This window comes from Paenibacillus sp. ALE3 (assembly GCF_054113405.1).
The window spans coordinates 4,291,963-4,347,500 of record NZ_CM134214.1; the positions used below are offsets into that span (position 1 = coordinate 4,291,963).

Annotated in this window: 53 protein-coding genes, 2 rRNA genes and 1 riboswitch (1 of these 56 running past the window's edge); of the genes, 12 read left to right on the top strand and 43 right to left on the bottom strand. The window is 47.6% G+C overall.

What is annotated here, in order from left to right:
- The 4 genes from ACXHJ2_RS19020 to ACXHJ2_RS19035 all read right to left on the bottom strand — a co-directional run.
- Positions 1-16, bottom strand: the 5' end (the start) of a protein-coding gene (locus ACXHJ2_RS19020; protein WP_013369517.1) for an amino acid ABC transporter substrate-binding protein/permease. Its footprint begins 1,433 nt before the window's first position; the window shows 16 of its 1,449 coding nt (coding positions 1-16); its start codon is at positions 14-16; its stop codon lies off the left edge, out of view.
- Between the two features lie 241 nt (positions 17-257).
- A complete protein-coding gene (locus ACXHJ2_RS19025; RefSeq protein WP_013369516.1) occupies positions 258-1,247 on the bottom strand; it encodes an inorganic phosphate transporter in 990 nt (329 codons plus the stop codon).
- Positions 1,248-1,261: 14 nt separating this feature from the next.
- Positions 1,262-1,876 (bottom strand): DUF47 domain-containing protein, encoded by a 615-nt coding sequence (locus tag ACXHJ2_RS19030; protein ID WP_013369515.1) that lies wholly within the window; start codon positions 1,874-1,876, stop codon positions 1,262-1,264.
- A gap of 188 nt (positions 1,877-2,064) precedes the next feature.
- A complete protein-coding gene (locus tag ACXHJ2_RS19035) occupies positions 2,065-3,159 on the bottom strand; it encodes a DUF3048 domain-containing protein (protein WP_165082794.1) in 1,095 nt (364 codons plus the stop codon).
- 250 nt (positions 3,160-3,409) lie between these two features.
- On the opposite strand from ACXHJ2_RS19035, the gene ACXHJ2_RS19040 reads away from it, so the two are divergent.
- Both ACXHJ2_RS19040 and ACXHJ2_RS19045 read left to right on the top strand, forming a co-directional pair.
- On the top strand, positions 3,410-3,928 hold the full coding sequence (locus ACXHJ2_RS19040) for a DoxX family membrane protein (RefSeq protein WP_013369513.1): 519 nt from the start codon (positions 3,410-3,412) through the stop codon (positions 3,926-3,928).
- A gap of 321 nt (positions 3,929-4,249) precedes the next feature.
- Positions 4,250-5,173, top strand: a complete 924-nt coding sequence (locus ACXHJ2_RS19045; protein ID WP_165082796.1) for a hypothetical protein — start codon at positions 4,250-4,252, stop codon at positions 5,171-5,173.
- Positions 5,174-5,245: 72 nt separating this feature from the next.
- On the opposite strand, the gene ACXHJ2_RS19050 is transcribed toward ACXHJ2_RS19045, so the two are convergent.
- The 3 genes from ACXHJ2_RS19050 to ACXHJ2_RS19060 all read right to left on the bottom strand — a co-directional run bounded on the left by ACXHJ2_RS19050 (position 5,246) and on the right by ACXHJ2_RS19060 (position 7,528).
- Entirely contained in the window at positions 5,246-6,037 is a 792-nt protein-coding gene (locus ACXHJ2_RS19050) for a dioxygenase family protein (protein ID WP_165082798.1), read from the bottom strand.
- Between the two features lie 92 nt (positions 6,038-6,129).
- Positions 6,130-6,954 (bottom strand): alpha/beta hydrolase, encoded by an 825-nt coding sequence (locus ACXHJ2_RS19055; RefSeq protein ID WP_016819801.1) that lies wholly within the window; start codon positions 6,952-6,954, stop codon positions 6,130-6,132.
- 274 nt (positions 6,955-7,228) lie between these two features.
- Positions 7,229-7,528 carry a hypothetical protein gene (locus ACXHJ2_RS19060; RefSeq protein WP_025364061.1) on the bottom strand — a complete coding sequence of 100 codons (300 nt, stop codon included), beginning with the start codon at positions 7,526-7,528 and terminating at the stop codon, positions 7,229-7,231.
- A gap of 195 nt (positions 7,529-7,723) precedes the next feature.
- Here ACXHJ2_RS19060 and ACXHJ2_RS19065 point away from each other — a divergent pair, with 195 nt between their 5' ends.
- Positions 7,724-8,155 carry a hypothetical protein gene (locus ACXHJ2_RS19065; protein ID WP_017426198.1) on the top strand — a complete coding sequence of 144 codons (432 nt, stop codon included), beginning with the start codon at positions 7,724-7,726 and terminating at the stop codon, positions 8,153-8,155.
- 162 nt (positions 8,156-8,317) lie between these two features.
- Here ACXHJ2_RS19065 and ACXHJ2_RS19070 read toward each other — a convergent pair whose 3' ends face one another.
- From ACXHJ2_RS19070 to ACXHJ2_RS19115, 10 genes are all read right to left on the bottom strand, one after another.
- Positions 8,318-9,265 (bottom strand): ABC transporter substrate-binding protein, encoded by a 948-nt coding sequence (locus ACXHJ2_RS19070; protein ID WP_165082800.1) that lies wholly within the window; start codon positions 9,263-9,265, stop codon positions 8,318-8,320.
- 128 nt (positions 9,266-9,393) lie between these two features.
- Positions 9,394-10,419, bottom strand: coding sequence for a FecCD family ABC transporter permease (locus ACXHJ2_RS19075; RefSeq protein ID WP_044787183.1), 1,026 nt, complete (start codon positions 10,417-10,419; stop codon positions 9,394-9,396).
- Positions 10,419-11,486, bottom strand: a complete 1,068-nt coding sequence (locus ACXHJ2_RS19080; protein ID WP_446724841.1) for a FecCD family ABC transporter permease — start codon at positions 11,484-11,486, stop codon at positions 10,419-10,421. Before ACXHJ2_RS19080 ends, ACXHJ2_RS19075 begins: the two co-directional genes overlap by 1 nt.
- Positions 11,487-11,703: 217 nt before the next feature.
- Entirely contained in the window at positions 11,704-12,678 is a 975-nt protein-coding gene (locus ACXHJ2_RS19085) for a glycoside hydrolase family 43 protein (protein ID WP_165082804.1), read from the bottom strand.
- 197 nt (positions 12,679-12,875) lie between these two features.
- Entirely contained in the window at positions 12,876-14,162 is a 1,287-nt protein-coding gene (gene ilvA / locus ACXHJ2_RS19090) for a threonine ammonia-lyase IlvA (RefSeq protein ID WP_165082806.1), read from the bottom strand.
- Positions 14,163-14,372: 210 nt separating this feature from the next.
- Positions 14,373-15,212 (bottom strand): carbohydrate ABC transporter permease, encoded by an 840-nt coding sequence (locus tag ACXHJ2_RS19095; protein ID WP_013369500.1) that lies wholly within the window; start codon positions 15,210-15,212, stop codon positions 14,373-14,375.
- 3 nt (positions 15,213-15,215) lie between these two features.
- Entirely contained in the window at positions 15,216-16,178 is a 963-nt protein-coding gene (locus tag ACXHJ2_RS19100) for a carbohydrate ABC transporter permease (protein ID WP_013369499.1), read from the bottom strand.
- Between the two features lie 27 nt (positions 16,179-16,205).
- Positions 16,206-17,498: an ABC transporter substrate-binding protein gene (locus ACXHJ2_RS19105; RefSeq protein ID WP_013369498.1), complete on the bottom strand. Its 1,293-nt coding sequence runs from the start codon at positions 17,496-17,498 to the stop codon at positions 16,206-16,208.
- 239 nt (positions 17,499-17,737) lie between these two features.
- A complete protein-coding gene (tlp, locus tag ACXHJ2_RS19110; protein WP_013369497.1) occupies positions 17,738-17,962 on the bottom strand; it encodes a small acid-soluble spore protein Tlp in 225 nt (74 codons plus the stop codon).
- Positions 17,963-18,035: 73 nt separating this feature from the next.
- Positions 18,036-18,647 carry an alpha/beta hydrolase gene (locus tag ACXHJ2_RS19115; protein ID WP_165082808.1) on the bottom strand — a complete coding sequence of 204 codons (612 nt, stop codon included), beginning with the start codon at positions 18,645-18,647 and terminating at the stop codon, positions 18,036-18,038.
- 213 nt (positions 18,648-18,860) lie between these two features.
- Between ACXHJ2_RS19115 and ACXHJ2_RS19120 the strand changes: the two genes are divergently transcribed.
- Positions 18,861-19,172: an autorepressor SdpR family transcription factor gene (locus ACXHJ2_RS19120; RefSeq protein ID WP_058710746.1), complete on the top strand. Its 312-nt coding sequence runs from the start codon at positions 18,861-18,863 to the stop codon at positions 19,170-19,172.
- Positions 19,169-19,822, top strand: a complete 654-nt coding sequence (locus tag ACXHJ2_RS19125; protein WP_013369494.1) for an SdpI family protein — start codon at positions 19,169-19,171, stop codon at positions 19,820-19,822. Before ACXHJ2_RS19120 ends, ACXHJ2_RS19125 begins: the two co-directional genes overlap by 4 nt.
- A 91-nt stretch (positions 19,823-19,913) precedes the next feature.
- Here ACXHJ2_RS19125 and ACXHJ2_RS19130 read toward each other — a convergent pair whose 3' ends face one another.
- Positions 19,914-20,738, bottom strand: a complete 825-nt coding sequence (locus ACXHJ2_RS19130) for an aldo/keto reductase (RefSeq protein WP_165082810.1) — start codon at positions 20,736-20,738, stop codon at positions 19,914-19,916.
- 45 nt (positions 20,739-20,783) lie between these two features.
- The gene (locus ACXHJ2_RS19135; RefSeq protein WP_017426184.1) at positions 20,784-21,077 is read right to left on the bottom strand and encodes a putative quinol monooxygenase; all 294 of its coding nucleotides are present in this window, start codon (positions 21,075-21,077) and stop codon (positions 20,784-20,786) included.
- Between the two features lie 181 nt (positions 21,078-21,258).
- Here ACXHJ2_RS19135 and ACXHJ2_RS19140 point away from each other — a divergent pair, with 181 nt between their 5' ends.
- The 5 genes from ACXHJ2_RS19140 to ACXHJ2_RS19160 all read left to right on the top strand — a co-directional run bounded on the left by ACXHJ2_RS19140 (position 21,259) and on the right by ACXHJ2_RS19160 (position 26,801).
- Positions 21,259-22,914 carry an ATP-binding protein gene (locus ACXHJ2_RS19140; protein WP_446724856.1) on the top strand — a complete coding sequence of 552 codons (1,656 nt, stop codon included), beginning with the start codon at positions 21,259-21,261 and terminating at the stop codon, positions 22,912-22,914.
- Positions 22,907-23,635 (top strand): response regulator, encoded by a 729-nt coding sequence (locus ACXHJ2_RS19145; protein WP_013369490.1) that lies wholly within the window; start codon positions 22,907-22,909, stop codon positions 23,633-23,635. The genes ACXHJ2_RS19140 and ACXHJ2_RS19145 overlap by 8 nt, the downstream gene beginning before the upstream one ends.
- Before the next feature lie 204 nt (positions 23,636-23,839).
- The gene (locus tag ACXHJ2_RS19150) at positions 23,840-24,826 is read left to right on the top strand and encodes an ABC transporter substrate-binding protein (protein WP_165082814.1); all 987 of its coding nucleotides are present in this window, start codon (positions 23,840-23,842) and stop codon (positions 24,824-24,826) included.
- Positions 24,823-25,827: a FecCD family ABC transporter permease gene (locus ACXHJ2_RS19155; RefSeq protein WP_165082816.1), complete on the top strand. Its 1,005-nt coding sequence runs from the start codon at positions 24,823-24,825 to the stop codon at positions 25,825-25,827. Before ACXHJ2_RS19150 ends, ACXHJ2_RS19155 begins: the two co-directional genes overlap by 4 nt.
- Positions 25,824-26,801: a FecCD family ABC transporter permease gene (locus tag ACXHJ2_RS19160; RefSeq protein ID WP_129548717.1), complete on the top strand. Its 978-nt coding sequence runs from the start codon at positions 25,824-25,826 to the stop codon at positions 26,799-26,801. Before ACXHJ2_RS19155 ends, ACXHJ2_RS19160 begins: the two co-directional genes overlap by 4 nt.
- Positions 26,802-26,950: 149 nt before the next feature.
- Here the strand turns inward: ACXHJ2_RS19160 and ACXHJ2_RS19165 are convergent, their stop codons facing one another.
- The 19 genes from ACXHJ2_RS19165 to ACXHJ2_RS19255 form a co-directional block, all read right to left on the bottom strand.
- On the bottom strand, positions 26,951-27,376 hold the full coding sequence (locus ACXHJ2_RS19165; protein WP_013369486.1) for an OsmC family protein: 426 nt from the start codon (positions 27,374-27,376) through the stop codon (positions 26,951-26,953).
- A gap of 53 nt (positions 27,377-27,429) precedes the next feature.
- Entirely contained in the window at positions 27,430-28,179 is a 750-nt protein-coding gene (locus ACXHJ2_RS19170; protein ID WP_274597492.1) for an amino acid ABC transporter ATP-binding protein, read from the bottom strand.
- Between the two features lie 14 nt (positions 28,180-28,193).
- The gene (locus ACXHJ2_RS19175; RefSeq protein WP_165082818.1) at positions 28,194-28,841 is read right to left on the bottom strand and encodes an amino acid ABC transporter permease; all 648 of its coding nucleotides are present in this window, start codon (positions 28,839-28,841) and stop codon (positions 28,194-28,196) included.
- Between the two features lie 85 nt (positions 28,842-28,926).
- A complete protein-coding gene (locus ACXHJ2_RS19180; protein WP_129548715.1) occupies positions 28,927-29,784 on the bottom strand; it encodes a transporter substrate-binding domain-containing protein in 858 nt (285 codons plus the stop codon).
- Positions 29,785-29,883: 99 nt separating this feature from the next.
- A complete protein-coding gene (locus ACXHJ2_RS19185) occupies positions 29,884-30,561 on the bottom strand; it encodes a TetR/AcrR family transcriptional regulator (protein WP_090736855.1) in 678 nt (225 codons plus the stop codon).
- A gap of 124 nt (positions 30,562-30,685) precedes the next feature.
- Entirely contained in the window at positions 30,686-31,951 is a 1,266-nt protein-coding gene (gene purD / locus ACXHJ2_RS19190; protein WP_165082820.1) for a phosphoribosylamine--glycine ligase, read from the bottom strand.
- A 64-nt stretch (positions 31,952-32,015) separates the two neighbouring features.
- Positions 32,016-33,563 (bottom strand): bifunctional phosphoribosylaminoimidazolecarboxamide formyltransferase/IMP cyclohydrolase, encoded by a 1,548-nt coding sequence (gene purH, locus ACXHJ2_RS19195; RefSeq protein WP_165082822.1) that lies wholly within the window; start codon positions 33,561-33,563, stop codon positions 32,016-32,018.
- A gap of 130 nt (positions 33,564-33,693) precedes the next feature.
- The gene (gene purN / locus ACXHJ2_RS19200) at positions 33,694-34,308 is read right to left on the bottom strand and encodes a phosphoribosylglycinamide formyltransferase (RefSeq protein WP_058710753.1); all 615 of its coding nucleotides are present in this window, start codon (positions 34,306-34,308) and stop codon (positions 33,694-33,696) included.
- Positions 34,308-35,348: a phosphoribosylformylglycinamidine cyclo-ligase gene (purM, locus tag ACXHJ2_RS19205; RefSeq protein WP_165082824.1), complete on the bottom strand. Its 1,041-nt coding sequence runs from the start codon at positions 35,346-35,348 to the stop codon at positions 34,308-34,310. Before purM ends, purN begins: the two co-directional genes overlap by 1 nt.
- A gap of 664 nt (positions 35,349-36,012) precedes the next feature.
- Entirely contained in the window at positions 36,013-37,494 is a 1,482-nt protein-coding gene (gene purF / locus ACXHJ2_RS19210; RefSeq protein WP_165082826.1) for an amidophosphoribosyltransferase, read from the bottom strand.
- Positions 37,479-39,722 carry a phosphoribosylformylglycinamidine synthase subunit PurL gene (purL, locus tag ACXHJ2_RS19215; RefSeq protein WP_165082828.1) on the bottom strand — a complete coding sequence of 748 codons (2,244 nt, stop codon included), beginning with the start codon at positions 39,720-39,722 and terminating at the stop codon, positions 37,479-37,481. Before purL ends, purF begins: the two co-directional genes overlap by 16 nt.
- The gene (purQ, locus tag ACXHJ2_RS19220) at positions 39,700-40,389 is read right to left on the bottom strand and encodes a phosphoribosylformylglycinamidine synthase subunit PurQ (RefSeq protein WP_040102116.1); all 690 of its coding nucleotides are present in this window, start codon (positions 40,387-40,389) and stop codon (positions 39,700-39,702) included. Before purQ ends, purL begins: the two co-directional genes overlap by 23 nt.
- A 4-nt stretch (positions 40,390-40,393) precedes the next feature.
- The gene (gene purS, locus ACXHJ2_RS19225; RefSeq protein ID WP_007428837.1) at positions 40,394-40,639 is read right to left on the bottom strand and encodes a phosphoribosylformylglycinamidine synthase subunit PurS; all 246 of its coding nucleotides are present in this window, start codon (positions 40,637-40,639) and stop codon (positions 40,394-40,396) included.
- Between the two features lie 58 nt (positions 40,640-40,697).
- A complete protein-coding gene (locus ACXHJ2_RS19230) occupies positions 40,698-41,579 on the bottom strand; it encodes a phosphoribosylaminoimidazolesuccinocarboxamide synthase (protein WP_165082830.1) in 882 nt (293 codons plus the stop codon).
- A gap of 622 nt (positions 41,580-42,201) precedes the next feature.
- Positions 42,202-43,500, bottom strand: a complete 1,299-nt coding sequence (gene purB, locus ACXHJ2_RS19235; RefSeq protein WP_013369469.1) for an adenylosuccinate lyase — start codon at positions 43,498-43,500, stop codon at positions 42,202-42,204.
- A 2-nt stretch (positions 43,501-43,502) separates the two neighbouring features.
- Positions 43,503-44,678, bottom strand: coding sequence for a 5-(carboxyamino)imidazole ribonucleotide synthase (gene purK / locus ACXHJ2_RS19240; RefSeq protein WP_165082832.1), 1,176 nt, complete (start codon positions 44,676-44,678; stop codon positions 43,503-43,505).
- Complete coding sequence (gene purE / locus ACXHJ2_RS19245; protein WP_013369467.1) at positions 44,675-45,160, bottom strand: 5-(carboxyamino)imidazole ribonucleotide mutase; 486 nt, start codon at positions 45,158-45,160, stop codon at positions 44,675-44,677. Before purE ends, purK begins: the two co-directional genes overlap by 4 nt.
- 148 nt (positions 45,161-45,308) lie before the next feature.
- Positions 45,309-45,410, bottom strand: a riboswitch (purine riboswitch).
- A 350-nt stretch (positions 45,411-45,760) separates the two neighbouring features.
- Positions 45,761-46,195 carry a universal stress protein gene (locus ACXHJ2_RS19250; protein ID WP_165082834.1) on the bottom strand — a complete coding sequence of 145 codons (435 nt, stop codon included), beginning with the start codon at positions 46,193-46,195 and terminating at the stop codon, positions 45,761-45,763.
- Between the two features lie 149 nt (positions 46,196-46,344).
- A complete protein-coding gene (locus ACXHJ2_RS19255) occupies positions 46,345-46,608 on the bottom strand; it encodes a DUF1294 domain-containing protein (RefSeq protein WP_013369464.1) in 264 nt (87 codons plus the stop codon).
- A 194-nt stretch (positions 46,609-46,802) separates the two neighbouring features.
- Here ACXHJ2_RS19255 and ACXHJ2_RS19260 point away from each other — a divergent pair, with 194 nt between their 5' ends.
- Together ACXHJ2_RS19260 and ACXHJ2_RS19265 are read left to right on the top strand one after the other, a co-directional pair.
- Positions 46,803-46,931, top strand: coding sequence for a DUF4023 family protein (locus tag ACXHJ2_RS19260; protein WP_013369463.1), 129 nt, complete (start codon positions 46,803-46,805; stop codon positions 46,929-46,931).
- A 365-nt stretch (positions 46,932-47,296) separates the two neighbouring features.
- Positions 47,297-48,457: a type II asparaginase gene (locus ACXHJ2_RS19265; RefSeq protein ID WP_165082836.1), complete on the top strand. Its 1,161-nt coding sequence runs from the start codon at positions 47,297-47,299 to the stop codon at positions 48,455-48,457.
- A gap of 185 nt (positions 48,458-48,642) precedes the next feature.
- Here the strand turns inward: ACXHJ2_RS19265 and ACXHJ2_RS19270 are convergent, their stop codons facing one another.
- The 5 genes from ACXHJ2_RS19270 to ACXHJ2_RS19290 all read right to left on the bottom strand — a co-directional run bounded on the left by ACXHJ2_RS19270 (position 48,643) and on the right by ACXHJ2_RS19290 (position 55,479).
- Positions 48,643-48,780, bottom strand: a complete 138-nt coding sequence (locus ACXHJ2_RS19270) for a hypothetical protein (RefSeq protein ID WP_016819760.1) — start codon at positions 48,778-48,780, stop codon at positions 48,643-48,645.
- Between the two features lie 99 nt (positions 48,781-48,879).
- Complete coding sequence (locus ACXHJ2_RS19275) at positions 48,880-51,015, bottom strand: DNA topoisomerase III (RefSeq protein ID WP_165082838.1); 2,136 nt, start codon at positions 51,013-51,015, stop codon at positions 48,880-48,882.
- Between the two features lie 133 nt (positions 51,016-51,148).
- Positions 51,149-52,141, bottom strand: a complete 993-nt coding sequence (locus ACXHJ2_RS19280) for a ketoacyl-ACP synthase III (RefSeq protein ID WP_165082840.1) — start codon at positions 52,139-52,141, stop codon at positions 51,149-51,151.
- Positions 52,142-52,357: 216 nt separating this feature from the next.
- Positions 52,358-52,474 (bottom strand): 5S ribosomal RNA (rrf, locus tag ACXHJ2_RS19285).
- Between the two features lie 77 nt (positions 52,475-52,551).
- Positions 52,552-55,479: ribosomal RNA gene (locus ACXHJ2_RS19290) — 23S ribosomal RNA — on the bottom strand.
- Positions 55,480-55,538: the final 59 nt, after the last annotated feature.

Below are 55,538 nucleotides of genomic sequence, written 5' to 3' on the forward strand. Positions count from 1 at the left end.
TTCTTGGTTTTTGCATAAGATCCTCCAGTCAGTTGAACGGTTCAAAGTTTTCTGTTTATTCTACAGGAGTTATTAAAAATTGACTACTTTGATGTCAGGTATTTTTTAAAAAACATCTCATGGAACTATCTGGATGTGTGAACTCTGAAGATGTATTTTTGCCCCAGAATGCCAATAAGCCCCTGCCGCAAAAAGCGGACGGAAGCTTATTGTGTATCCTATATTGTATGTTCTTTTTCAGGGATTCATGAAGAAAACTAGAAAAGAATTTTGAAAATTAAACCTGACAACAGCGCAGAAATTGGAATCGTTATTACCCAGGTTATTACAATACGACCAGCTAATGACCAGCGAACTGCGCTAAAGCGCTTCGCAGAACCAACACCCAGAATCGCCGAAGTAATGGCATGAGTGGTACTTACTGGTAAATGAAGCATGGTAGCTGTAAAAATAACAGAAGCTCCCGAAACATCGGCTGCGAATCCATTGATTGGCTCAATTTTGAAAATCTTGGTTCCCATCGTTTTGATGATCTTCCAACCACCAATAGACGTACCCAGTGCCATAGCGGTTGCAGCTGAAATTTTCACCCACATGGGTACTTCCAAATGGTCTTGATACCCTGCGGAGACGAGTGCGAATGTGATAATCCCCATCGCCTTCTGAGCATCATTCGTACCATGCGTAAACGACTGGATAGCTGCCGTAATGACCTGCATGGTGCGGAAACCTTTGTTCACTGTATGCGGACTACGATAAGCAAAGATGTATTTCAAAATCATCATCACAATGTAACCGACAACAAAAGCAATCAACGGGGAGAAAATAAGCCCCTCAACAATCCCGATGAAGCCGCTCCAATTTAATTTATCCTGTCCCGCACCTACATACACCGCCCCTGCCAACGCACCAATCAATGCATGAGAGGAGGATGAAGGAATACCAAACCACCAGGTTAGAAGATTCCAGATAATCGCAGCGATCAGCGTCGCAATAACGATATCAATACCGTTTGTAAGCTTGGTAGGGTCAGCGACACTTCCACCAATGGTCTTGGCAACCCCGGTAAACAAGATAGCTCCGAGAAAGTTCATAACCGCAGCCATAATAATCGCACGTCGCGGCGTCAACGCACGGGTCGAGACCGAAGTAGCAATCGCGTTCGCCGTATCATGAAATCCATTAATAAAATCAAATGCCAGAGCAAGAAAAATAACAATACCTAGTACCAGTAAACTTGTATCCATGTAAAAGGACTCCCTTACGAGTTACGCATAATGATGGATTCCAGCATATTTGCAACATCCTCGCATGAATCCGTTGTCGTTTCAAGGCGTTCGTACAATTCTTTACGTTTAATCAGTTCAATAGGATCAGTTACAGTTGCAAACAGGTTTTTGATGCAAATACGCAATAATTCATCCCCCTGATTTTCCAAATCATTTAGGCGAATGGTGTATTCACGAATAGCCAACAATTTTTTCTGTGAAAGCAAATGTACAGCCTTCTGAATTTCGTAAGCTGATTGACGCAAAATATCAGCGAACTGCACAATATACTCGTCCGGTTCTGTAATGTTGTACATATAAAAACGAGAGGCTGTCGCTTCAAGACCGTCCAGCACATCATCCATGGTCGTTGTCAGTTCCATGATGTCGTCGCGTTCCAGCGGCGTAATGAAGGTCTTGTTCAACTCAGTAATAATCGTGTGTGTGTAATCATCACACTTATTTTCATACTTCTTCATCTCATTGGTAAACAAAGTCACATCTTGAAAATTTGAAGTATGTTGGGCAAAATAATCGGCTGCTTGCACGATCGTATCTGCCATATTTTCCAACGTCTCGAAGAATATATCCTTTTTCTTCAATCTCATAACGATTACCCCTTTACGAAAATATCCGCAACCTGTTTCGACTGCAATAGACAACCTTTGCTATCTTATCACACTCATCAATGTTTTTGTAATGTTTGTAAAAGCAAATTTCTAGATATACGTATACAATGCCCGACATAGAGGGTCATTATCCGACAATTTTTTCCTAAATAGGTGTATTACGTTTTCTAATTCGCTTCAAACGTTACATGTTCCGTTAGTGAAGTATCTGCAGGTACTACATGTATATAGGATGTACCTGGTGTTAACGGGATTTCAACCCCATTTTTCATAAACCGAATCGCATCGCCAGATGTATGCTGCCATTCAGCACGTATTAACTGTCCTTGTTGAAACACCATGGCCTCTCCGCTACCGTCCAGTTCAACGCTTAGTCTGCCTACATCATCCAGCGTTCGATGCCTCGTGCTCATCACAATAACATTAGCCGCTGAGAGCTGTTGGTTATTATTTTGATCCAGATGTGACTTTTCGTTCACAAAACGCTTATATCGTTGATCGGCTCGATCATAGGTATAAGATACGCGATAGCTTTTTAGCAAAAACCGGATGTGCACAGATGCGGCACTCTCGTCCACCATAACTGGAGTTTCGCCGGTTTTGAGATAAGGATACACTGGAACTTCCGTCTGCTTGGTATATCCTTTGCTTTCGCTTCCTTTACGTAGCCTGCTCACATCTGTGTATAAATTATGTGGTGGACGACGATCTTTACTTCGCCAAAAATAAGCCCCTCCATTTGAAATCTCATCCAGATGCTCCTTCCGCTGCTGCTGTAAAATCGCATAGGCATCTGTACTTCCCCCTGCATGTATCGGTAACGCACCATAGGTTTCGCCTAGTTCAATCAAATACGGCCGAATACTGCGGACCGGACCGATCTTCACATCTCCACCATGACTTTGGAAAAAAGCTACCAAACGGGTAATTCCGCCTTCTGCAAGAACCTCATATACCATGTCTGCCTGGCTAAGCCCTGCCTGTGGACGCGCAGCCGGGGCATTGTTAATCATGACAGCCAGTGGCCGCTCCAAAACAGGCTGCTCCACCGGAAGCCCGGTAAGCGGAGCTGTAAATGCCGGAACAGATGGCTCCTTAGGCGGTTCAAGCACCTTCTTCTCTGTTTCTTGCTGGTTCGGTTGGGGAACGGATTCAGATTCACCCGTATTGGACAAAGCAGAACAAGATATCATTGTCATGCATAACAGAGCTGAGGCCATCACACGCAACCAATGATTTCGTTGAAACATGGGCCCAGACAAGTTCATCCCTCCACATCGTTATTTTTCTCATTATAAGCTTTATTTCCTGTTTTTGTCTTGATTGAGGCATTACCTCTCTATAGAATACTTATCTAAAGACATTAAAATTTAAAAAATATTTAGAGTTTGTGATTTTTATCACAAATAACTGTAACTGAACCTAATACAATAAAGGTGTAGCAAAGATGATCATCCCAAACAAAATGAAATACAACCCATCATTATAGATTAAGAAAGAGGAGTGATTTGAATGTTTAACAACTGGTTACGTGAGAACAAAGTAGCAATGTGGCTGCTGACTGTAGTACGGGTTTATCTAGGTTATGAATGGATGACCCACGGACTTGAGAAGCTGACTGGCGGATTTGATGCAGGTGGATTTATTTCGGGGGCCATTGCTAAAACAGGCGGAGATCACCCCGCTGTACAAGGCTGGTGGGGATCGTTCCTTGAAGCCTTTGCCCTGCCGAATGTCGGTTTGTTCAACGTCCTGATCCCATTGGGTGAGTTCTTGGTCGGGGTTGGCCTGCTGCTTGGTACATTGACTACACTGGCTACTTTGATGGCTATGGTTATGAACTTCTCGTTCCTGTTCTCGGGTACAGTAAGCACCAATGCAATCTACCTGTTGGTTGAAATCTTCCTTATCGTTGCTGGTGCAAATGCCGGAAGAATCGGCTTTGACCGTTGGGTACTGCCCTTCCTGCGTGGACTGTTTGGTAAAAATAAAGATACTTATCAAACGGACCCCAATCGAAAAATAGCTTAACTATCCAAAAAACAACCGTTATCCTCTGGCTAATGGTTGTTTTTTTGTGCAGCTATGCTGCTTCTCTTTGGTGTTTTTTGCAGCTATGCTCCTTCTCTTCGGTGTTTTTGTGCAGCTATGCTGCTTGTATGTGTGGCTATGCTGCACCCTCCTCTATTTAAATGAACAAAGGAGTCCTCAAGTCCATCCTGACTTGGAGACTCCTTTTTCGGGTTCATCTTTCCCCCGAACGTTTACAAGTTGGATACAACATGGAATGTTCACGATACATTTACCTTGTACACTACAGTTACATCAAAGAACCTAATGGAGGGTTATACCATGAAAAAAATCACCAAAGCCTATCTCATGCTCGCAGCAGTAATTTTCACAGTACAGACGATCGGATTGGGATCTACGACATCAGCCAAAGCAGCGACATCTACTACAATATCTCAAGCAGAAGTTGTACAACATATTTCCAAAACCTTCGAGCAGCTACTTCGCCAACCAGGTAAGCTACCTCAGGCATTCACTTATTTACAAAAGCATATCCAATCCATTCCGGCCTCTCAAGCTACCATCCTAGTACTACACTTGGAAAATGCACAGAAACAGCAATTGGATTCATATGCACAGGCCTTATATCCGACCTCTATTCAAACTAAGATTAATCAAGTCTATAAACCTGGTGATTCGTTCACTAATGTAATGAGCCGGACAAGTGATACAAAGCTGAAAAAGCTACTCACTCAATCAAGAGATGCCGGCTACAAACTTGAAACCGCAGAAGGCATGTTTTACCCAGTCATCAATTATGAGAAATATAAAGTATTCGGAAATAACATTACCGCAGATATCCGCGACTATATTGACATCATGGCGACGGAATCTGGACAGCCGGCTACCAAGGATGCAGCATTACACATCGGTTATCAACAGTTAGCCGGAAGAGTGCTGGCGCAAGAGTCGTTTATAACCCAATATCCACATTCCAATCGTACACAAGCAGTCAAATCATTACATGATCTCTATTTCTTCTATACTTTTTATGGTACGAACAATACACCATTATTCGATGATGACACCAACAAGATTCGCCCCAATGCCAAAAAAGGATATCAGCTCGTCGTTCAGCGCAACAGGGATTCGAAGAGTCCCTACATTCAAAAGCTAAAGGCATTTATGACACTACTAGATCAAAATGAAGATAAGCGAACTACGCAAGTATCCGCCTGGCTAAAAAAGAACGTGCCTGCTAATTAATCAAAGAGGAACAGACCAAAAGAACTTCCAACCCCACACATCATGTGGTTTCGGAAGTTCTTATTCTTACATTTACAGATCACTTTCTTGACCAAAAGCCCAACAATTGAGACTCAATGAGCCAAGGACATACGACTGAAAAAGCTTACGCGCGGAGCGATCATGATCGGCAGCTCCCATCACGTAAAACAAAGGTGAAAAATGCTCTATTCCATACGAAGGAACCGCCTGCTTGGCATACGGAGCCTTCTTGTCATATTGGAACAGATGACGCAAATTCCAGTCTTGAAGCTGCTGTGCGATCCAGTCATCATATTGAACGGCCCAATCGGCTGGCTCACTCGTCTGCTTGAGTGTCCGCAAGTTGTGGACCAAGCCTCCACTACCGAGGATCAAAATCCCTTGATCACGCAGTGGCGCCAGCATCCGTCCAATCTCGTATTGCTCCTGAGGATCGCGCCGTGAATCAATGGATAAGGGTACGACCGGTATGTCCGCATCAGGATATATATGCCGCAAAACCACCCATGCTCCATGATCCAGTCCCCGGTTCCGAACCGGCTGGTGGAACAGGTTATGCTGACTGAACAGATGCCCTATCTCCTCATACAGCTTTGGATCGCCTGGTGCAGGGTAATCAAGAGTGTACATTTCTTCAGGAAAGCCGTAGAAATCGTGCAACGCTGCATGCTGATCATCCGCGCCGATACATTGATCGGGGCTATCCCAATGCGCGGAAAAAATGACAATTCCTTTGGGTCGGGGCAGGCTCGCGCCCAGCTTTGCAAGATAACTGGTATATGCGTTATTTTCTACAGCCAGTGTCGGTGAACCATGCGCAACAAAAATTGAGGGTAATGTCATCGCTGCCAACCTCCACACGCCAGTATAGTGTTACTCTTTCATTTTACTCCGGCGGAGGCACAATTTCCAATACAAACCGTTACACCCTGAAATCAGATCATCCAGTGCTGCCAATCCCGTTGAATATTTTCTTGTTCATCCAGCCATTCCAGTGTGCGGTCAATCAGCTGTTGCCGCTCTTTACCTGATGAGAAAGTGTGATCTCCCTGAAAAATAATTTCCTTATCACAGCGTCCTTCTGGACGCATCCAGAATACCTTTTGAAACAGAAACGCATAATCCACAGGAATAATATCATCCGAGGTGCCATGAATAACGAGCACATCACCGTTAAATTTAACGGCCTCCTGGAACGGTTGGAATTGAGCTAGTGACTCAAAATAAGCTGGTGTGAACTTATAGCCCAGGTAGTCTGCATGACCGGTTTTAACAGATTCGTCGTATACGCTTCGCTCCGTAATTTTGACAATGTCGTTGAACGGATAACCGACAGCTGACCAAAGGACCAGGTTCTGTACTCTCTTGTCCCGAACGGCTGTGAGAAGGGCAACTGCGCCCCCCAGACTGTGACCGATCAGCGTCACCTTGGTCGGGTCAATGTCCGCGCAATTCACGGCGTAATCCAACACGGTGCGTGTCTGATTGATCATGGATTCGAGCCCCTGCTTGCCGTATTCACCCGTGCTTTCTCCACAACCGGCAAAATCAAAGCGCAGTACAAAATACCCCCCTTCAGCCAGTTCACGCGCAGTCTTGACAAATAATCGATCGACTCCGATTCGATTGCCCACAAAACCGTGGCAAATGACAACGAGTGGAACACGTCTTTGACGCTCTCCCTCATTTGTACGGTTTGGATAATGAATTGTAGCGGCCAGTTCCTCATTTTCAAAACGAATTCCAATTTGCCGTTCCATCCTGATTCCCCCTGTTTCAAGCTTCATTACAGCATTTCATCATTCAAGCTCATATAGTAACGTGGAATATCCATCCAGAATATTCATTCACTTTAATTCCGATAAGTTTAATAAGTTTTATAGTAAAGTCAGTCTATCATCGCCCTGCTTCCTTGTCAACCTGTCAGTTCATACCGATATGGAAGTAAAGAAATGGCGCTCCCCAATGCTTGTCGGAGAACGCCATACTACTCGCTTATTAGAGTGCAATCTCTACATTAAAGTAGACGACTTGCTATTCGTAGCTGTGCCTGAACATTTGGTGGGTTTCGACTCGTCCCTCCCACTCCAGTTTACAAGAGGCGCCGTTATTTTGATCCTCATGCCACAGGCTGCGGTAGCTCTGTTCACCCAGTTCACCTGCAAATTCTGTGTCCTCAGCCAATTCAGTATCGTCCAATATACGGTACGTTGGAGATGTCCCTTGAACGCTCCGGTGACTCACGTTTGCAAGCAAGGCTCCCCCACTGTTCCCGTTCGGAGCACCTGTCAGTCGTTTTTGGACCGAATAATCTGCCTGGTTCTCCAGTTCCATGATGCCACATCCTCTCAACGTTTTATATTCAGGTTGCTCCATGCGCTCACCCTGTATCCAGTTTGAGGAGAATGCGGCGGTAATATACATAATGGATAAGCCTTTTGCCATCCGGCGTTTCCTCACGTATACTGTCTTTGTTACAAAATGGCGATTCCATCAGTTTGGAATACGATCATAAAGCAGGAGGAAGCAATGAATAAAGCAAAAAATTATACGCTTATTGCATGGGTTGCCTTGTCCATGTTTTTCTTGACACAGGCGATTATCGGTTGGTTTATCACATTTACAGGCGGGGATATCAAACCTTTTGAAAAAATTAGCCTTTCCACCCTCATCATCATCGCCGCAGGTGCCATTCTGCTGGTTGAAGCACTGATGAATTTCATGGATCGTCCTGAAGAAGGCGAGGAGACACAACAACCAGACCATGCTCCCGTGAAGCCCCAAATGAATTTTAAATCCATCTTGATGTATGTAGTACTGGTTGTTGTCATTCTTGTCGCCGGACTTGCGCTGCGCAGTGTGCTGCCGGTATTCAAAATCTCACCATGGATGAATTTAGTGTTTGCGGCTATTGGCTTTATTGGACTCAAACCGATTTTTTTGCGTAAAAAACATTCATAACCTCGCAATTCTCACAGTGCTGGAGCTGCCTCATAACGGAATCGTAGCAGCTCCTTTTTATTTGCAATCAGCTATCTCACTTGAAGCTTGGGATCGTCAGAAAAACCGTATCCCCACCTGCAAGAAGATGCATGGGAAATACGGCTTGCTGTACTTTAGCATTTATTTGGAAAATAGTTGTTCTGCATTATCCAATGCAATTTTGTGCCCCATCGCGGAATAGTCCAGCCAAGGCTGTCCGTCCAGCATGTAGACATGACCTTGCTTCACAGCCTTAAGTCCTTGCCATACTGTATTCCCCTCCAGCTGCTTGTATACCTTTTGCGCATCCGTACCTTTACTAATAATCACCAGGATGGCATCGGCATTATAATCCGGCAAAACCTCTTGGGATACAACCTGGTAGGCCTTGTTGATCTTTTCCACACCTTTGGCTGGCTTCAAGCCTAAGTCCTGATACAATAACGGTCCTACTGGACGCTTCATCCCCATGACACGAACTTCTTTCGCTGTGACACGTACAGCCATGACAGTCCCGTCTCCGATTTTGGAATGAATGAGCTTTTTGACCCGTTCCCTCTGTGTATCATAATCTTTTAGAAAAGTGTCTGCCTGTGCTTCATGTTTAACCATAGCAGCTATTTTTTTCAATTGATCTTTCCATGTACCTTCATCCAAATCAAAAACCTCGGTTGGTGCAATTTTTTCAAACTTGGCCACATCAGTTCCCGAATATTTTTTGTCGAGGAAGATATGATCAGGTTGAAGCTCCAGTACCGCTTCCATATCAGGGTCTGTGACAACTCCCAGCTTACGAGTATTTTGAAGACGATCTTTTACATGGGGCAGAAAATCCTTCACATCTCCACCAATAACTGAACCTGCTGGAGTAATGCCCAATGCCAGAAGATTATTTGTCAAATGAATAGACATTGAGGCAATACGCGAATCCGTACTAATGGTGGTTTGGGCACTATCGTCCGCTTTCGTATCGCTAGCCTGTTTGTCTGCTGCTTGTCCACAAGCGGACAGCATGATCATGCATGCCACAAGAGACAGGGCTACCCATGAACGTTTAAGCCCTGAACCCTCAAATCTATTTTTTCTCATGAATATTCTCTCCTATACTATAGAAGCTCTATTTTATAATGTTAAATCGTCAAAACTTCTACTTCGTTGTTGTTCCGCACGCTGCATCATGTGCAGCTTTAGATTTCATATGTAACCTAATCCTATTGTCATTTGGTTCGGGACAACAAGAATAAAAAATACGGAGCTCCTACCACAGCAACCACTACACCTGCTGGAATCGCATTCGGCTGAAATACCGAACGACCAATCGTATCTGCTGTGACCAGAATAACGACCCCGACCAAAGCGGCTACTGGCAGCAAATGCTGATACATCGGTCCAACCAGACGGCGAGCCAGATGAGGCGCAATCAGCCCAATAAAACCGATGCCTCCGGCCATGGATACGCTGGCGCTCGATAGAGCCACTGCTGCGCCAAGCAATATCAAGCGCTGGCGCTTCACACTTGTACCAATTCCAGCTGCGGTCTCATCACCCAGCGACAGATTATTCAGGCTACGTGTCTGAGATAGAACATAGGGCAATACAATGACAATCCACGGTAGTAAAGCCACTGCATGTATCCAGTCCCGTCCCCATACGCTGCCAGCCAACCAACGTGCGGTAAATGCGTACGTATCCTCATCCAGCCGCAACGACCAATACAGCGTTATGGCGCTGAGCCCTGAGGCTACACCGATACCGGACAGAATCAATCGCACAGGCACGATTCCTCTGCTGCCACTATAGGACAACATAACAATCAGTACCGCCGCAACGACACCTCCTGCAAAGGTAAACAAGGGAATGAACAAGGCTACTGATCCTTCCAGATCGCGAAAAAAGCTAACATACATCACCAGGCCCAACGCAGCCCCCGCATGAAGGCCCAGCACTCCCGGATCTGCGAGTGCGTTTCGCGATAAGCCCTGCATGACTGCCCCGGCTGCACCTAGTCCCGCTCCAGCCAGCACTGTTACAACAATCCGCGGCAGACGGTATTCAAACAGGACCATATGATCACGTCCGCTCCCGCCGCCAAACAGTGTATCTAGCACGCGTAGCGGTGGAATACGAATCGTTCCGGTATTCAAACCCAGCACAAGAACAGCAAAGCTGATTCCCACCAATACTAAGCAAACGAGCCAAGCCTTGATCGTTCTTGTATCCCCTGTCCCTAGAGAGCGACTCACTATAATTCCCTCCTTTCCTTACGAGCGAGAAAGAGGAAAAAAGGTACTCCGATAAAAGACACCATAATTCCAATAGCTAGCTCCTCCGGTGGATTCACCATTCTCGCTCCCAAATCAGCCAGCACTAGCAGCACGGCTCCCAATATTGCAGACAATGGTACGATCTGGCGATAATCCACACCGATCAGCTTGCGAGCAATATGTGGAACGACCAAGCCTACAAAGCCGATGGCCCCGGCAGCCGATACGGATAGCCCAGCCAGGACCACCACAGTCAGCAACCCCAACAGCCGGATACGCCTGAGATTTAGTCCCAGGTTCAATGCTACCTCATCGCCCATTGAAATCAATGAAATGGAGCGTGCGAGCCCCATAGACCAAGCGATCACAATAAGCAAAATCGGCGCAAGAATCTTAAGCTGCGACCATTTGATTCCGGCAACACCACCCGCATACCAGAAGGCTAGATCCTGACTTAGATCAAAATAAATCGCAATTCCCGAAGTCATGGAACCTAACAAGGCTGCTGTCACAGCTCCAGACACCGTTAGTCTCATGGGTGTCAGTCCTCCCGGCGCGGATGCCCCCAGCCCGAATACCAGTAAGGTACTCATCAGTGCCCCCAGGAACGACAATATAATTAACGTCCCATAAGGTAGATCGGGGAAAAAAGCAAAACTCACTGCAACTACAAACATCGCTCCTGCGTTAATGCCCAGCACACCTGTATCCCCCAACGGATTGCGTGTAATGCCTTGTATCAGGGAGCCTGCAACCGCCAGGGCAGCCCCAATGATAGCTGCACCGAGTACACGCGGCAATCGCAGCTCATGAATGATCCTGTGTGTCATCAGCGAACGATCATAGTGAAATGCTGCCGACCACACCGTGCTTACGGTCAGGTCTTTGGCTCCAAAAGAAATGGCAGCGAATATGGCCAAGGCCAACAATACAGCAGAAGCTGTAAACAACAACGCCTGCCGAATCCTACCCGCTCGGAGCACCGGACGGGCTACAGAGGCTACTTCAGGTGCGGTCCTCTCTGTCGAAGCTGTATGTTTGTCCATGCTGTCTTTAGACTGCATTCGGTGAGGTCACTCCCTCCATACCTGAAAGCCACCATGGCTCTCATTACGATAACGTCAATGATAATGATTATCAACTTGATACATAATAGCATGTTTCTATGACATTGCAAGCCAAAAACTGTTCCCCCATTAGGAGGAACAGTTTTTAGATATACCTATGTGAGATCGCTGTGAATGATTTCAAGTAATCCGCTATTTAATACGTAGGCCAGCCTGCTGAATCCCATTTCAAATCACTAATCAGCAGCTTTGGATTTCCGCCATCGGTGGCATCATAGGCATGACGCGCAATCACACTGTTGTTATAGACAGATTGTCCGCCCGGTCCCTTCCAGCGATCATTCCCCGCATCCAATATCGTTCCACCGCCGTCCATCATGTTTTTTCCGCTCTTGTCCACATACGGCCCGGTAATACTGGTGGAGCGACCATAAACGATTTTGTAATTACTATTTACGCCTTTGCAGCAGTTATCAATGGAAGCAAACAGATAATAATAGCCGTTGCGGTATGTAACATGCGGTGCTTCCAAACCTCCAGCCGTACGTCTAGCAATAGAATAAATCTGGCCCGTAGGCTTCATCGTATTTTTATCCAGTCGAGTTACTTTCAAGCCCGTATTCCATGAACCGAAGGAAAGCCACGGGTTTCCGGAAGCGTCAATGACCAGATTCGGGTCAATCGCATTATAATCGTCAGAATCCGTTGTACGCAGCACTAGTCCATCATCTCTCCAGCTTCCCGCGCCAATGCTCGTTGCTGAAGTTAAGCCAATGGCCGAAGTGCGCGATCCAAACGTAGAAATGGAATAGTAAACCCAGACACGTCCATTGTACTTTTGAGCATCCGGTGCCCATACATCATTAGTCTTTTGCTTAGGTACATACGATTTCCACCAAGATGGTGGCGACAAGAAGATTTGCGGCAATCTGTAAAAATTGCGTCCGTCATCCGATCTTTGAACCTGTATCCCCTGCCCTGTGGAGAAAATATACCATGTATTTCCTTCCTTGGTGATGGACGGATCATGTACTGCCACATCGCCTGTTAACGCCCAATGCTCGGCCGATGTGGACGGCACCACGGACAGCAACAAAGCAGCCGAAGTTACGGCAGCAAATGCTGTTCGGGCGAATTTACCCTGTACTGATTTTTTCCATGCTTTCAACATTCTTTCGCACCTCCGAATTAATATTTTATGATAAAAATCAGGTGATACGCTTATTACATTAGTGTTTATACTTATGAAGTTACCCATATATTAACCTATCAACTTCAGTTTTGTAAACGCTTTATTTCAAATAAAAAGAAATTTATAAACTACGCATAACATTGCATATACAAAAAAAAGAGCCCGTAGGCTCCTTGTTAGATAAGCATATTAAACAAATTCTCATTTTTGTTCAATTCCGTATAGTTAAGCCCTTTGCGATTCATTCGTTCAATTAAAGGAAGATAGTCTTCCTTGTGTAACAATTCAATACCGACCAGCGCCGGGCCATTTTCTTTATCATTCTTTTTCGTATACTCAAATCTAGTAATGTCATCGTCCGGTCCAAGCACTTCCTGAAGAAACTCACGCAGTGCCCCTGCTCTTTGCGGGAAATTCACCATGAAATAATGTTTTAGCCCTTCGTATATCAGGGAGCGTTCCTTAATCTCCTGCATACGATCAATATCGTTATTGCCACCACTGACGATACAGACTACTGTTTTGCCTTGAATCTGCTCACGATACAGATCAAGTGCTGCTACAGGCAGCGAGCCCGCAGGCTCCACAACAATCGCATTTTCATTATACAGCGCCAGAATCGCTGTACATGCCTTGCCTTCCGGTACCTTCACAATATCATCCAAGGTATGTTTACAAATGTCATACGTTAACTGACCCACTCGCTTCACCGCAGCCCCGTCAACGAACTTGTCTATTTGCTCCAGTGTAACGACCTTGTTCAAACGCATCGCTTCCGTCATTGATGCTGCGCCCAGGGGCTCTACGCCGATTACTTTGGTGGTCGGACTCACAGTTTTAACATATGTGCTTACGCCTGCCGCCAAACCGCCGCCGCCAATCGTCACGAACATATAGTCCGCAGGTGTATCCAGACTCTCCATCACTTCCATCGCAATCGTACCATTACCCGCGATAATTTTCGGCTGATCGAACGGATGGATGAAGGTCATTCCCTGCTCGCTACACACCTTCATAGCCTCGTCATAAGCATCGTCAAATGTATCTCCGGTCAAAATAACCTCTACACTGTCTCCGCCAAAGCGACGTACCTGCTTCACCTTCTGATTAGGCGTTGTGCTCGGCATAAATATTTTACCATGGATGCCGAGCGCGTTACATGAAAAAGCCACACCTTGTGCATGATTACCCGCACTCGCACACACGATCCCTTTTTCCATCTGCTCAGGAGTCAAACTGCGGATCATGTTGTAAGATCCACGGATTTTAAAGGACCGCACAACTTGGAGATCCTCTCGCTTCAGATACACATTACAGTTATATTTGGCCGATAGGACGGCATCCCTCTGTAAAGGTGTACGAACAATCACCTCACGCAGCATATGATGCGCTCGTACAATATCCTCCATGCCAACGGTTGACGCCGTGGCCGGTTCTGTTTTCTGGGTTTCTGTTGGTTCCATAGGTTCTCCACGCTCCGCCTGAATATTTCTGTATTTGAAATCTTTCAAACATCATACCACGTTTACCTATAGCTTGTGCAGTTGATAGCCATGAAAATGAGAATGAAAATCATTGAATCCATAAAAAAAGCAGGTCGAGACAATGCCCGACCCGCCTTTCCTGACTCTATACATTTCAGTATTCAATCGACTCATTCAGCACCGTAATGATTACCCTTTTACCCCGCCTGCAGTCATCCCTTCAATAAAGTAACGCTGGAAGAACAGAAACACGACGAGAATCGGCAAAATAGCCAGGACTGATCCGGCAATCAACACATCATAATTGTTGCCATATGGCGTCAGCAGACTGGACAGACCGATTGGCAGTGTCAGCATGTCGTTAGTACGCAATACGATCATCGGCCACAGGAAGTTATTCCAACTGTTCATAGCCTGTAAAATAGCCATTGCCGCAAAGGCAGGTGCCATCAGAGGCATCATAATCCGCACAAAAATACCATACTCTGAACAACCGTCAACTCGTGCAGCATCCATAAAATCCTTGGGTACTCCGCTCAAATATTGACGGAAGAAAAAGATCGGAATCGGTGCGACGACAAACGGCAAAATTACACCCCATACCGTATTGATCAGCTTCATACCGATCATTAGTTTGTAAAGTGGCAGCATGATAATTTCTACCGGGATCATCATCACGACCAGCACCAATGTAAAAATCACATTTTTCAGTCTAAAACGATACATCTCCAGGCCATACCCGACCATTGCGGACAATATCAGACATAACACCGTAAACAAGACGGTAATGACAAGACTATTCCAGTACCATTGAAAATAATCCGTCGTCCCCTGAAAGATGAACGCATAGTTTTTCAAGGACATGATGGCCCACTCCAGCTTGAGATTCAAGCCATAGCGCAGCAGCTCCGTTGATGGCTTGAATGAGGCAAGCGTCACGGCAAATAGCGGAAACAGGGCGAACCCGGCAAACAGAATGAACAGGACAACGAGAAATGCGGATAATGGGCCTTTTTGTTTCTGAGCCATCGCTTAATCCTCCTTCCGAAACATGCCAAAAAATTTGAGCTGGATCAGGTTCAGTACTAATGTGAATACGAGCAATACAATGCCCACTGCCGCTCCAAAGCCCATACTATTCTGTTCCAGACCTTGGCGATAGAGATAGCCAACAATCGTTAACCCAATATCATTCGGGGAGTTATTTCCGTTCCACAACATATAGCTCTCGGTGAACATGGATAACCCGGCATAAATACTAATCGTAAATACGTAGATCGTCACGGGTTTCAGCATAGGAATCGTAATCCGCCAAAATGAATCGAAACGACTGGCTCCATCAATCTGTGCAGCTTCATACAACTCGGGAGGAATGTTCTGGAGTCCCGACATGTAGTACAGCATATTTACGCCTAGCCATCTCCATAAGGCCAGCACGATCAACGCTAAAAAGCCGGTGTTCGCGTTCATTAGCCATTTGTAAGGCTCAAGACCGAATAACCCCAACAGAGAGTTCATCAGCGAGCCGTCCAACTCCCCGAACATGAGTCGGAAGATTGTTCCTGCTACCACCACTGAGGTTAGTGCGGGTATAAACATCACGGAGCGAAACAGCCCTCTGCCCGGCATTTTAGGCGAATTCAGCAATACCGCCAGTACCAGTGGCAGAGGAATCAGCACGACCAGTGTAAGCAGTGTGTACAGGACGCTGTTCAATATCGCTTTTCCAAATGTAGGATTCATTAAATCCTTATAATTTTCCAGGCCCACGTAAGTTGTTATCCCCGGCAGAACTTCCTGAAAGCTCATAATGACCGTCGAGATGACCGGATACGCAAAAAACAGTGCAAAGGACAGTAAAAATGGAAGGACAAATACATACGGTGCCGTACGACTGGAATGAATAAATCGGCTCCATTGACTTCTGGTCGGACGCTGAGTTTTTGGCGGCTGACCTGTCGGTACATTAGCGTTCGTATGAACGGGCGTTGCCATGAATCTCACTCCCTTTCCTGTTGGGGTCTATCTCAGTTCATCTGCTAGCTCATGCAGCACCGTGGCTGGATCTTCGCCACTCTGTAGTGTCCGATAAAGTATTTTATTGCGTACAGCACTGGCGATGTCAGGCGTTTTCGGTCCGATATGCACCGCATTGATCTCATCTTTGACTTCGATCAGCGTGTCAAAAATATTCGTTCCGAAATACTCCGTAAATTTATTTTTGGCTTTGGCTTCCGGCATTGTCCACACTTCACTGCGGATGGGATCAAACCCTAGCTGCTTCCAAATCTCCACATTCCCTTGCTTGGACAGCTTGGCAAAGGCTAGAAAACGCATCGCCAAATCCTGGTGCTTTGACTGGTTCGTGACTACCGTTCCGGTCCCGCCCATACCTGCTGAGCGATAGCCGCCTTTTTCCCACGCCGGCATCGGTCTAATGATGATTTTTCCTTTCAAGTCAGGCATGTAATCCGTAAAACGTCCCATATACCACATCGGCATCCACACCGAAGCGGCCCCGCCTTTGTTCATAAACCCGTAGTATTCCTCCATATGATGCCCGCCGCCCGGTGCGGGAATAGCGATCTTGTCTTTTATCATCTGTTGGAGAAACTCAAGTGTTTTAATATTGGTTTCGTTATCCAGCGTCAACTCGCCCTTATCATCCAAAAAATCTGAATTTTGCTGTGAGATCATCGGCCAGTAGCTCCACAGGTCATTGGTCTCCAAGGTTGCCATCGGCTTGCCCGTTTTTGCCAGCACTTGCTTGCCAGCAGCAGCATAGTCTGCCCAGGTAACGATGGAATCCGGGTCTACCCCCGCCTGATCCATGATCTCTTTATTGTAATACATCACTTCGGCTCCAACGTGGAAGTCAATGCCGTAATACTTACCGTCTTTGCCGTAAATCTGTACTCTGGAAGGCACAATGTTATTGATCTCAGGGTCAATCACCGGATTGAGCGGGACCAGTTGCGGTATTCCTTTGAGGAAATTACCAATTTTGTTGACCTCAATATCCGCGATATCCGGCGCTCCCACCCCTGATTGCAACGCAATCGAGAGCTTGCTGTGGTGGTTGTCATAAGGAAATGTATTCGCTTTCAAGTTAATCAATTCATCAGGGTGCTGTTGGTTCCATTGGTCAGCCATTTGCAGAAAAAACTTCTCATGCAGTTCATTGAATGTCCACAATACAAGTTCTGTTCCCGGCCCATCCTTTTCATCGCTCTTGAAAGAACAACCTTGCAGCAGTCCAGCCATCAAAACCACCGCCATAAGCATCAAAGCCATGCTTTTTCTTCGCAGCAGCATATCCTTCCCCCTTCGCATGATGAAATCCTAATTCGTAAATGATTGCGCTTTCTTTTATTATTTAACATCAATACAAATTAGTTTACAACAACATTATTCAAAAAAAATTCGTTTTTGTGTAAAACAGATCTCATTGCATTATAGGGGGAAAATGAATTGGATGGGAATATGATGATTTCTGCATAAAAAAAAACGACCCAACTTCAATTGAAACTCGGAGTTGGGTCGCGCTATGTTAACTACTCTTGCGAATGTGCTGCTTCGTCTTTCACTTCTTCTCGAAATGATCTAATACTTTGTTTACGACGATTATTTTTTTCTTCGATCTGCTTACGCTCCTCATTGCTGATTTCAGAGGAAAATTCGTTTAGGTATCCTTCAGCCTCATGAAGATTCTGCAATGTATTCTGAATATTTTGTTGCAAATGCTCCACATTATCTGCTCGATTATCCGGTTTTGCCATCGGTTTAACGCCTCCTAATCATAGAATCGCTCACTAGAGCGCTAAACCGTAGCTTGATCGTTATCGAGTTATTTTATACATTAAAATGCTTCCCAAACCATTGGCCTGCTGCTTCGGCTTCAGTGCGAGTCAATTGATGACCATTGCGTTCCAAGTAGGCTTCCACCTGCGCTCCGGCCCCCTCCAGCAGGGCTTGCAGCTCCTGAGATTCCGCCGCTGGAACAATCGGGTCATTTTCACCAGAAGACAGAAATACAGGGACACCGTTCAACTCCGGCAGTTGCAGCCCTCGCAATGGCACCATGGCATGATGGAGAATGGCCCCACGTAGCGCTTTTGCATCATGAAAGAGCATACTGGCCGCTATGTTGGCTCCATTGGAATAGCCCAGAGCCACCACGTTGTTACGGTCAAAATCATATTGCTCTGCAGCTGAATCTACAAATTCGCTTAGTTCTTTGGTACGAAATACGAGATCCTCAATATCGAATACCCCCTCAGCCAAACGGCGAAAGAAGCGCGGCATCCCATTTTCCAATACATTACCTCTCACGCCCAGCACAGACGCTCCCGGTGCTACCATATCAGCCAAGGGTAGCAAATCTTGTTCATTCCCGCCGGTACCATGCAACAGCAAAATAACCGGGGCTTGCGGATCATTTCCTTTACGAAAGACGTGTTTCATATCTATTCCCTCCTCTAATTAACTTTAAATTAAGAATCTTATTTTTTGTATAAATTAATTATAGCCCATTTCACTGCTTTATACAAACATAATTGACCTCGTTCATTTTTTCTAAAATGATGTCTTGTTCCATTGACATGTAGTATAGCTGTATTTTACTATGGTGTTAGATATTTAGAATATTATCTAAATATCTAAAGGAGGAAATGTATTTTGAACGATGCCTTCAAAGCTTTGGCTGATCCGACCCGGCGTACAATCTTGCAGCTTTTAAAGGAAAAAAGCATGAGCGCAGGCGAAGTAGCTGAACATTTTCAAATTAGCAAACCCAGCATCTCCCACCATCTCAATATCCTGAAGCAGGCTGGGCTGGTGCTGGATGAACGACAGGGGCAAAACATTATCTACACCCTGCATACAACGGTTGTGGCGGATGTGATCGGTTGGATGTTCAGTATCGCCCACTCCGATACCCCTGCGAAAAAAAATAGGAATCATATTAAGGATGAGGAGGAATCTGAATGAAATTTCGAACACCTTGGAGCTTGACGGATGTTTTGACAACTTTGATTGCCTTATCACCCGCCATAGGCGCGATACTGCTGTACGACCGACTACCCAATGTTCTAGCCTCGCATATTAACTTTAACAATACAGCAGACGGGTATACGAGCAAAAGTGGTTCTATTATCATGCTCGTGTTGTTGGGCCTAGTCCCGCTGGTCATTCGATTGGCACGCCACATGGACCCCAACAGAGCTAATTATGAAAAATTTTCAAAAGCCTATGAAGTTACGCGTGCAGGTGTTTCTGTAGTTCTCGCTGTAGCTGGATGGGGAATGCTGCTGTATAACCTGAATATACGACTGCAAATGAATGCTATAATTTTAGGGTTAATAGGCCTGATGCTGATGGTGATGGGGAATTATATGACTCAGGTACAGCCGAATTATACGTTCGGTATCCGCACGCCGTGGACTCTGTCTAATCCCGAGGTATGGCGTAAAACGCACCGTTTCGGGGGGCCTATGATGATGCTTGGCGGTGCTTCAGCGTTGGTGGCGGCATGGGTCGGTGGAATGGCGGGAGTAGTCATTTTCCTAACCGTACTGATCATATCCGTTATCTCTCCTGTACTCTATTCTTACTTGTTGTATCGTAAGCTAAACAAGTAAATAGACAAAGCCACACCTGAACCTAAAAAAGGAACCTCCCAAACCGCGATAAAAGCAGAATGGGAGGTTCTTTATACATCTACATATTCAATTAAAACAACAGTTTATCGGGATGGGTGCCTACACGCTCATCCAGATGAAGGCCATTGATTCGGTCAATATCCTCAGTCGTCAGTTCAAAATCGAACAAATCGGCATTTTCGCGGATACGATGCGCGGTAACCGATTTGGGAATCGTCACAATCCCCCGATCCAGATGCCAACGCAAAATAACCTGAGAAGTCGTTTTGCCGTATTTAGCAGCAATCTCAACAATGTCTGCCTGCTCCGTCAGTTTCCCCTTCATCAGAGGACTCCACGATTCAAGCTGGATCTGGTGTTCCCGACAGTATTGATGCAGTTCTTGCTGTGTCAGACGTGGGTGAAGCTCTACCTGATTGATGACAGGTACAATATTACTGTCTTTCAGGAGGTCTTCGAGATGGTGAATTTGGAAGTTGCTTACTCCGATTGCGCGTACGCTTCCTTCTTCATACAGCCGTTCGAACGCCTTCCAAGTTTCCTTGTACTTGTCCTTGCCAGGCCAATGGATAAGGTACAGGTCAATGATATCCAGGCCCAACCGCTTGCGGCTTTCCTCGAAGGCACGCAGTGTTGAATCATAGCCCTGATCTTGATTCCATAGCTTAGTGGTCACAAACAGATTATCTCTGTCCGCTCCACTGTCACGAATGGCTTGTCCGACCAGTTCCTCATTGCCGTAGATCGCCGCGGTATCAATGTGTCGGTAACCGACCTCAATCGCTGTTTTGACTGCTTCGTAAACCTCATTGCCTTCCGCCTTGTACGTACCAAAACCAAGCCAAGGCATCTGAACTCCGTTATTTAGTAAAGCTGTATCCGCAATATTCCCCATGTCTATCTCCTCCTATTCCTAGTTATGAATTATCCAACGAGATGATTACAGTTTAGTCGCATCCTGAAAAGCATTCACTTCAAGTGGAGCAGCCAACAATTCTTTAGCAGCAGCAACAAATGCCTGGAAATGGGCAGACTTGTTATGGAAATCTACAGCTGCGGCATCCTTCCACTCTTCAACCATCGTAAATGCGTTGGGATCATTCAAATCCTGCATTAACGTATAGCGTACATTGCCTTCTTCAGCTTGGGATGCGCTGATCAACCCTTGGGTTTGTTGCAAAAAGGTCTCTCTCTTTTCTGGTAAAACTTTCATATCAGCATGAATAATAATCATAATATTTTCCTCCTCACATTATGTAACTATTTCTATTATAGACCATTCTTTCGATAGATTAAAAGTGCGGCCGTTTCTCGAATACAGTAAAATGAATGGTATTGGGGAGTTGATCGCTGATCTACTGCTCCTATATTTTGTTTAATGGCGGTGAAGGCATGTGCGTTTTCAGACAAAATTAATGGTTTTCATATCCCTTCTAGTGCTGGTCGTTACCGGACTGTTGGGATTATCCTTGCGCTATATGATTACCTCCGCCTTGTACGAAGAGATTGGGAAAAGGGCGCTGACCGTAGCCAATACGCTTGCGGTAGATGCACAGGTCAGGGATGCTCTAGAACAGACCGACACAACGCAATTACGTGCGCGGATCAACGAGGCAGTGAAGCCCGTCCAAGCCAGGAGCGGCGCTGATTTTATTACAATTGCAGATCGTCATCTCATTCGTCAATGGCATGTTAACCCGGAACGCATCGGACAGCCTATGATGGACCCGCTGAATACTAAGGTGCTGCAAGGGCAGTCCTTTATTACGGAATCCACCGGCTCTCTCGGACCGTCACTGCGAGCCAAAACCGCAGTCTATAATGAACAAGGCCAAGCTATCGGACTCGTTTCTGTAGGTTTTCTGATGACAGATGTGGCGCAAAATATTCGTACATACACATATACATGGCTATGGTTCATGATAGGCGCGCTGATGATCGGCATATTAGGAAGTTTGGTTATAGCACGACGGGTACGGCGCGAACTGCATGGGCTGGAGCCAGTTGAGATTGGACGGTTGTATCAGGAAAAGCAAGCCATTCTCGAATCCATAGGCGAAGGGATTATCGCGGTTAATAGCAGTGGACAAGTCACACTTGCCAATCCACAAGCCGTCCGTTTGCTGGGCCTTCCCCCGGAAACTAGCCTCTATGGATGCGAGCTTCGTCACTTGGCGGGCGCTGCAGATCAACTAGCAGATGTACTTGCTACAGATTTTATCGAGAAGAGTCCAAGCATGAAGCCCGATCAGGAACAGAACGTATTCAATGAAGAAATTGAGATCCAACAACGAGTCGTAGTCGTCAGCCGTGTGCCGATCAAGGATCGATTCGGACGAATGCTGGGCACGGTTGCCAGTCTGCGCGACAAAACAGAGCTGCTTCGCATGACGCGGCAGTTGACGGAGGTCAAGGATTATGCGGATGTGCTACGATCACAAACACATGAATATACCAATCGGCTATATCTCATATCCGGTCTGATTCAGTTGGAGTGTTATGACGAAGCAGTGGACTTTATTACTCAAGAATCGGAGGAGTACCGTGTACATCGTTCCGTTTCCTCTTCTCTTTCACCTGATTCAATCATCGCCAGCCTGCTGGTCAGCAAGAAAAAACAGGCGTTGGAAAAAGGGATTGTACTCCATTCATATATTAAAGGAGCATTTTCAACTCCGTCTCCTACGTTGGAGTGGTCGCTTCTTGCTGCCATTGCCGGAAACCTGCTGGACAATGCCATGGAAGCAGTTGCGATAGGCTCTATACCTGACGGACAGGTATGGTTCCGGCTGGAAGAAATGACTGAAGCCATCATCGTCGAAGTTGCAGATAATGGATCGGGTATTTCAGAGGATATCCAGGAAAAACTGTTCGTTAAGGGAGCATCAACCAAAGCAGAGGCAGGACACGGATATGGCCTCGCTCTCGTGCAGGAGTACACCGAACGAATGAGTGGCTCCATAAAAGTACATGAACGGCCTGGTGGTGGTAGCATTTTTGAAGTATACATTCCTTTAAATAGGACAGACACGGGGAGCAATAATGCAAAAGGAGGTTACGTCCATGAATGAGCGGGTTTTATCGGACATTGAGGTTCTTATTATTGAAGATGATCCGCGAATTGCGGAGATTAACCGACGATTTATTGAAAAGGTGGACGGGTTCACTGTATGTGCAATAGCAACGAACGAATTTGAGGCAAAGCTTCAACTAGATGTTCTGCGTCCGTCTTTAGCCGTGCTGGATGTTTATTTTCCCGATACGAATGGTCTAACCCTGCTATCGTTCATCAAGCAACACTATCCGGGTACAGATGTCATTATGCTGACTGCCGCCAAAGAAGCTGAAACTGTGGTACAAGCGGTTCGCGCAGGCGTATTTGATTTTATCGTAAAGCCGCTCGTATTCGAAAGATTGCGAGCGACCTTAGAGGAATATGCCCGTTTTCGCCGCCAAGTCACAACATGGCAAGAGGAACAATCTACGGTGGAGCAATCGGAAATTGACCGTCTACTACAAAGCGCAGGCACGGGTCGGATGACGGGTAACGGAGTCGGAGAGCTATGGGCCAAAGGCATTGATAAAGTCACTTGCGAAAAGGTGCTTGATCTCCTGAATCGACAAGGTGAGGTTACTACGGGTACAGTGGGAATTGAGCTAGGTATGAGCCGATCTACCGCTAGAAGGTATCTGGAGTACTTAGTGGAAAGTGGCGATGCGCACCATGATCAGGTATACGGGACCGTCGGCAGACCGGAGCGTATCTATCGCAGACGGCAGGAAAATGCATAAACCACCAATTCTGCCGTTCGGTCTCTTCCTTCCTCTCTCCTCGGTTGTGATTTTAATGAACTTAATTCGCTTAATAGGCTAAAATGGTTTAAATGATCACATTATTTACGTCCCTCTTCCCGATTGCTAGAATGGTCAACAGTTAGTTAATTGATAATGATTATCAGTTTCTCTGGTAAGCATATTTGGAACGGGGGACAATACATGGCAACACCAAAACAGCCACTACCACTACGCACAGGCATGCTGCTTGCAGCGATTCTGGTACTACTGACAGCCGTTATGGCGGGATGTGGAGGCCAATCACAAAATAATAATGCAGCAGCACCTCAAACCACAGGCGACACTCGAACGATCAAACATGAGATGGGAGAAACCAAAGTTACAGGCAAACCTAAAAGAATCGTAACGTTGGAATTCTCTTTTGTCGATGCCGCTACCCAACTGGGTGTGATGCCTGTCGGCATAGCTCAGGAAAATGAGGATGATATCGATGGTCTGCTTGGTAAAAAAATCGACTTTACACCTGTCGGCACACGCAAACAGCCGAACCTGGAAACGATCAGCTCCTTGAAACCCGATTTGATTATTGCTGATCTAAACCGTCATAAGAGCATATACAAAGAACTAAGTGAGATTGCTCCTACCATTGTTCTTAAGAGCCGCAATTCCTCTTATGAACAAAACCTGGCATCCTTCGGCGTTATCGCTGACGCGTTGGGTGAGAAGGAAAAGGGTGAGCAAATTCTCGCAGCACATAAAGCTACCATGGCAAAGCTGAAAGAAGGCATCCAAGCTGGTGAGTCACGCAACGTATTGCTTGGGGTATTCCGTTCGGATTCACTATCGGCTCACGGCGCTTCATCTTTTGATGGACAACTGCTGGAGCAAGCAGGCATCCACAATGCGCTTCAAAATACAAGCGAGCCTACAGTCAAGCTGACACTGGAGCAGATTGCACAAGCTGATCCAGATGTGATCTTCTTGGTGGAAGCCGATGAGAAGCTGCTTGCGGAATGGAAGCAAAATCCGTTATGGCAAAACATTACGGCCGTGAAAAAAGGGGAAGTTTACGAAGTAAACCGGGCACTGTGGACCCGGTACCGTGGACTCGGCTCTGCCGAGAAAATACTGGAGCAAGCGATTTCGCTTCTGTATCCCGCGCAAAATAAAGGAGACGGCTCCCGTTGATCGGACAAGCCTTACGCGACCGGCTAAATAAGCCGGTCGTCTTTGCACTTCTATTCGCGCTGCTGGCTGGACTGCTGCTGAGCGTGGCAATTGGCCCAGTCAGGATGGACATCCCCACCATGCTGACTGCGCTGTTCACCGAGCATCCGTCCAAGGATCAGCTCATTATCTTGACGATACGCCTACCACGTGCCGTCATTGGCCTGATCGTCGGCGCCGGGCTTGCCGTGGCCGGAGCGCTGATGCAGGCCATCACACGCAACCCGCTGGCTTCGCCGCAGGTTTTTGGAGTCAGCTCTGGCGCTTCGCTGGCTGTCGTCCTGTCAGTCGTGCTGCTGCCGAATATCGGGTCGTCCGGCAGCATTTATTTTGCTTTTGTCGGAGCGATCGCAGGCGGTTCCTTCGTATACGCATTGGCCGGAACGGCGGGCATGACGCCAGTCAAGTTGGCCCTTGCTGGGATGGCTGTGCATCTGCTGCTGGCCTCTGTCACTCAGGGACTGCTCGTGTTTAACGAGCAAATATCCGATGTACTGTATTGGCTCGCCGGAGCCATCGACGGGTCCACTTGGGCCGATACGCGTCTGGTGCTGCCCTGGTTCGCCGTCGGTATGATCCTTGCACTGGCACTGGCCCCCTCGCTATCTGTGCTTAGCCTCGGTACAGAGGTCGCACAGGGACTGGGGCAAAATGTACGTCTTGTCCGCTTACTGGCCTCAGCCTCAGTTATTATGCTGGCAGGCTCTGCTGTAGCGGTAGCCGGGTCTATCGGCTTTGTGGGCCTGATGGTGCCGAATATCATCAAGGTGTTTACAGGCGATAATTACAAACGGGTCATCCCCCTGTCTGCAATCTGCGGAGCTCTGCTGCTGACATATGCAGACGTGCTTGGACGATTTATTGCCTTTCCTTATGAATCGCCCGTTGGTATCGTAACTGCGCTGGTGGGCGCGCCATTCTTTTTATATCTGGCGCACAAGAACGGGAGGGCTTCACGATGAAAAAGCTGTGGATTTTACTCGTGTTAATGCTGTGTGTTTCCTTTGTAGCTATCGGCGTGGGCAGCACCTACATTACACCCGCTGAGCTGATCGCCGCTCTGACTGACCGAAATGCCTCTTCCTGGTTCATCGTTCACCATTACCGACTGCCTCGTGGCCTGCTGGCCATCATGGCCGGTGCTGGCCTTGCAGTAGCTGGCGTGCTGCTGCAAGGCATGATCCGCAATCCACTGGCTTCGCCGGATGTGGTGGGTGTATCCAAGGGAGCCGGCTTTGCTGCGGTTCTCGTCATCGTGCTGCTCCCCTCATCCCCCGTGGCGCTACTGCCTGTAGCTGCCTTTGTCGGTGCCGGATTAGCTGCACTACTGCTCGTACAGCTTTCGATGAAGGGAGGCATGCGTCCTAACATGCTAGCCTTAACCGGGCTGGCGGTAGGTGCTATTTTTCAGGCTGCAACCGATTATATTCTGGTCAAATACCCACTTGAAGCCAGCGATACGCTGACTTGGCTAGCTGGAAGTCTGTGGGGCAAAGGCTGGGATGAAGTATATGGACTTTTGCCGTGGTTAATTGTATTGCTGCCTCTCGCCTATACGCTACAGCGCAAGCTGGATATTATGAGTCTGGATGAGGAAAGCTCCGCTGGCTTGGGACTTAGCGTGAAGCGTATGCGCACAGGACTGCTGGCCGTATCCGTGGCCTTAGCTGCTTCCTGTGTCGCTGCCATCGGCTCCATCGGCTTTATAGGACTGCTGGCACCACATCTGGCGCGGCGTTTGTTTGGCAATCGCCACCGCTATCTATTGCCCGGCGCAGCCATGATCGGTGCCCTGATTCTCGTCCTTGCCGATGCGCTTGGACGGGGGCTGAAGCCGCCGCTCGAAATTCCCGCTGGCATCGTGACAGCCGTGATTGGCGCGCCCTATTTCCTGTATCTCTTGCTACGGGAACGCAAGCAAAAAAGCAGCGGATAAAGGACATGTTCTCCATTACAGCTAAACGCTGCACGATAACGTAGCGTTTAGCTGCATTACCTCCCCACCTGTACACTGATCTCAGATAACATAAAAAAGGAGAGTCAGCCTGTATATAACACAGGCTGACTCTCCTCACCCCTCAACACTTACGCTGGATAGGGTACTTCTGTTCCATTCAAAATGAGGTGCATCCGAATTTCCGCTTTTAAGGAGTCGGATACTGCACAATATTTTTCCTTACCCATCTGAATCGCTTTCCATACACGGTAGTCTGGAATATCTCCGTCCACGTGGAATGTCAGATCAATCGCTGTAAACCCCGTTGGCATTTGTTCCTTGCGCGTACCTTCTGCATCAATATCAATTCGCTGAATGTCCGACAAAAAACGATCCAAAATCATCGTAATATCAATACCGATACATCCCGCCAGACCCGCAAGCAGCAGTTCCATCGGTGTCATCCCTTTACCATCACCGCCATAAGCCGCCGTAGCATCCATCCCTACGGAATAACCGGATGGTCCTTCCGATGTAAACGCGCGTTTGCCATGCCAAGTTGTAGATACTTTCATAATCAATTGCCTTCTTTCCATCTTAGTGATCTATGATTTATTCTCGATCTAACTTAAAATTCGCTAATTTGACGCAAAAATTTTTGTGTCCTCTCATGCTGGGGAGCATCAAAAAATGCCTGTGGCGCAGCCTCTTCCACAATGATTCCATCTGCCATAAATACAACCTTGTCGGCCACCTCGCGGGCAAATTTCATTTCATGAGTCACGACGACCATCGTCATTCCGTCTTGAGCCAACTCCCGCATAACTCCCAGCACTTCACCCACCAGTTCGGGATCAAGCGCCGATGTAGGCTCATCGAACAGCATAATCGCCGGGTCCATCGCCAGTGCACGTGCAATAGCTACCCGTTGCTGCTGTCCACCGGACAGACGAGTTGGATGCACATCCTGCTTATCCAGTAAGCCCACTCGCTTCAATAGCTGTTGTCCGATAGACATAGCCTTGTCGCGCGGCATTTTCTTTACTGTCAGCAGTCCTTCAATGACATTGCCGATAGCTGTTTTGTGAGGATACAGATTGAATTGCTGGAACACCATCCCCGTCTGCTTGCGAATATCACGAATGGCCACTTGGCGGGCACGAACAGGAGATGTAGCATCAACCTCAATCCCGTTCACCTCAAACTTGCCGGAAGACAGCTCTTCTAGACCGTTCAGACAGCGCAGCAAGGTACTTTTACCAGAGCCGCTGGGACCGAGCAATACGACGATTTCACGAGCGGCAACCTGAAAATCTATGCTTTTCAGAACCTCTACCTGTCCGAATCGTTTACCTAATCCGTTTGTTGTTATCATCATCTATCATCTCCACCTTAATAAGCTCGAGCCAGACGCTTTTCCACCCGCTCCAGTATAGCGGAGAATCCAATGCTCATAATCCAATACATCAGGGCAATTTCGAGCAGAAACGGCATGTAGAGCAAATACTGCGCCTGTAAAAGCTGTGCCTGCCGCATCAATTCACTGACCCCGATAACTGACACCAGCGACGTTTCTTTAAGCATACCCACGAACGTATTCCCCATCGGTGCAATTGCAATGCGTACCGCCTGCGGAAGAATGATACGCCACAGCGTTTGACCAGGCGACATTCCCGTAGCATAAGCGGCCTCGGTCTGTCCCTGCGGTACGGCTAAAATAGCTCCACGGAACGTCTCCGATAAGTACGCCCCTGTATTAATACTGAGCGCGAGACAAGCAGCCGTTAACGATCCAAATGATATTCCGTAATCATCCAGACCATAATAAATGACCGCAATCTGCACCAAAACCGGCGTTCCCCGGATGATCGATACATACATGCGGGCCAGCCACCGAACAGGTCGATTCCCTTTCAATCGAGCTACAGCAACAACCAGACCAATGATTAGACCAAACAGCATAGAAACAATCGTTATATACAGCGTATAATAAGCGCCCTTCAATAAAAAAGGCATGTTCTCCCACATTAATTCAAGCATCGGTTATATTCCCTTCTTTCAGACGAGTGGCCCCATGTCAGCATAAAAGCCAAGACTGGAGCCAAACGCCTGTAACAGGCTTACGTTATTCTTTTGGCTCCTCGCCAAACCATTTTTTGAAAATTGTTTTGTAAGTGCCGTCTTCCTTCATTTCCTTCAGAGCCTTGTTCAAGGCTTCCTTCAGCTCAGGAGTTTTCTGGTTAATAGCTACAGCCGCCTGATCCGATTTAATCGGCTCGCCTACAGCTTTAATTTGAAATCCGTTTTTGTCGATAATGGGCTTAAGAGCATACAGATTGTTAATGGTTGCATCAATACGACCAGAGTTTAGATCCTTCAATGAAGTAATAACATCATCATATGTTTTGATCTCAAAATCGCCTATCTTTGGCAGCACCTCGTTGCGCAGATAAGACTCATCATTTGTTCCCAAGCCGACACCAATGGTTTTGCCTTTAAAGTCTTCCAACGTCGTAATGTCATTGGTTTTACTGTTCACGATAATATTCACATTATTGGTGATATAGGGATCTGTGAAGTCAATGGCCTTCTTACGATCCTCTGTAATCGCCACCTGGCTAACCACTGCATCGAATTTTTTCTTTTGCAAACTTGGAATCAGTCCCGAAAATTCTTGTGCCGTGAACTCCGCTTTTACTCCAATCCGTTTCGCCAATTCTTTGGCAATATCCACATCAAACCCGTCCAACTCCTTGTTGTCGTTCAAGAAATTGTACGGCGGGTAAGTACCCATCATGCCTACCTTCATTACACCAGCCTTCTTGATGGCTTCGAGCTGATTGGCGGCTGCCTCGTTACTGCTGCCTGCTCCATTGCTAGTATTCGAAGCTTCTGGCTTTGTACCGCAAGCGCTCAGCACAAGACTGAACAATGCCAGAGCCATGAGTGTGGTCACCAAGAATCCTTTTTTACGTGTTTTCATGTATCGTTCTCTCCTGTCTAGATGTAAATGTTTAAGTTTGTAAGTGTAATTGGGCTATATTAATTGTTGCCCACTACTCATTCATGCGATGTTGACCGTCTAGCTTTGGCCTAATAGTCCGTAAAATTCAAAATTAGCAGCCTCTTCTGCCAATCTTGTAGCGGATACCTGCTTGATATGGTCATGTGTTCCCTCTGAACCGAATAGCCAGCGTATAATGACACCTTCGATCATGCTCATGAGTAATGCTGCCCTCAATTCGACATCTAATTCGGCAGGCAACATGTTCAGCTCGATCGCTCGCTCCATATTGCGCCGGAATGCAAGCTCCATCGCAGTCCTTGTTTCACGGATGCTCTGCCTCACTGGTTCATCGACACCGCTGCCGATCAGCAGCAAACCCATCAGATAACGGTTCTCGAATGCAAAATGAAATAGCCGAACAAACAGCGCTTCCGATGCCTTAACCATATCAGCCAGTGTTCCCGCATCACGGCGATACCCCTGCCCGATCGCTGACAAAAGCTGTTCACGACCTGTAGCGATAATCTCCAGCGCCAAGGCCTCTTTACTTTTAAAATGCCAATAAAATGTGCCTTGAGCTACTCCTGCCTCCACCACGATATCTGAAATCTTCGTTTGGTGATAACCCTGCTCAGCGAACCGCTTTAACGCAATGTGAAGAAGCTGTGTTCTGCGGTCTGTTTCTTCTCCCCCGTGGTCAACAGGTGAGTCATTCGAAAGGGTTTTGGGCTGCTTCGCCTTGCGTGGCTGCATGGGTTTCCTCCTCCCGATTGATCAGTCAGTCAGTTTTGTATTTTTAATCCTATAGGATAAGTATACTTTTGTCAAACGAAAAAGAGGACCTCCGAAGAGGTCCTCTGTATCCTATATATTGCTGTTATAGCAATGCTTTTGCCGCAATGTCTGTACGGTTTTGCTTGCCTTCAAAGGTAATATGAGCAGCCTGTTCGTAAGCTTTGTCCCGTGCCTCGGCAATGTCACGTCCCAAACCAACCACGCCTAACACGCGTCCGCCGTTCGTGACCCACTCACCCTGTTCGTTGATGCCTGTTCCGGCATGGAAGACGATAGCTTCGTTTGCCTGGTCCAGTCCGTGGATAGGTACTCCTTTGGCGTAAGCTGCAGGGTAACCCCCTGATGCCAGCACCACGCACACCGCAGCTTCATCCTTCCACTCGATCTCCACCTGATCCAGTGTGCCGTTCACCGCTGCGAGAAAAATATCGAGCAAATCGGATTTTAGTCGAGGCAATACGACTTGTGTTTCTGGATCACCAAAACGTGCATTAAACTCAATGGTCTTCGGCTTGCCGTCCGGCGAAATCATCAGTCCAGCAAATAAAACACCACGGAACGGGCGTCCTTCAGCAACCATAGCCTTGGCCGTCGGCTTAATAATCGTCTCAATGGCTTCCTCAATAATGGAATTGGCTATGTGAGGCAGCGGGGAATATGTTCCCATGCCACCTGTGTTCGGTCCTTTGTCACCATCAAAAACCGGCTTGTGATCTTGCGCCGCTGCCATCGGCCGTACCGTTTCACCGTCAACAAAGGAAAGAATCGACATTTCCTGTCCAGCGAGGAACTCCTCGATCACGACCTGTGCGCCCGCTTCTCCAAATACCTTTGCCACCATAATATCGGACAGAGCCCTTTCCGCTTCCTCCATTGAGTAAGCGACTGTCACGCCTTTGCCTGCTGCCAGTCCATCGGCCTTAATGACCACCGGAATCGGCTGGTCCTTTAAGTAGGCATGTGCTGCCTCATAGGTATAAAATTTGCGATAAGTTGCTGTCGGAATTTGATATTTATGCAGCAAATCTTTCATGAAGATTTTGCTACCTTCAATTTCCGCCGCATTTTTACGCGGTCCGAATACTGGGATGCCTTTGGCTTCAAAGGCATCCACAATGCCGTCTGCCAGCGGATCATCGGGGCCTACCACGACCAGTCCGACTTTTTTGGATTCCGCCAGTTCTGTCAGCGCGTCAAACTCACTCACCGGAATCGGCACACACTCCGCTAATTGTCCAATACCAGCATTACCTGGCGCACAATAGATTTGTCCGGCCTTGGGGCTTTTCTTCAGCGCCCATACAATTGCATGTTCGCGGCCGCCCCCTCCGATAACCAAAATATCCATTCAGGTGATTCCTCCCGCTCCCAGTATGATCGTTCAGGTGTGCTGCATCCACAACTCACGCAACTTAGTGCTTGAAATGACGTACGCCCGTAAAGACCATAGCAATGCCATATGCGTTAGCAACCTTGATGGATTCTTCGTCTTTGATGGAGCCGCCCGGCTGAATGACTGCCGTGATGCCTGCTTTAGCTGCCAACTCCAGCGTATCGCCCATCGGGAAAAATGCATCCGATGCCAGTACCGCACCTTTTGCTTTGTCACCGGCCTGCTCGATTGCAATCTTGGCCGCCCCGACACGGTTCATTTGTCCTGCACCTACGCCAATGGTCATATTATCTGCTGCCAGTACGATAGCGTTGGATTTCACATGCTTAACCACTTTCCAGCTAAACAAAAGTTGTTTCAGTTCCTCCTCGGATGGCGCGCGCTCTGTTACAACTGTAATTGCATCCGGGTCTACAGCGTGAACGTCATTTTGCTGAACAACCATGCCACCTTCAAGGGAAGTCACGACGAAACGGCTCTTTGCCTGCTCAGACGGTGAAAGCTCACCCAGATCAAGCAAACGAATATTTTTCTTTTTCGTTAAAATTTCCAATGCTTCTTTGGTGAAACCTGGTGCCAGTATAATTTCCAAAAAGATTTCACTCAGCTTGCTCGCTGTATCGCCGTCAATAATCCGGTTAGCCGCGACAATGCCCCCAAAAATCGAGGTCGGATCTGCTGCGTAAGCTTTGCTGTACGCTTCATAAATACTGCCGCCAATTCCTACACCGCAAGGATTCATATGCTTAACTGCGACTACTGTCGGCTCGCTGAATTCTTTGACGATTTGGAGGGCTGCATTAGCGTCATTGATATTATTGTAAGACAACTCTTTGCCGTGAAGTTGCTTCGCAGTTGTCAGTGTACCCTTGGCCGCCAATGGCTCACGGTAAAATGCAGCCTGTTGATGAGGATTTTCTCCATAACGCAAATCCTGAATTTTTTCATAGGTTACAGTGTAACGCTCAGGCAACGGATCACCTGTCACATTCGACAAATAATCGGAAATCAAAGCGTCGTATGACGCCGTATGACGGAACACTTTTGCAGCCAAACGCTTACGAGTATTCAGCTCCGTGTCGCCATCCTTACGTATTTCCTCCAGTACAGTGCTATAGTCATCAGCATCGACCACTACACTGACAAAAGCATGGTTTTTTGCCGCTGAGCGGAGCATCGTTGGACCGCCGATGTCGATATTTTCAATCGCGTCCTCATAGGTTACACCGGGTTTGGCGATCGTTTCCGCAAAAGGATACAGGTTCACAACGACCAGATCGATATAATCCAATCCAAGCTCCTTCATTTGACGCTGATGCTCTTCATTATCCCGAACAGCCAGCAAACCGCTGTGTACCGCAGGGTGGAGTGTTTTAACACGTCCATCCATAATTTCTGGAAATTCCGTTACCTCTGAAATACCGATGACAGGAATACCCTCTTTCGACAGCAAGCTGCTCGTTCCCCCTGTCGAAACGATCTCCACACCCAATTTGGACAACTCACGGCAAAACTCTACGATTCCCCGTTTATCTGATACGCTGACGAGCGCTCTTTTAATACTCACCCTGTCTCCTCCTTTAGCTCTTTCAGAATTTTGCAAATTTCTCTTCTATCAATTTATTTCCCGAGAAATATCGAAAAATGCCTGTACAGTATCCTTGTTAGGACAATGATATGACAAATTACAGTTATCTTTAGAGAAGTGAGTTCACCTTGCGGCCATTCAATTGGATTTTGCCTTGGGCCAGTCTGCCAACTACCTCAGGATATAGCTGACGTTCCACGGATTGAATGGCTACGGATAAGGATTCCGCTGTATCATGATCGTGAACCTCCACGACACGTTGGGCAATAATCGCCCCAGTATCCATCCCCCCGTCCACAAAATGGACGGTGACCCCACTTACCTTGACCCCATAGGCTAATGCCTGTCCAATAGCATCTTTCCCTGGAAATGCCGGAAGCAGCGACGGATGAATATTAATGATTTTCCCAGCGTACGCATCAACCATAACACTAGATAGCAAACGCATATAGCCTGCTAACACGATGAGATCAATCGATTTCTGCTCCAGCAAAGCCACTAATTCACGCTCATAGTCTTCTCGGGCAGGATAATCTTTAGGACGAAAAGTATGACAGGCAATTCCAGCTTTCTGTGCTCTAGCTACAGCAGGAGCCGCAGGCTTGTCACAGATGAGCAGTTCTACCGAGGCGCCGCCCAGCTCACCCCGCGCAGCCGCATCCACCAAAGACTGAAAGTTCGTCCCTTCGCCTGATGCAAAAACAGCAATCCGGTACTCGTTCATTACACCTCGGCTCCTGTAAAGGTCACGATAGAGCTGCCTTCCGTTACTTTTCCGATCACATACGCAGCTTCACCCTGTTCCTTCAGAACTTCCAGTGCGGTCTGTGCGTGCTCTGCACCGACAACGATCACCATTCCAATCCCCATATTGAAAGTCGTGAACATGTCTTTGTTGGAGATTTCGCCATTTTCCTGCATGAGCTGGAAGATCGGAAGAATCGGCCAAGTGCCGTATTGTATATCCACATTGACGTGATCCGGTAACACTCTAGGGATATTTTCAATAAAACCGCCACCAGTGATATGCGCCATGCCTTTTACTTTTACCTTATCCAGCAATGCCAACACAGATTTCACATAAATTTTCGTAGGCTCCAGCAGTACATCGCCCAGTTTGCCATTCAAGCCTTCGATTTCATCATGCAAATTATAACCTTGCTGTTCCAATAACAGCTTGCGAACTAGGGAGAAACCATTACTGTGAACGCCACTGGAAGCTAGTCCGATTACGGTATCTCCAGGAGCAATGGAACTGCCGTTAATGATTTTGCTTTTATCTACAATCCCTACCGTGAATCCGGCAATATCATATTCGCCCTCTCTGTACATCCCCGGCATTTCTGCGGTTTCACCGCCGACCAACGCACAACCTGACTGGTGACAGCCCTCGGCAATACCGGCGACAATCGCTTCGATTTTCTCAGGTATAACCTTGTCACAGGCGAGATAATCGAGAAAAAAGAGTGGCTCCGCGCCCCCTACGACAATGTCGTTTACGCACATCGCAACTGCATCAATGCCGATGGTGTCATGACGATCCATTGCGAAGGCAAGCTTCAGCTTCGTGCCGACACCGTCAGTACCAGACACAAGTACAGGCTCCTCGTACTTATCTTTATTCAGGCCGAACAATGCACCGAATCCGCCCAAGTCCGTGAGCACTTCCGGACGGAAGGTACGTTTAACGTGCTTTTTCATCCGTTCTACTGCTTCATTACCAGCAGCGATATCTACCCCTGCGTTTTTGTATGCTTCGGACATTCATGAACACTCCTTCAAATGATTGACCCTCCTAAGTCCTCCCTAGCAGGGAGGATTCCATGGGGCTGCTCCCCCTGGACCCCTCAAGAGTCGGTCAGATGCGTAGGATTGGGTGCTGCTTGGTGGTGGTTCGTGCTGTGAGTGGCGTGTTTTCCTTTGTGAGTTGCGGGTCTTCCCGCAATTCACAAGGACACGCTTTGATGCGTGGCCGCCTTTGGTAGTGACGGCGGCAGGGGCACGTCCCGGGCTGTTTGCTTTGCAAAGTCGGGGACGTGCCGGTCAAAGAAGTGAGCAGCGCTAACGGGCGGCTTACTTCTTTGGCCCTTGAGGCAGGCAGCTTCCTCCCTGCCTGTTAAAAACTCATGGCATGAAATAGTTATGCCATGAGTTTTTAACGGCCTTACCTATCCTCTTCCCGGTGGGAACAGAAGAGGTACAGGCACTGCTGCAAAATACTGCACACCTGAGGAACGCAGCGGGTGGAAGGATTCTGGAGAAGCGAAGCGCTCGCCTTTGCCGCTGGATTCCAACCCTGTAAGGGGTTAATCCAATCCTGGAATCTGGCGGCAACAGCGATCGTAAGAACCTTCCACACGCGGAGTGGTTCCCTCAGAACCGCCATCCCATGCCTCCATGCACCTCTGTACCTCTTTTGTTCCCTATATTAACAACTACACCCGAACTTTTCTTCGCCTTTAAAATCTACCTGTGTCGGATAATCATTATCGAAACAAGCCATGCACAAACCGCCCTTGTAATCCTGTTCGTTATGTCCGCCTACCGCGGCAATCAATCCCTCGGCGCTCATAAAATAGAGCGAATCGGCGTTAATCTCTTGCCGAATCTCCTCCACGGTTTTGGACGAAGCGATCAGTTCCCGACGGTCCGGCGTGTCGATACCGTAGAAGCACGGGTTTTTGAAAGGCGGTGAGGTAATTCGTACATGTACTTCCAAAGCGCCCGCATCCCGCAGCATATTTACGATTCGACGAGATGTGGTGCCCCGAACGATAGAGTCGTCGATCATAATGACCCGTTTACCTTCAACCACACGGCGTACGGCGCTCAGTTTCATTTTTACCCCCTGCTCGCGCAGCTCCTGACTCGGTTGAATAAAGGTACGTCCAGTGTATTTATTTTTAATCATGCCCAGCTCATAGGGAATACCTGTTTGCTCTGCATAACCAATTGCAGCCGAAATGCTGGAATCCGGTACACCGGTAACCAAATCTGCATCGACAAAAGCCTCTAGCGCCATCTGGCTGCCCATTCGTTTGCGTGCTGCATGAAGATTAGAACCATTCAAGTCACTGTCAGGACGAGCAAAATAAATATACTCCATCGCACACAGCGCTTTACGCTGCTTAGCTTCCGTATAACGGTCTTCGTGCAGTCCGTTTTTATCCAGAACTAGCAGTTCACCTGGCTCAATATCGCGCAACAGTTCTGCACCAATAGTTTCCAAGGCACAAGACTCGGATGCAAACAAATAAGCATCGCCCAATCTGCCCATCGTCAATGGACGCAAGCCGTTGGGATCAGAAGCCACAAGCAGCTTGTCATTGGTCATAATAAGGAAAGCAAACCCTCCGACAATACGCTTTAATGCATCCTTGGCAGCCTCCACTAAATCCTTGGACGACCGGGCGATCAAATGTGCTACTACTTCGGTATCGCTGGTTGTTTGAAAAATAGACCCACCCTGCTCCAGCTCATGCCGAATTTGCAAAGCATTCACGATATTTCCGTTCGTCGCTACCGCCAAATCACCATCACGATACTTGAACACCAAAGGCTGTGCATTCGTCAGCTTACTGTCTCCACTTGTCGAATAGCGCACATGTCCTATGGCAATATCGCCTGTCAACGAAGCCATTAAGTCTTTATTAAATACTTCTTTGACAAGTCCCATTCCACGATGATAATGGAATTCGTCGCCACTGCTCACACAGATACCTGCACTTTCTTCACCACGATGCTGAAGCGCGTGCAAGCCGTAATACGCTAGGGAAGCGGCATCGGAGTGTCTGTACACCCCGAATACGCCGCATTCCTCTTTTAATTTATCGAACAGCCCCTCTTTACCCGAGCCTTCATTATAATAATCTCCAGTCCACAACGTCCGTGCTGTTATTTCATCAGACATGGAATGACATCCTCCCAGATTTGCTTCAAACTGGCGACTGCCTCGTTCAAAGCGGGTTGTCCGTTCACCTCAACTGTCAATTGTGATCCTTCAACTTTTCCCAATACGGTAACTGGTACTTCCACTCCACGCAGATGTGCTTCCAACGCAGACGCTTTATCCGGTGATGCAGATAACAAAATGCGGGATTGACTTTCGCTGAATAAAGCATGATCAGGGCGCAAAGACGTTTCTACGTTAACCTGCACTCCCAATCCGCTGCTAATGCCGGATTCGGCAAGCGCTACAGCCAATCCGCCCTCTGCGAGATCATGTGCGGATTGTACCAATCCGGCCTGAATCGCTCCTAGCACCGCTGTCAGCAGTTTTTTCTCTACATTCAAATCGAGCTCAGGCGGACGTCCTTCGGATACACCGTGCACGACAGCCTGGAACTCACTACCTCCTAGCTCAGCCTTCGTCTCTCCCACTAGGAAAATGACATCGCCTTCGGCTTTGAAGCCTTGTGTCGTAATATGATCTGTATCATGTACCAGACCGACCATTCCGACTACAGGCGTCGGATAGATCGAACCTTTGGCATTTTCGTTGTACAAGCTAACGTTGCCCCCGATAACAGGTGTATCCAGTACACGGCAAGCTTCTGCCATACCGTCTACGGCTTTTTCCATTTGCCAGAAAATATCCGGTTTTTCAGGGTTACCAAAGTTCAGATTGTCCGTAATCGCCAAAGGCTCTCCACCAGAGCATACAATGTTTCGAGCTGCTTCGCTGACTGCAATCCGTCCACCTACCTCAGGGTCCAGATATACATAACGTCCGTTACAGTCCGTAGTCATTGCAAGTCCCTTGCGGGTGCCACGTACGGTCACTACAGCTGCATCCGAACCCGGACGAACGGCCGTACTGGTGCGAACCATGTAATCATATTGCTCGTATACCCATTTCTTGCTAGCTACACTTGGTGAAGATAGCACCTTTTTCAGCGCGCCGTTCAAGTCCGTTACTTCTGCATACCGAAGTGTGTCAATCGCAGCATTTTGCTCATAATAAGCAGGGACTTCGGAAGGCTTGTCATAGATCGGACACTCGTCAACTAGCGCCGTCACTGGCATATCACCCACCACTTCACCGTGATGGAACAAACGCAAACGACCGTCATCCGTCACTTTACCGACCTTGGCACAAATGACGCCCCAACGCTCGAAAATTTCAAGCGCCTGTGCTTCATCCTTTGGCTCAACAACGAACAACATACGCTCCTGTGATTCAGACAGCATCATTTCATAAGGTGTCATGCCCTCTTCACGTTGCGGTACCTGATCCAGGTACAGCTCAAGACCGTTGCCCGCCTTGCTTGCCATTTCAGCACTGGAGCAGGTAAGTCCCGCTGCGCCCATATCCTGAATACCCAGTACAATACCGCTGTCGATCAGTTCCAGACATGATTCCATAACCAGCTTTTCCATGAATGGATCGCCCACTTGAACCGCAGTCCGATTCGCTTCGGATTCCTCTGTCAGCTCAACGGATGCGAAGGTCGCTCCGTGAATCCCGTCACGACCTGTCGGAGGCCCCACATAAAACACCGGGTTGCCGACCCCCTTTGCCACACCGCGCTGGATTTTATCATGGTCAATCAATCCTACACACATTGCATTGACGAGCGGATTGCCTTCGTAGCTTTCGTCAAATACAACCTCTCCACCCACGGTCGGAATACCGATACAGTTCCCGTAGCCCGCAATACCCGATACCACATGCTCAAACAAATATTTCACGCGGTCGCTCTCCAGCTTGCCAAAACGCAAAGAGTTCAACACAGCTACAGGTCTTGCGCCCATGGAGAAAATATCACGGATGATGCCGCCTACCCCAGTCGCTGCCCCTTGAAAAGGTTCTACAGCGGATGGATGGTTATGACTTTCGATTTTAAATACAACCGCTTGGTTGTCTCCAATATCTACAATCCCTGCTCCTTCACCCGGTCCCATCAGCACTCGCGGACCGCTCGTCGGGAAACGTCTCAACAACGGCTTGGAGTTTTTGTAAGCACAATGCTCTGACCACATAACACTGAACACGCCAATTTCCGTATAATTCGGCTGACGCCCCATGAAATCACAGATCAGCGCATATTCACTGTCCGACACACCCATCTGCTGATACAGTTTATGTTCGGCAACCTGCTCTGCCGTCGGTTCCTTAGCGGACACTTGCTGCGCCATGACGATCCCTCCAAGCATTCAAAATAGATGTAAACATACGTTTGCCGTCATCCGTGCCAAGCAATGCATCCACCGCACGTTCCGGATGGGGCATCATGCCCAGCACGTTACCTTGTTCATTACAAATCCCCGCAATATCCGTCATGGAACCATTGGGATTATCTTTATACGTAAATACGATCTGATTGTTCGCCTGCAAACGAGCCAGCGTCTCATCATCACAGTAATAGTTGCCTTCACCATGTGCGATCGGAATAATGATTTCTTCACCAGCAGTATAATCTCTTGTAAAAGGCGTATCGTTATTCGCAACCTGCAACACCGTATCACGGCAAAGGAATTTCATCGACAGATTACGGCGCAAAGCTCCTGGCAACAGCCCGGCTTCGGTCAAAATTTGAAAACCGTTGCAAATCCCCAAAATATATTTGCCTTCAGCAGCCGCTTTGGCTACTTCCTTCATCACCGGGGCAAACCGGGAAATCGCACCGCACCGCAGATAATCCCCGTAGGAGAAGCCTCCCGGAACAAGAATACAATCGTAAGGTGACAGATCCGTTGCAGTATGCCAAACATAATCGACAGGTTCACCGACCGTGTCCTCTATCGCCTTATAGCAGTCAATATCACAGTTGGAGCCCGGAAAAACCAGAACTGCAAATTTCATGGAATCAGCCCTCCAGTTCGTAGCGGTAGTCTTCAATGACCGTGTTGGCCAACAGCTTTTCACACATCTCGATGACGCGTTTCTCTGCACTCTCGCGGTCTGTTGTATCCAGATTGAGTTCCATATACTTACCAATTCTGACGCTGTCCACTTCTCCGAAACCCATAGAATGCAGTGCGCCTTGCACCGCGACCCCCTGCGGGTCCAAAACGCTTTGCTTAATCGTGACATAGACTGTTGCTTTCATCATGTTCCTTCAGTTCCTCCTCCGAATGAGTGAATCCTATTGGTTGAATTATGATTACTATTTACTGTGCCGTCAGACGCCGCCAAATATCCGTATATCTTGCAGTTGTTTCTTCTACGACCTCAGCAGGCAACGGATCGGGCTTGCTGTTCTTGTCCCAACCGGATGATGCCAAATAGCTTCGTACCGGCTCCTTGTCCATGCTGTCAATCTCCACATCCAGCTCATACTTTTCCTGCGCCCAAAAACGGGATGAGTCCGGGGTGAAAATTTCATCAATCAAAATCACCTTGCCATCAACAAGACCAAACTCAAACTTGCAATCCGCTAAAATGATTCCTCGCTTTTCGCAGAAAGCACGCGCAAATTCGTACAATGCCAAGCTTTTTTCCTCAAGCTCACCGGTTAGCTGGGCCCCGACCAGCTCTTTCATTTGGTGAAGGGAAATGTCCTCGTCGTGACCGACATCATTTTTTGCAGCCGGTGTAAATAGAGGCTTGGGAAAGCGTTCATTCTTACGTAGCCCCTTGGGCAATAGAATACCGTTTACCTCGCCGGTCTGCTCATACTGACGCCAGCCGCCTCCGGTAATATATCCGCGCACCACACACTCGATGTCGATGCGTTCAGCCTTCAGCGTAACCATGATCCGGTCCTTTAGCAGCTCTTTATGCTGTTCGTCGATGACATGTCCGAGCTTGTCTACATCGGTATGCACGACATGGTTTTCCAGCAGGTCTTTCGTCTGTTCAAACCAGAAAGCACTGAGCTTGTTCAATACATTTCCTTTTTCCGGTACGGGCGGCTCCAACACATAATCAAAAGCCGAAATCCGGTCCGTCACGACAATCAGAAAATGTTCTCCGAGATCATACAACTCACGCACTTTGCCTTTGTACAAGAGCGGCGCATGAATCAGATCTTCGGCGGTAGACAATGACATTTCATTACACCTCTTTCATAGAAGTTGCCCCTCCTAAATCGAACCTTTGCCCCTCCTAAATCCTCCCCTCGGGGAGGACCCCCAGGGCTGCTGCCCTCGGGACTCCCGCAAGAGTTGGCTGGTGAGCCGGGTGAGGGCGTCTATTTTGTAGCTACGGTCGGGTGAGCGCGCTCCGCTGGATGAAGCTTGTTGGCACAAGCCTCATCCAGCAACGCTTTTACGTCGGCGCGAACGGCTGGCTCAAGGCTTCGCTTCTTGAGCCTTGCGCGTTTCTGGAAGGACTACGGGCTGTTTGCTGTGCAAATTCGGCAGTCCTTCCAGAAACGTTGCTTGTGATAGAAAAGCGTGTTCCACTGCTTTTCCATCGCTCTTGGGAAGGTGCGGCATCTTATGTGCCGCACCTTCCCTAGCTCTGCTCCCACATGAGGGTTGGTGCTGGAAGCAGCGGAGCGGACGGAATCGTTCTGGAGAAGCGTTAGCGTTTGCCTTTGCCCCTGGATTCCGACCATATCTGGTCTTATACAATCACAGGAATCTAGGGGCAACAGCAATCGGAAGAATGATCCGTTCGCGTAGCGGCCTCATCACGCTCCTGAGCTTCTCCCAAGCACCAAACCTCCTCTTACTCCCCTAATCCCAGCTTTTTAAAGATCGTATCCACGTTTTTCAAATGCCAAGCTGGGTTGAACGCATCCTCGATTTCATCCGGACTGAGCACGTCAGTAATTTCAGGAGTCGCCTCGACGATTTCGCGGAACTGGCGTTGTTCTTCCCATGCCTGCATAGCACGCGGCTGCACGGTATCGTAAGCTTTTTCACGACTAAATCCCTTGTCGATCAGCTTCGTCATAATACGGCCAGAGAATGGTACACCATACGTACGCGCCATATTGCGCTTCATATTTTCAGGGAAGACCGTCAGATTTTTCACGATATTGCCAAAACGGTTCAGCATGTAGTTCAACAGCATTGTTGCATCTGGCAGAATGATGCGTTCTACAGAAGAATGCGAAATGTCGCGCTCATGCCACAGCGTAACGTTCTCATACGCCGATACCATATGCCCGCGAATCACACGTGCCAGGCCGGAGATGTTTTCACTTCCGATCGGATTGCGTTTATGCGGCATTGCGGAAGATCCTTTTTGACCCTTAGCAAAAGCTTCTTCCACCTCGCGGAATTCACTCTTTTGCAATGCACGGACTTCTGTAGCAAACTTGTCCAACGATGTGGCGATCAACGCCAACGTGGCCATATATTCAGCATGGCGATCACGCTGAAGCGTTTGTGTAGAAATCGGAGCAGGCTTGGTGCCCAGCTTGCGGCATACGAATTCTTCCACAGCCGGGTCAATGTTGGCATATGTTCCGACTGCACCGGACATTTTACCGTATTGCACCTGGTCAGCAGCATAGCGGAAACGTTCCAGATTGCGCTTCATTTCCTCGTACCACAGGCCCATTTTCAGTCCGAATGTGGTCGGCTCAGCGTGCACTCCATGTGTACGTCCCATCATCGGTGTGTGCTTGTAAGCCAATGCCTTTTCCTTCAAAATCTCAATAAAATTCAGAATATCTCGTTCCAGAATTTCATTCGCCTGTTTTAACAAATAGCCCAGTGCTGTATCGACCACGTCTGTGGAGGTTAGACCGTAATGCACCCATTTGCGCTCGTCGCCAAGACTTTCGGACACTGTGCGGGTAAAAGCAATGACATCATGTCTTGTTTCCTGCTCAATTTCATAGATCCGTTCAATATCAAAGCTTGCATTTTTGCGCAGAGCCACGGTATCTTCTTTTGGGATAACACCTAACTCAGCCCATGCTTCACAGGCACACAGTTCTACTTCCAGCCAAGCTTTGAATTTATTTTCTTCCGTCCAAATCGCTCTCATTTCCGGTCTGCTATAGCGTTCGATCATGACTATTTATTCCCCCAAATATTGGTTTGATCAATCCATTCCAGCGCTTGTTCCGTATCCTGGCACAACAGATTAATATGTCCCATCTTTCGGCCTGGCTTGGCTTCACTTTTTCCATACAAATGCAGCTTCGGTACAACACTCAATCTTTCAGCTTCAGCATCTGTTTGTCCGAACCGCCGAATTACGTTCTCCAAATGCTCACCTAGTACATTGACCATCACGACCGGAGTCAGCAGCTTCGTGTTGCCCAGTGGCAAACCACAAATCGCACGTATATGTTGCTCAAATTGCGAAGTGGCGCAACCCTCCATCGTGTAATGGCCGGAGTTATGGGGTCGTGGTGCCAACTCATTAACGTATAATTGTCCATCTTCGGTGACAAACATCTCCACAGCGAGCAGCCCCACCGCATCCAATGACTCCGCCACAGCCAGCGCCAATTTGCGTGCTTCCTCCTGGACAGGTTCAGGTACGCGTGCGGGTACAATCGACGTGTGCAAAATGTTGTTCACGTGAATGTTTTCCGCAGGCGGAAAGGCTTTGGCTTCACCGTTCGTGCTGCGAGCTACAATCACCGAGATTTCGCAGCGAAAACGGATGAACTGTTCCAACACCAGTTCCGCACCGCTTCCAGCCAGTTGCTCGTAGGCATTCGTGGCTTCCTCCAATTGGCGAACGACCACTTGGCCCTTGCCATCATAACCGCCGACTGCTGTTTTGAGCACACACGGTACACCCAGTTCGGCTACCGCTTGAACCATATCGGCAGAACTGCTAATTTCACGATATGGAGCGACAGGAACACCAGCTGCTTCAATAGAACGTTTTTCACGCAGACGATGCTGTGTCGTGTACAAAAGACTACTGCCCTGCGGTACACTGGATTCCTGTTCCAAAAGCGCGGCTACACCTGCATCCACATTTTCAAACTCATACGTGATCACATCACACCGTGCAGCTAGTTCTCTGGCCGCGCGTTCATCATCATAGGCAGCACGGATTTGTTCGGACACCTGTCCACACGGACTATCCGGTGCAGGGTCCAGTGTTACGAAGCGATAGCCTAGGTTTGTTCCTGCCAGTACAAGCATTCTTCCTAGTTGTCCGCCTCCCAAAATTCCAATCACTGTGCCAGGAGGGCGGATTCGGCCTGCCGATTCACATGCTTCATTCATAGCGAGTCACTGCCTTCCAGTACCTCGTCACGGATACGATCGCGTCTTGCCACAACCCGCTGACTTATCTTTTCGTCAAAAGCACCTAATATTTGTGCAGCCAGCAGCCCTGCGTTGGTAGAGCCTGCCTTACCGATCGCCACAGTGGCGACTGGAATACCACCCGGCATCTGCACAATGGAGAGCAGGGAGTCCAGACCATTCAGAGCCTTCGACTGGACAGGCACGCCAATTACTGGCAAGGATGTCTTCGCAGCCACCATTCCCGGCAGATGTGCAGCCCCGCCCGCTCCAGCAATAATGACCTTTAATCCGCGCCCGGCGGCCTCTTCTGCAAAACGAAACATTAAATCCGGTGTACGATGGGCTGAAACTACTTTTTTCTCATATCCGATTTCAAGCTCGTCCAGCACAGCACATGCATGTTGCATGGTGTCCCAGTCTGATGTGCTGCCCATAATGACAGCGACCTGCACTGACATGTCCTTCACTCCCTGTTTATCAATAAGCGCCAAAAATCCGGCACTCGAAAATAACGTTATTTTCAAGACACCGGACTACGAAAAAACAAACGACAGAGCCTCTTAAAGGCATGCCAAAAGCAAGCCTGTTCCACCGCATCCAATGCGGCTTCAGCCGTATGTCTCCCGTAGTCCGGAAATTTAAGGTTTCCAGGTAGAAACTTCCGGGCCATATCCCCGGCATTATACGAGTCAGGATTGTGCTTACTCCATACCCAACGATATACTTTCCTAGCGTAATCGTGGTGAGTTTCGGCTCCAACATGCGTACCTAATTAAATTGTACCTAAAGTTCATTTTTTATCGACAATACACTTCATAGTTTAACAATTCCCTACACCCTGTGTCAACTTGAAAACGAACATTGTCATAATGATACAATTTAATGTTCGTGTTTAACAAAAACCAAGCCCTTTATATGCACACCTCGGGACTATTGTATTACATTTAGCTATCTCTCTACCTACACTGATAACGGCCAGCAATACATCTTACTAACAAAAATAAAAAGCCGGCACTTCCTGTACAGGTAGTGATCCGACTTTTACTTTTTTTATTTCGTTATTTTACGACCAGCACGGGGATACGTGCATGCTGCACCACATTGTGACTTACGCTACCTAATACAAATTCACGAATGCCACCCAATCCGCGACTGCCGATCACAATCACATCGAAGCCATTCTCATTGGCATAATCCAAAATGACTTCGGCCGGCGAACCTTGAATCAGCTCCACCTTGGCGTCTACACCTTGCTCAGCAAGCCGCCTTTTAACTTCATCCGTAGTTTGCTCAGCCAAATCATAATACTCTTTATTCACCGAAGCTGGAATTGGAGCCAAACCTTCGCCCATAAAAATCCGCGGGAAATCGAATGCTGTTACGACCTCAAGCTTCGAGGAGGGTGATGCCTTCACCAATTCAGCCGCCTTCAATAAAGCTTTGTTGGATGCATCCGAACCGTCATAAGCAAGCAATACTTTTGAAAATAGCATAATACGCACCTCTTCCGAATTCAGTTTGTTTAATCAAAGCCTGAAATTATGTATTCCTGTGGTTGTTCACTTCATTACATCAAGTAATGGCCGAGAATAGCCTTCTCAATCATCATTAAACTTCCCTATGAGAAGCTAAACTCCCAGCCTTACCGTAAAAAATACCCATAGAGCAATGCGTTAATGAATAGCAACGCAGGAATACCTAATCTGAAGGTCATATGCCGTGTTTTATGGCGTTTGCGGTACATCGCAATGAGTACACCCAATGCGCCCCCGATCAGGGCCAGCAAAAACAACGTCCGTTCAGGTACGCGATCACGGTGTTTACGTGCTCTCTTTTTATCTTCCGACATTACCAGATAGCCTACTGCATTGATGAACAGCAGCCATACCAACAAGCCTGTCTGCAATGTCTCCCCTCCTTTTGCACACCGTACCAGTTTCAGGTATTAGGACTTATATAGAGCTCTCTCCTTCATTATAACCTCACCCCTTTTATAGAAACAACGCCTTCTCTGACTGGGAAAACGTTTTTGCGGAAATAGTAACGGTGTATGAGGGCAATTCCCGAGTGCATCTATTTTGTCTTAAAGGAGGAACTACGATGGAAAGCACCCATGAGTACGTTGAAAAGCTACGAGAAAATGCAAAAAAGGCAGAACGTAACCGTAAACAAGGAAAAGGAACTCCCAGCGCCAGCTTGCCAACAAAACAGCACAGCAAAAACCCCTGATCATGAGATCTCTATTCAACTGTAGAACCATGTAAATACCGTAAGACATCAACTTCACCGTGTCACTCTCATTCAATGAAATTAAAGGTAGGTAAACTCAGTTGTTTACCCTTTTATCAAAAACAACAAGCAGACTCCTTATGAGATTTCTGCTTGTTGTTTTGTTTTCAAATCTTTTCCATCCAGGTATAATTAAAGCGATTACATATAATAAAGAAAAGTTTTAAAGTCATATTTTCTAACATATATATTGACTAAAGGCGATTTCACACCCTATAATGCGTGATATTAACGTTATTCGACAAAATATTTGTCAGTTAATCTATCATTAAATTTCGAGGTTTAAGATTGGAGAGGAGCTTTATATGACTAACATGAAAAAAATGACAATGATTCCCCTGTTGGCCAGCTTTATTCTCGGAAGTACCTTATGGAGTGGTGGATTTACTGCTAACGTTGCGGCAGCAGCTACAACCAATACAACGTTATCTACTTCTAGCACTACAACTTTGGACAAATCTGATAAGCCACAAACTAATCACTTGCCCAATATTAAAATACTGGCCACAGGAGGAACCATTGCAGGGTCATCCTCCGTCAACACAGATACAACTGGCTACAAAGCAGGTGCATTAGGTGTTGAAACCTTGATCAATGCCGTTCCTGAGATGAAAAGTATTGCAAATGTCAGTGGTGAGCAAGTGGTTAACGTAGGTAGCCCCGATGTTAATAATGAAATCCTCTTAAAACTTGCCAAACGCACCAACGAACTGCTTGCCAGAGATGATGTAGATGGTATTGTCATTACCCATGGTACAGATACATTGGAAGAAACGGCATACTTCCTCAATCTTGTCGTTAAGAGCGATAAGCCTGTAGTTGTTGTTGGCTCTATGCGCCCAGCCACTGCCATCAGTGCCGATGGTCCATTCAACCTTTATAATGCTGTAAAAGTTGCCGGTGCTTCGGCCTCTAAAGGCCAGGGTGTACTCGTACTGCTGAACGATCGCATCGGTGCAGCAAGATATATCACGAAAACAAACACAACAGCAGTCGATACGTTCAAGTCTGTAGAGCAGGGATACCTTGGAGCTGTAGTAGGCGATCAAGTATACTACTACAACAAATCCACTCATAAGCACACAACTTCTTCTGTATTCGATATCTCTAATCTCACCCAGCTACCACAAGTAGATATTTTATACGAATATCAAAACAACGGTCGCTACCTGTATGATGCAGCCGTAGCAGCTGGTGCCAAGGGTATAGTGGTCGCTGGTTCCGGTAATGGTTCCTTGTCCAAGACCTCCTCAGAAGGCGCAGAGGCTGCAGGTAAAAAAGGAGTTATTATTGCCCGCTCTACCCGCGTAGGAAGTGGAGTTGTGTCCCCGTCGACAAAAGACGCAGCTTCGAACTTTGTGTCCACTGATTCGCTCAATCCGCAAAAAGCACGGATTTTGCTCATGCTCGCTTTGACCCAAACGCACGATGTGAACCAAATTCAATCTTTCTTTAATGAATACTAAGAGCAGTCATTCCAAGTCAAATAAATACAACTTCCTTATTATGAAAAAGAAGCAGCAGTTACGGTTGACCGCCGTACTGCTGCTTCTTTTATGCAAGAAAATAGAGTCTGGGACCGATAACTAATTTATCTGGTTTCCAATCGTTCTGGTCTTATACAGCCATTCGTTTTCCCTTACAGGCAGCATCAAGACTGCTGTTTGGGAATCCCATTCAAGCTTGGAGGATATTTAGCTTGCTTCTCTGGATGAGCAGCGATTTCTTCCTCCAGTATACTTGATTTATTTTGCTGATTATTGATTTTAAGCGGCTTATGCTTGGGCATAAATACTCACCTCCTCGGATTACCATGCCAAGGAGTAAGCTTTTTTATACCGATATACGCCTGCTAATTGTGTAGCTTATAGCACGTTCTGGCCAATCTTTATTCGCCCTGCTTTTGCTCCATTGCTGCTTTTAACAAATCCCCCAAACTGGAGCCAAAGGAATCCTTCTTTTCAAACTGTTTTACTAGCTTTTGCTGTTCCCGTTTGTTTACCCGTTGCTTGTCCTTATCCAGCGTCTCCGTAATGCCGCAGGGTAAGCATCTTACATACAGACCTGCTTTGCCCTCTTTCATTTCCATTTTTTTATGACACTGTGGACAACGTCGATTGGACAAGCGTTTTTCCCCTGAACGACGGTAACCACAATCCGCACTTGGACATACAAGGAACTTGCCTTTCTTCCCTTTTTTCTCCAACAACTTTGTACCACAATCCGGACAATGGCTATTCGTTACGTTATGGGGTTTGTACTCCGCGCTGCTATTTTTCACAGTAGAAACCAATTCTTTCGCCATAGCACGGATAGAATTCAAAAATGGCTCAGGTTGTCCTTGACCACGGGCAATCCGTTCCAACTCCGCTTCCCAACGTGCCGTCAATTCGGGCGTTCGTAGCTGTGGAGCCGCCAATTCGATCAGTTGCTTGCCTTTGCCAGTTGGATGCATCACGTTCCCCTGGCGCTCTATCGTATCCGAGCTGACGAGTTTCTCGATCAGATCTGCACGAGTAGCTGGTGTACCCAAGCCGTGCTTTTCCATCTGAGCGAGCAGGGCTGCTTCTGTATAACGCTTCGGCGGCATCGTTCGTCCAGCTCGTACAATGCAACGCTGCAATTGGACAGAATCTCCTTTTTTCAACTCAGGCAAAATAACGCCTCGTCCATTATTTTCACGCTCATCTATCTCTTCATCGTCCAATTCATAATGACTTTCGTCATATACAGCACGCCAACCGCTATCTTTTATGGTTGTACCTTTTACCTGAAATGTTTCTTGCCCCACCATGACCGATACAGCTACAGCATCATAACGTGCAGGTGGGTAGAACAAACTGATAAAACGGCGTGCAATCAGATCATACAGCTTACGTTCCTCTGGGCTTAACCGATTAAGTAATAATGTCTGCTCAGTAGGTATAATCGCATGGTGGTCTGTGACTTTACTGTCATCCACAACCCGCTTTGTGATTGGCAATTTGTTACGCAATAGCGGACGTGCTAAAGAAGCATACGGACCCACTGCTACGCTACTGAGTCTTTCCTTAAGTGAATCCACCATATCGGATGTAAGATAACGGCTATCTGTACGTGGATAAGTCACCAGCTTATGCTGCTCATACAGACGTTGAAGAACATTGGACGTCTGTTTGGCTGAGAAGCCATAGCGCTGGTTAGCATCTCGTTGCAGATCAGTTAAGTCATACGCCAGCGGGTGAGGCTCGTTTTTTTCACTCTTTTTAACACTCACAACTGTACCTTTGGCCCCCTCAAGCCTGTGGCGCAAAGTCTCTGCCTGAGTACGGTCAAACATACGTGAATCCCCATTTTCTGCCCGCCATGTTGCCTGAAAATGGCCAAAATCAGCCGTCAAAGTATCATAATCCTGAGAACGAAACTGGGTGATCTCTTTCTCACGTTCCATAATCATCCCCAGTGTCGGTGTCTGCACCCTTCCAGCCGAAAGCTGAGCGTTATAACGAACCGTTAACGCCCGGGTCACATTGAGACCAATCATCCAGTCCGCCTCAGCCCTACAACGAGCCGATTCATATAAACGATCAAACTGCTGGCCAGGCAATAATTTCGCGAAACCTGCCTTAATTGCCTTATCCGTCTGCGAGGAAATCCATAAGCGCCGGAACGGCTTTTTCCAGTTTGCCATTTGTATAATCCAACGCGCCAACAGTTCTCCTTCGCGAGCAGCATCTGTTGCCACGATAAGTTCTCCAATGTCCTGTCGTTTCATCAGCTGCTGTACAGCTTTGAACTGGTGATTGCTCTCCCGCAATACCTTTAACTTGGAGTTCTTCGGAAGAATGGGCAAGTCCTCCAAGTTCCAATTCGCATACTTAGAATCGTAATCCTCAGGCTCTGCTAATCCGACCAAATGACCCAAAGCCCAGGTCACTACATACTTAGGTCCTTCTATATAACTTTTATGCTTCTCACGGCTGCCCATCACACGTGCAATCTCTCTGGCCACGGATGGTTTTTCTGCCAATACCAATACCTTCATGTTACGCTCCTTTCTCTCATAATGTTAATTATACCATCCTGCCATCTTACGATAAATCTAATGCCAACCAACGTCTCTTTATTAACATGATCTTTACACACTATTACTATTGCTTATGCATTTGTTAGGCAGCTTACAAATCAGGCACACTCCATTTTAATAGCAGGCCCGCATACGTCAGGCCTCCCCCGAATCCATATAACACCACATGTTGTCCATATCTTAAACGTCCATCATCCAATCCACACTGTAAAGCCAATGGAATGGATGCCGCCGAGGTATTGCCATACAACTCTACACTCGTTAGCGTCTTTTCTAAAGGTACTGCACTCTTTTCACATATGGACTCAATCATTCTCAGATTAGCGCTATGAGGTACAAACCAGTCAAGATCCTCTTTCCCCATATTTGCCTTTTCCATTAATCGTTCGATTCCTGCTGGGACAGAGCGTACAGCCCATTTATAAACCTCACGTCCATTTTGAGCAATAAAACCATTATCTTGCAGCTTCTCTCCATCCAAATAGTTAGATAATCCTGCGCGATAAAGATGTGCTCCTCCTTGCCCAAAGGTTCCTATGTCTGCGGTCATAAACGATCCTTCATCCTCGTCATATTCAACAAGTGCGACTCCTGCTCCATCTCCAAAAAGAACACATGTCGTCCGGTCCGTATAATCTGTAATTTTGGATAATGTTTCGGCTCCAATCACTAGAACCTTACGATGTAGCCCACCCGTAATAAGACCATTTGCCAGATGAAGTCCATAGGCAAAGCCTGCGCATGCAGCACTAACATCCATTGATCCTGTATTTGGAATATTAAAATAAGCCTGAATACGGGAAGCCGTACTTGGAAAATAGTAATCAGGTGTACTTGTCGCTACAATGATCATGTCAACATCGTTCACATTTACGTTATAAAGGTTAACCATACGTTTAATAGCTTGTATACATAAATCAGATACGTACTGATCTTCAGCCGCGATTCGTCGTTCCCGCATACCCGTTCGTTGTACAATCCACTCGTCACTAGTTTCCACAAGCTTCTCCAAGTCGGCGTTCGTTAAAATCCGTTCAGGTACATAAGTGCCAAGGGCCGTTAACTTTGCTTTTGAATTCAACATTCTGATCACTCTCCTTTATAATCCTTATTCATATTATAACACCAGATACTAATACCTGGTACTAATTTTCTTAAAAAAATGTCTATCTATTTACTAGCTAATATCCACAGATTCAGTCGAACTTATAACTAACTTACTCTAATAAAAAATACTACTGAAATTTAACACAAAAAAAAGATCATGATCTCAGTGAGATCATGATCTTTTTTACTTGTTGCTTGGCAACGTCCTACTCTCCCAGGACCCTGCGGTCCAAGTACCATCGGCGCTGGAGGGCTTAACGGTCGTGTTCGGGATGGGTACGTGTGGAACCCCTCCGCTATCGCCACCAAACATGAATTTGCCTCGCAAATTCTACATTCAAGGTTACACCCTGAAAACTGGATCCGAAACTCATTGCGCCTTATCTTTAGGATAAGCCCTCGACCGATTAGTATTGGTCAGCTCCATGCATTACTGCACTTCCACCCCCAACCTATCTACCTCGTCGTCTTCAAGGGGTCTTACTAATTGGGAAATCTCATCTTGAGGGGGGCTTCACGCTTAGATGCTTTCAGCGCTTATCCCTTCCGTACATAGCTACCCAGCGGTGCTCCTGGCGGAACAACTGGTACACCAGCGGTACGTCCATCCCGGTCCTCTCGTACTAAGGACAGCTCCTCTCAAATTTCCTACGCCCACGACAGATAGGGACCGAACTGTCTCACGACGTTCTGAACCCAGCTCGCGTACCGCTTTAATGGGCGAACAGCCCAACCCTTGGGACCTACTTCAGCCCCAGGATGCGATGAGCCGACATCGAGGTGCCAAACCTCCCCGTCGATGTGGACTCTTGGGGGAGATAAGCCTGTTATCCCCAGGGTAGCTTTTATCCGTTGAGCGATGGCCCTTCCATGCGGTACCACCGGATCACTAAGCCCGACTTTCGTCCCTGCTCGACTTGTAGGTCTCGCAGTCAAGCTCCCTTCTGCCTTTGCACTCTTCGAATGATTTCCAACCATTCTGAGGGAACCTTGGGGCGCCTCCGTTACTCTTTAGGAGGCGACCGCCCCAGTCAAACTGCCCACCTGACACTGTCCTCGCACCGGATCACGGTACCAAGTTAGAACCTAGATACGATCAGGGTGGTATCCCAAGGATGCCTCCTCTCAAGCTGGCGCTCAAGATTCAACGGCTCCCACCTATCCTGTACAGATCGTACCCAAATTCAATATCAAGCTGCAGTAAAGCTCCATGGGGTCTTTCCGTCTTGTCGCGGGTAACCTGCATCTTCACAGGTATTAAAATTTCACCGGATCTCTCGTTGAGACAGCGCCCAAGTCGTTACGCCATTCGTGCGGGTCAGAATTTACCTGACAAGGAATTTCGCTACCTTAGGACCGTTATAGTTACGGCCGCCGTTTACTGGGGCTTCGGTTCATAGCTTCGCTCCGAAGAGCTTACCACTCCCCTTAACCTTCCAGCACCGGGCAGGCGTCAGCCCGTATACTTCGCCTTGCGGCTTCGCACAGACCTGTGTTTTTGCTAAACAGTCGCTTGGGCCTTTTCACTGCGGCCCCCTCGGGCTATTCACCCTACCGAGGCACCCCTTCTCCCGAAGTTACGGGGTCATTTTGCCGAGTTCCTTAACGAGAGTTCTTCCGCGCGCCTTAGAATTCTCTTCTCGCCTACCTGTGTCGGTTTGCGGTACGGGCACCTTCTCCTGGCTAGAGGCTTTTCTTGGCAGTCTGAGATCATGACCTTCGCTACTACAATTTTCGCTCCCCATCACAGCCCAGCCTTACGATGTGCGGATTTGCCTACACATCAGCCTCACTGCTTAGACGGACATCCATCAGTCCGCGTCACTACCCTACTGCGTCACCCCATCGCTCATAGCGGATTACGGTGGTACAGGAATTTCGACCTGTTGTCCTTCGACTACGCCTATCGGCCTCGCCTTAGGTCCCGACTTACCCTGAGCGGACGAACCTTCCTCAGGAACCCTTAGGCTTTCGGCGGATCTGATTCTCACAGATCTTTTCGTTACTCATACCGGCATTCTCACTTGAATGCAGTCCAGCGCTCCTTCCGGTACACCTTCAACCCGCATTCAACGCTCCCCTACCCCTGATGCAAAGCATCAAGCCATAGCTTCGGTGGTGTGTTTAGCCCCGTTACATTTTCGGCGCAGAGTCACTCGACCAGTGAGCTATTACGCACTCTTTCAATGGTGGCTGCTTCTAAGCCAACATCCTGGTTGTCTGTGCAACTCCACATCCTTTCCCACTTAACACACACTTGGGGACCTTAGCTGATGGTCTGGGCTGTTTCCCTTTCGACAATGGATCTTAGCACTCACTGTCTGACTCCCGGAACTAAATCTATGGCATTCGGAGTTTGACTGAGCTTGGTAACCCTTGCGGGCCCCGCACCCAATCAGTGCTCTACCTCCACGATTCTTTTTTCCGAGGCTAGCCCTAAAGCTATTTCGGGGAGAACCAGCTATCTCCGGGTTCGATTGGAATTTCTCCGCTACCCCCACCTCATCCCCGCATTTTTCAACATGCGTGGGTTCGGGCCTCCAGTGCGTGTTACCGCACCTTCACCCTGGACAGGGGTAGATCACCCGGTTTCGGGTCTACGTCCACGTACTCATTCGCCCTATTCAGACTCGCTTTCGCTGCGGCTTCAGCTCTTCACCTTAACCTTGCACGGGAACGTAACTCGCCGGTTCATTCTACAAAAGGCACGCCATCACCCATCGATCGGGCTCTGACTTCTTGTAAGCACACGGTTTCAGGATCTATTTCACTCCCCTTCCGGGGTGCTTTTCACCTTTCCCTCACGGTACTGCTTCACTATCGGTCGCCAGGGAGTATTTAGCCTTGGCAGATGGTCCTGCCGGATTCATACGGGGTTTCACGTGCCCCGCACTACTCGGGATCCGTCTCGGAGGGAACAGGTTTTGAACTACAGGGCTTTTACCTTCTCTGGCGGGCCTTTCCAGACCTCTTCATCTAACCGGTTCCTTTGTAACTCCATGTGAGACGTCCCACAACCCCAAGGAGCAAGCTCCTTGGTTTGGGCTAATCCGCGTTCGCTCGCCGCTACTGACGGAATCACTATTGTTTTCTCTTCCTCAGGGTACTTAGATGTTTCAGTTCCCCTGGTCTGCCTCTCACTCACCTATGAATTCAGTGAGTAGTGACTGTCGATGAAGACAGCCGGGTTTCCCCATTCGGACATCCCCGGATCAAAGCTTGCTTACAGCTCCCCGAGGCTTTATCGTTGTTCGCCACGTCCTTCGTCGGCTCCTGGCGCCTAGGCATCCTCCGTGTGCTCTTTGTAGCTTAACCTAGACTTTTCTTTCGCAGAAAGAAAATGTCGATCAATAAGAAAATGATTTTTGCTATAA

Coding starts and splice junctions, on each gene's coding strand:
- ACXHJ2_RS19150 (WP_165082814.1), top strand. CDS start 23,840: ATGGCAACACCAAAACAGCCACTACCACTACGCACAGGCATGCTGCTT.
- purB (WP_013369469.1), bottom strand. CDS start 43,500: ATGATCGAACGCTATAGCAGACCGGAAATGAGAGCGATTTGGACGGAA.
- purQ (WP_040102116.1), bottom strand. CDS start 40,389: ATGAAATTTGCAGTTCTGGTTTTTCCGGGCTCCAACTGTGATATTGAC.
- ACXHJ2_RS19050 (WP_165082798.1), bottom strand. CDS start 6,037: ATGACATTACCCTCAATTTTTGTTGCGCATGGTTCACCGACACTGGCT.
- ACXHJ2_RS19270 (WP_016819760.1), bottom strand. CDS start 48,780: ATGCCCAAGCATAAGCCGCTTAAAATCAATAATCAGCAAAATAAATCA.
- ACXHJ2_RS19250 (WP_165082834.1), bottom strand. CDS start 46,195: ATGCTATTTTCAAAAGTATTGCTTGCTTATGACGGTTCGGATGCATCC.
- ACXHJ2_RS19185 (WP_090736855.1), bottom strand. CDS start 30,561: ATGCAGCCACGCAAGGCGAAGCAGCCCAAAACCCTTTCGAATGACTCA.
- purE (WP_013369467.1), bottom strand. CDS start 45,160: ATGTCAGTGCAGGTCGCTGTCATTATGGGCAGCACATCAGACTGGGAC.
- ACXHJ2_RS19125 (WP_013369494.1), top strand. CDS start 19,169: ATGAAATTTCGAACACCTTGGAGCTTGACGGATGTTTTGACAACTTTG.
- purM (WP_165082824.1), bottom strand. CDS start 35,348: ATGTCCGAAGCATACAAAAACGCAGGGGTAGATATCGCTGCTGGTAAT.
- ACXHJ2_RS19085 (WP_165082804.1), bottom strand. CDS start 12,678: ATGTTGAAAGCATGGAAAAAATCAGTACAGGGTAAATTCGCCCGAACA.
- ilvA (WP_165082806.1), bottom strand. CDS start 14,162: ATGGAACCAACAGAAACCCAGAAAACAGAACCGGCCACGGCGTCAACC.
- ACXHJ2_RS19095 (WP_013369500.1), bottom strand. CDS start 15,212: ATGGCTCAGAAACAAAAAGGCCCATTATCCGCATTTCTCGTTGTCCTG.
- purD (WP_165082820.1), bottom strand. CDS start 31,951: ATGGATATTTTGGTTATCGGAGGGGGCGGCCGCGAACATGCAATTGTA.
- ACXHJ2_RS19145 (WP_013369490.1), top strand. CDS start 22,907: ATGAATGAGCGGGTTTTATCGGACATTGAGGTTCTTATTATTGAAGAT.
- ACXHJ2_RS19080 (WP_446724841.1), bottom strand. CDS start 11,486: ATGGACAAACATACAGCTTCGACAGAGAGGACCGCACCTGAAGTAGCC.
- ACXHJ2_RS19170 (WP_274597492.1), bottom strand. CDS start 28,179: ATGATGATAACAACAAACGGATTAGGTAAACGATTCGGACAGGTAGAG.
- ACXHJ2_RS19070 (WP_165082800.1), bottom strand. CDS start 9,265: ATGAGAAAAAATAGATTTGAGGGTTCAGGGCTTAAACGTTCATGGGTA.
- ACXHJ2_RS19260 (WP_013369463.1), top strand. CDS start 46,803: ATGGAAAGCACCCATGAGTACGTTGAAAAGCTACGAGAAAATGCAAAA.
- ACXHJ2_RS19105 (WP_013369498.1), bottom strand. CDS start 17,498: ATGCTGCTGCGAAGAAAAAGCATGGCTTTGATGCTTATGGCGGTGGTT.
- ACXHJ2_RS19115 (WP_165082808.1), bottom strand. CDS start 18,647: ATGAAACACGTCTTTCGTAAAGGAAATGATCCGCAAGCCCCGGTTATT.
- purS (WP_007428837.1), bottom strand. CDS start 40,639: ATGATGAAAGCAACAGTCTATGTCACGATTAAGCAAAGCGTTTTGGAC.
- ACXHJ2_RS19280 (WP_165082840.1), bottom strand. CDS start 52,141: ATGTTGAATTCAAAAGCAAAGTTAACGGCCCTTGGCACTTATGTACCT.
- ACXHJ2_RS19140 (WP_446724856.1), top strand. CDS start 21,259: ATGGTTTTCATATCCCTTCTAGTGCTGGTCGTTACCGGACTGTTGGGA.
- ACXHJ2_RS19265 (WP_165082836.1), top strand. CDS start 47,297: ATGACTAACATGAAAAAAATGACAATGATTCCCCTGTTGGCCAGCTTT.
- ACXHJ2_RS19045 (WP_165082796.1), top strand. CDS start 4,250: ATGAAAAAAATCACCAAAGCCTATCTCATGCTCGCAGCAGTAATTTTC.
- ACXHJ2_RS19065 (WP_017426198.1), top strand. CDS start 7,724: ATGAATAAAGCAAAAAATTATACGCTTATTGCATGGGTTGCCTTGTCC.
- purL (WP_165082828.1), bottom strand. CDS start 39,722: ATGGCGCAGCAAGTGTCCGCTAAGGAACCGACGGCAGAGCAGGTTGCC.
- ACXHJ2_RS19130 (WP_165082810.1), bottom strand. CDS start 20,738: ATGGGGAATATTGCGGATACAGCTTTACTAAATAACGGAGTTCAGATG.
- ACXHJ2_RS19175 (WP_165082818.1), bottom strand. CDS start 28,841: ATGCTTGAATTAATGTGGGAGAACATGCCTTTTTTATTGAAGGGCGCT.
- purN (WP_058710753.1), bottom strand. CDS start 34,308: ATGAACGAGTACCGGATTGCTGTTTTTGCATCAGGCGAAGGGACGAAC.
- tlp (WP_013369497.1), bottom strand. CDS start 17,962: ATGGCAAAACCGGATAATCGAGCAGATAATGTGGAGCATTTGCAACAA.
- ACXHJ2_RS19275 (WP_165082838.1), bottom strand. CDS start 51,015: ATGAAGGTATTGGTATTGGCAGAAAAACCATCCGTGGCCAGAGAGATT.
- ACXHJ2_RS19100 (WP_013369499.1), bottom strand. CDS start 16,178: ATGGCAACGCCCGTTCATACGAACGCTAATGTACCGACAGGTCAGCCG.
- ACXHJ2_RS19060 (WP_025364061.1), bottom strand. CDS start 7,528: ATGGAACTGGAGAACCAGGCAGATTATTCGGTCCAAAAACGACTGACA.
- ACXHJ2_RS19165 (WP_013369486.1), bottom strand. CDS start 27,376: ATGAAAGTATCTACAACTTGGCATGGCAAACGCGCGTTTACATCGGAA.
- ACXHJ2_RS19160 (WP_129548717.1), top strand. CDS start 25,824: ATGAAAAAGCTGTGGATTTTACTCGTGTTAATGCTGTGTGTTTCCTTT.
- ACXHJ2_RS19180 (WP_129548715.1), bottom strand. CDS start 29,784: ATGAAAACACGTAAAAAAGGATTCTTGGTGACCACACTCATGGCTCTG.
- ACXHJ2_RS19055 (WP_016819801.1), bottom strand. CDS start 6,954: ATGGAACGGCAAATTGGAATTCGTTTTGAAAATGAGGAACTGGCCGCT.
- ACXHJ2_RS19135 (WP_017426184.1), bottom strand. CDS start 21,077: ATGATTATTATTCATGCTGATATGAAAGTTTTACCAGAAAAGAGAGAG.
- ACXHJ2_RS19040 (WP_013369513.1), top strand. CDS start 3,410: ATGTTTAACAACTGGTTACGTGAGAACAAAGTAGCAATGTGGCTGCTG.
- purK (WP_165082832.1), bottom strand. CDS start 44,678: ATGAATGAAGCATGTGAATCGGCAGGCCGAATCCGCCCTCCTGGCACA.
- ACXHJ2_RS19025 (WP_013369516.1), bottom strand. CDS start 1,247: ATGGATACAAGTTTACTGGTACTAGGTATTGTTATTTTTCTTGCTCTG.
- purF (WP_165082826.1), bottom strand. CDS start 37,494: ATGTCTGATGAAATAACAGCACGGACGTTGTGGACTGGAGATTATTAT.
- ACXHJ2_RS19030 (WP_013369515.1), bottom strand. CDS start 1,876: ATGAGATTGAAGAAAAAGGATATATTCTTCGAGACGTTGGAAAATATG.
- ACXHJ2_RS19230 (WP_165082830.1), bottom strand. CDS start 41,579: ATGTCATTGTCTACCGCCGAAGATCTGATTCATGCGCCGCTCTTGTAC.